This is a genomic window from Amphritea pacifica, from assembly GCF_016924145.1.
Classification (GTDB): Bacteria; Pseudomonadota; Gammaproteobacteria; order Pseudomonadales; family Balneatricaceae; genus Amphritea; species Amphritea pacifica.
The window spans coordinates 1-57,671 of record NZ_JAFFZO010000006.1 but is presented as its reverse complement, the minus strand read 5'-3'; the positions used below and the strand labels follow the sequence as shown (position 1 = coordinate 57,671).

General features: G+C 52.4%; 53 protein-coding genes (1 of these 53 running past the window's edge). 33 read left to right on the top strand and 20 right to left on the bottom strand.

The genetic code is table 11. The features are described 5' to 3' along the window. The 7 genes from JW499_RS04335 to JW499_RS04305 form a co-directional block, all read left to right on the top strand. Positions 1-2,207, top strand: the 3' portion of a protein-coding gene (locus JW499_RS04335) for a hydantoinase B/oxoprolinase family protein (protein WP_205209450.1). 127 nt of this gene lie to the left of the window's left edge; the window shows 2,207 of its 2,334 coding nt (coding positions 128-2,334); the start codon falls outside the window, past its left edge; it ends in the stop codon at positions 2,205-2,207. 128 nt (positions 2,208-2,335) lie between these two features. Then, complete coding sequence (locus JW499_RS04330) at positions 2,336-2,836, top strand: acetone carboxylase subunit gamma (RefSeq protein ID WP_205209449.1); 501 nt, start codon at positions 2,336-2,338, stop codon at positions 2,834-2,836. A 110-nt stretch (positions 2,837-2,946) separates the two neighbouring features. Next, positions 2,947-3,399, top strand: coding sequence for a protein-export chaperone SecB (secB, locus tag JW499_RS04325; RefSeq protein ID WP_205209448.1), 453 nt, complete (start codon positions 2,947-2,949; stop codon positions 3,397-3,399). Between the two features lie 661 nt (positions 3,400-4,060). Then, on the top strand, positions 4,061-5,317 hold the full coding sequence (gene codB, locus JW499_RS04320) for a cytosine permease (RefSeq protein ID WP_205209447.1): 1,257 nt from the start codon (positions 4,061-4,063) through the stop codon (positions 5,315-5,317). Continuing rightward, positions 5,317-6,534, top strand: coding sequence for a PucR family transcriptional regulator (locus JW499_RS04315; protein WP_205209446.1), 1,218 nt, complete (start codon positions 5,317-5,319; stop codon positions 6,532-6,534). The genes codB and JW499_RS04315 overlap by 1 nt, the downstream gene beginning before the upstream one ends. Before the next feature lie 13 nt (positions 6,535-6,547). Next, positions 6,548-7,810, top strand: a complete 1,263-nt coding sequence (gene codA / locus JW499_RS04310) for a cytosine deaminase (RefSeq protein ID WP_205209445.1) — start codon at positions 6,548-6,550, stop codon at positions 7,808-7,810. Positions 7,811-7,931: 121 nt separating this feature from the next. Next, positions 7,932-9,422, top strand: coding sequence for an FMN-binding glutamate synthase family protein (locus tag JW499_RS04305; protein WP_205209444.1), 1,491 nt, complete (start codon positions 7,932-7,934; stop codon positions 9,420-9,422). A 59-nt stretch (positions 9,423-9,481) separates the two neighbouring features. Here JW499_RS04305 and JW499_RS04300 read toward each other — a convergent pair whose 3' ends face one another. Together JW499_RS04300 and JW499_RS04295 are read right to left on the bottom strand one after the other, a co-directional pair. Beyond that, on the bottom strand, positions 9,482-9,688 hold the full coding sequence (locus JW499_RS04300; protein WP_205209443.1) for a PA3496 family putative envelope integrity protein: 207 nt from the start codon (positions 9,686-9,688) through the stop codon (positions 9,482-9,484). A 209-nt stretch (positions 9,689-9,897) separates the two neighbouring features. After that, a complete protein-coding gene (locus JW499_RS04295) occupies positions 9,898-10,779 on the bottom strand; it encodes a MurR/RpiR family transcriptional regulator (RefSeq protein WP_091354099.1) in 882 nt (293 codons plus the stop codon). A gap of 241 nt (positions 10,780-11,020) precedes the next feature. On the opposite strand from JW499_RS04295, the gene JW499_RS04290 reads away from it, so the two are divergent. Beyond that, the gene (locus tag JW499_RS04290; RefSeq protein ID WP_205209442.1) at positions 11,021-12,157 is read left to right on the top strand and encodes a TRAP transporter substrate-binding protein; all 1,137 of its coding nucleotides are present in this window, start codon (positions 11,021-11,023) and stop codon (positions 12,155-12,157) included. A gap of 172 nt (positions 12,158-12,329) precedes the next feature. Beyond that, complete coding sequence (locus JW499_RS04285) at positions 12,330-12,542, top strand: hypothetical protein (RefSeq protein ID WP_205209441.1); 213 nt, start codon at positions 12,330-12,332, stop codon at positions 12,540-12,542. Positions 12,543-12,611: 69 nt separating this feature from the next. On the opposite strand, the gene JW499_RS04280 is transcribed toward JW499_RS04285, so the two are convergent. Both JW499_RS04280 and JW499_RS04275 read right to left on the bottom strand, forming a co-directional pair. Continuing rightward, positions 12,612-13,991, bottom strand: coding sequence for a TRAP transporter large permease (locus JW499_RS04280; RefSeq protein ID WP_205209440.1), 1,380 nt, complete (start codon positions 13,989-13,991; stop codon positions 12,612-12,614). Further along, complete coding sequence (locus JW499_RS04275; protein WP_091354092.1) at positions 13,988-14,542, bottom strand: TRAP transporter small permease subunit; 555 nt, start codon at positions 14,540-14,542, stop codon at positions 13,988-13,990. Before JW499_RS04275 ends, JW499_RS04280 begins: the two co-directional genes overlap by 4 nt. A gap of 192 nt (positions 14,543-14,734) precedes the next feature. On the opposite strand from JW499_RS04275, the gene JW499_RS04270 reads away from it, so the two are divergent. From JW499_RS04270 to JW499_RS04230, 9 genes are all read left to right on the top strand, one after another. Further along, positions 14,735-15,331, top strand: coding sequence for a YjaG family protein (locus JW499_RS04270; RefSeq protein WP_205209439.1), 597 nt, complete (start codon positions 14,735-14,737; stop codon positions 15,329-15,331). Next, positions 15,331-15,591, top strand: a complete 261-nt coding sequence (locus JW499_RS04265; protein WP_205209529.1) for a hypothetical protein — start codon at positions 15,331-15,333, stop codon at positions 15,589-15,591. The genes JW499_RS04270 and JW499_RS04265 overlap by 1 nt, the downstream gene beginning before the upstream one ends. Positions 15,592-15,608: 17 nt before the next feature. After that, positions 15,609-16,043: a hypothetical protein gene (locus JW499_RS04260; RefSeq protein ID WP_205209438.1), complete on the top strand. Its 435-nt coding sequence runs from the start codon at positions 15,609-15,611 to the stop codon at positions 16,041-16,043. Positions 16,044-16,634: 591 nt separating this feature from the next. After that, entirely contained in the window at positions 16,635-17,441 is an 807-nt protein-coding gene (locus JW499_RS04255) for a response regulator (protein ID WP_205209437.1), read from the top strand. Between the two features lie 50 nt (positions 17,442-17,491). Further along, on the top strand, positions 17,492-17,854 hold the full coding sequence (locus tag JW499_RS04250; RefSeq protein ID WP_205209436.1) for a response regulator: 363 nt from the start codon (positions 17,492-17,494) through the stop codon (positions 17,852-17,854). A gap of 13 nt (positions 17,855-17,867) precedes the next feature. Beyond that, on the top strand, positions 17,868-18,362 hold the full coding sequence (locus JW499_RS04245; protein WP_205209435.1) for a chemotaxis protein CheW: 495 nt from the start codon (positions 17,868-17,870) through the stop codon (positions 18,360-18,362). Positions 18,363-18,403: 41 nt separating this feature from the next. Continuing rightward, positions 18,404-20,545 (top strand): methyl-accepting chemotaxis protein, encoded by a 2,142-nt coding sequence (locus JW499_RS04240; protein ID WP_205209434.1) that lies wholly within the window; start codon positions 18,404-18,406, stop codon positions 20,543-20,545. A 21-nt stretch (positions 20,546-20,566) separates the two neighbouring features. Beyond that, the gene (locus tag JW499_RS04235; RefSeq protein ID WP_232846234.1) at positions 20,567-24,379 is read left to right on the top strand and encodes a hybrid sensor histidine kinase/response regulator; all 3,813 of its coding nucleotides are present in this window, start codon (positions 20,567-20,569) and stop codon (positions 24,377-24,379) included. 13 nt (positions 24,380-24,392) lie between these two features. Beyond that, positions 24,393-25,190 carry a hypothetical protein gene (locus JW499_RS04230; protein ID WP_205209433.1) on the top strand — a complete coding sequence of 266 codons (798 nt, stop codon included), beginning with the start codon at positions 24,393-24,395 and terminating at the stop codon, positions 25,188-25,190. A 7-nt stretch (positions 25,191-25,197) separates the two neighbouring features. Here JW499_RS04230 and JW499_RS04225 read toward each other — a convergent pair whose 3' ends face one another. Next, positions 25,198-26,142 carry an NADP-dependent oxidoreductase gene (locus JW499_RS04225; protein WP_205209432.1) on the bottom strand — a complete coding sequence of 315 codons (945 nt, stop codon included), beginning with the start codon at positions 26,140-26,142 and terminating at the stop codon, positions 25,198-25,200. Between the two features lie 145 nt (positions 26,143-26,287). Here JW499_RS04225 and JW499_RS04220 point away from each other — a divergent pair, with 145 nt between their 5' ends. Both JW499_RS04220 and cysZ read left to right on the top strand, forming a co-directional pair. Further along, positions 26,288-26,512 (top strand): hypothetical protein, encoded by a 225-nt coding sequence (locus tag JW499_RS04220; RefSeq protein WP_091354063.1) that lies wholly within the window; start codon positions 26,288-26,290, stop codon positions 26,510-26,512. A gap of 26 nt (positions 26,513-26,538) precedes the next feature. Next, entirely contained in the window at positions 26,539-27,339 is an 801-nt protein-coding gene (cysZ, locus tag JW499_RS04215) for a sulfate transporter CysZ (protein WP_332873949.1), read from the top strand. Positions 27,340-27,395: 56 nt separating this feature from the next. Here the strand turns inward: cysZ and phoR are convergent, their stop codons facing one another. The 4 genes from phoR to JW499_RS04195 form a co-directional block, all read right to left on the bottom strand. Next, positions 27,396-28,709 (bottom strand): phosphate regulon sensor histidine kinase PhoR, encoded by a 1,314-nt coding sequence (gene phoR, locus JW499_RS04210; protein WP_205209431.1) that lies wholly within the window; start codon positions 28,707-28,709, stop codon positions 27,396-27,398. A 9-nt stretch (positions 28,710-28,718) separates the two neighbouring features. Continuing rightward, complete coding sequence (gene phoB, locus JW499_RS04205) at positions 28,719-29,414, bottom strand: phosphate regulon transcriptional regulator PhoB (protein ID WP_091354052.1); 696 nt, start codon at positions 29,412-29,414, stop codon at positions 28,719-28,721. Between the two features lie 104 nt (positions 29,415-29,518). After that, positions 29,519-30,409 (bottom strand): 4-hydroxybenzoate octaprenyltransferase, encoded by an 891-nt coding sequence (ubiA, locus tag JW499_RS04200; RefSeq protein ID WP_205209430.1) that lies wholly within the window; start codon positions 30,407-30,409, stop codon positions 29,519-29,521. A gap of 16 nt (positions 30,410-30,425) precedes the next feature. After that, positions 30,426-30,968 carry a chorismate--pyruvate lyase family protein gene (locus tag JW499_RS04195; RefSeq protein WP_332873948.1) on the bottom strand — a complete coding sequence of 181 codons (543 nt, stop codon included), beginning with the start codon at positions 30,966-30,968 and terminating at the stop codon, positions 30,426-30,428. Positions 30,969-31,059: 91 nt separating this feature from the next. Between JW499_RS04195 and JW499_RS04190 the strand changes: the two genes are divergently transcribed. After that, on the top strand, positions 31,060-31,635 hold the full coding sequence (locus JW499_RS04190) for a DUF1415 domain-containing protein (RefSeq protein ID WP_205209429.1): 576 nt from the start codon (positions 31,060-31,062) through the stop codon (positions 31,633-31,635). 27 nt (positions 31,636-31,662) lie between these two features. Here the strand turns inward: JW499_RS04190 and JW499_RS04185 are convergent, their stop codons facing one another. Then, positions 31,663-33,177 carry a diguanylate cyclase gene (locus JW499_RS04185; protein WP_205209428.1) on the bottom strand — a complete coding sequence of 505 codons (1,515 nt, stop codon included), beginning with the start codon at positions 33,175-33,177 and terminating at the stop codon, positions 31,663-31,665. 241 nt (positions 33,178-33,418) lie between these two features. Here JW499_RS04185 and JW499_RS04180 point away from each other — a divergent pair, with 241 nt between their 5' ends. Then, on the top strand, positions 33,419-33,712 hold the full coding sequence (locus JW499_RS04180; protein WP_205209427.1) for a hypothetical protein: 294 nt from the start codon (positions 33,419-33,421) through the stop codon (positions 33,710-33,712). A 60-nt stretch (positions 33,713-33,772) separates the two neighbouring features. Here JW499_RS04180 and phoU read toward each other — a convergent pair whose 3' ends face one another. From phoU to JW499_RS04155, 5 genes are all read right to left on the bottom strand, one after another. Then, positions 33,773-34,507, bottom strand: coding sequence for a phosphate signaling complex protein PhoU (gene phoU / locus JW499_RS04175; RefSeq protein WP_205209426.1), 735 nt, complete (start codon positions 34,505-34,507; stop codon positions 33,773-33,775). Between the two features lie 16 nt (positions 34,508-34,523). Further along, on the bottom strand, positions 34,524-35,357 hold the full coding sequence (gene pstB, locus JW499_RS04170; RefSeq protein WP_205209525.1) for a phosphate ABC transporter ATP-binding protein PstB: 834 nt from the start codon (positions 35,355-35,357) through the stop codon (positions 34,524-34,526). A gap of 24 nt (positions 35,358-35,381) precedes the next feature. Next, a complete protein-coding gene (gene pstA / locus JW499_RS04165) occupies positions 35,382-37,070 on the bottom strand; it encodes a phosphate ABC transporter permease PstA (RefSeq protein WP_205209425.1) in 1,689 nt (562 codons plus the stop codon). Positions 37,071-37,096: 26 nt separating this feature from the next. Further along, entirely contained in the window at positions 37,097-39,373 is a 2,277-nt protein-coding gene (locus tag JW499_RS04160; protein ID WP_205209424.1) for an ABC transporter permease subunit, read from the bottom strand. Positions 39,374-39,533: 160 nt separating this feature from the next. Further along, a complete protein-coding gene (locus tag JW499_RS04155) occupies positions 39,534-40,505 on the bottom strand; it encodes a PstS family phosphate ABC transporter substrate-binding protein (RefSeq protein ID WP_205209423.1) in 972 nt (323 codons plus the stop codon). Positions 40,506-40,724: 219 nt separating this feature from the next. Here JW499_RS04155 and JW499_RS04150 point away from each other — a divergent pair, with 219 nt between their 5' ends. Beyond that, the gene (locus JW499_RS04150) at positions 40,725-41,123 is read left to right on the top strand and encodes an acyl-CoA thioesterase (protein WP_091354020.1); all 399 of its coding nucleotides are present in this window, start codon (positions 40,725-40,727) and stop codon (positions 41,121-41,123) included. A 9-nt stretch (positions 41,124-41,132) separates the two neighbouring features. Here the strand turns inward: JW499_RS04150 and JW499_RS04145 are convergent, their stop codons facing one another. The 4 genes from JW499_RS04145 to JW499_RS04130 all read right to left on the bottom strand — a co-directional run bounded on the left by JW499_RS04145 (position 41,133) and on the right by JW499_RS04130 (position 46,205). Then, a complete protein-coding gene (locus tag JW499_RS04145; protein ID WP_205209422.1) occupies positions 41,133-42,362 on the bottom strand; it encodes a nucleoside recognition domain-containing protein in 1,230 nt (409 codons plus the stop codon). An 85-nt stretch (positions 42,363-42,447) separates the two neighbouring features. Next, on the bottom strand, positions 42,448-44,664 hold the full coding sequence (gene uvrD, locus JW499_RS04140) for a DNA helicase II (RefSeq protein WP_205209421.1): 2,217 nt from the start codon (positions 44,662-44,664) through the stop codon (positions 42,448-42,450). A gap of 286 nt (positions 44,665-44,950) precedes the next feature. Continuing rightward, complete coding sequence (locus tag JW499_RS04135) at positions 44,951-45,901, bottom strand: homoserine kinase (protein ID WP_205209420.1); 951 nt, start codon at positions 45,899-45,901, stop codon at positions 44,951-44,953. A gap of 16 nt (positions 45,902-45,917) precedes the next feature. After that, on the bottom strand, positions 45,918-46,205 hold the full coding sequence (locus JW499_RS04130) for a DUF2782 domain-containing protein (protein ID WP_205209419.1): 288 nt from the start codon (positions 46,203-46,205) through the stop codon (positions 45,918-45,920). Between the two features lie 115 nt (positions 46,206-46,320). Between JW499_RS04130 and polA the strand changes: the two genes are divergently transcribed. Beyond that, entirely contained in the window at positions 46,321-49,062 is a 2,742-nt protein-coding gene (gene polA / locus JW499_RS04125; protein ID WP_205209418.1) for a DNA polymerase I, read from the top strand. 305 nt (positions 49,063-49,367) lie between these two features. Here the strand turns inward: polA and yihA are convergent, their stop codons facing one another. Continuing rightward, positions 49,368-49,994, bottom strand: a complete 627-nt coding sequence (gene yihA / locus JW499_RS04120; RefSeq protein WP_205209417.1) for a ribosome biogenesis GTP-binding protein YihA/YsxC — start codon at positions 49,992-49,994, stop codon at positions 49,368-49,370. A gap of 205 nt (positions 49,995-50,199) precedes the next feature. Here yihA and JW499_RS04115 point away from each other — a divergent pair, with 205 nt between their 5' ends. The 9 genes from JW499_RS04115 (at position 50,200) to tatC (ending at position 57,333) form a co-directional block, all read left to right on the top strand. Further along, positions 50,200-50,802 carry a c-type cytochrome gene (locus tag JW499_RS04115; RefSeq protein WP_205209416.1) on the top strand — a complete coding sequence of 201 codons (603 nt, stop codon included), beginning with the start codon at positions 50,200-50,202 and terminating at the stop codon, positions 50,800-50,802. Between the two features lie 131 nt (positions 50,803-50,933). Next, on the top strand, positions 50,934-51,557 hold the full coding sequence (locus JW499_RS04110) for a thiol:disulfide interchange protein DsbA/DsbL (protein WP_205209415.1): 624 nt from the start codon (positions 50,934-50,936) through the stop codon (positions 51,555-51,557). A 149-nt stretch (positions 51,558-51,706) separates the two neighbouring features. Next, a complete protein-coding gene (locus tag JW499_RS04105) occupies positions 51,707-53,242 on the top strand; it encodes a sensor domain-containing diguanylate cyclase (RefSeq protein WP_205209414.1) in 1,536 nt (511 codons plus the stop codon). Between the two features lie 100 nt (positions 53,243-53,342). Next, positions 53,343-54,980: a ubiquinone biosynthesis regulatory protein kinase UbiB gene (ubiB, locus tag JW499_RS04100; protein ID WP_205209413.1), complete on the top strand. Its 1,638-nt coding sequence runs from the start codon at positions 53,343-53,345 to the stop codon at positions 54,978-54,980. 104 nt (positions 54,981-55,084) lie between these two features. Then, complete coding sequence (hisI, locus tag JW499_RS04095; protein ID WP_205209412.1) at positions 55,085-55,474, top strand: phosphoribosyl-AMP cyclohydrolase; 390 nt, start codon at positions 55,085-55,087, stop codon at positions 55,472-55,474. A gap of 8 nt (positions 55,475-55,482) precedes the next feature. Further along, positions 55,483-55,818 carry a phosphoribosyl-ATP diphosphatase gene (locus tag JW499_RS04090; RefSeq protein WP_205209411.1) on the top strand — a complete coding sequence of 112 codons (336 nt, stop codon included), beginning with the start codon at positions 55,483-55,485 and terminating at the stop codon, positions 55,816-55,818. Between the two features lie 111 nt (positions 55,819-55,929). After that, positions 55,930-56,175 (top strand): Sec-independent protein translocase subunit TatA, encoded by a 246-nt coding sequence (gene tatA, locus JW499_RS04085; RefSeq protein ID WP_205209410.1) that lies wholly within the window; start codon positions 55,930-55,932, stop codon positions 56,173-56,175. A gap of 17 nt (positions 56,176-56,192) precedes the next feature. Then, positions 56,193-56,576: a Sec-independent protein translocase protein TatB gene (gene tatB / locus JW499_RS04080; protein WP_205209409.1), complete on the top strand. Its 384-nt coding sequence runs from the start codon at positions 56,193-56,195 to the stop codon at positions 56,574-56,576. Further along, a complete protein-coding gene (gene tatC, locus JW499_RS04075) occupies positions 56,563-57,333 on the top strand; it encodes a twin-arginine translocase subunit TatC (protein ID WP_091353978.1) in 771 nt (256 codons plus the stop codon). The genes tatB and tatC overlap by 14 nt, the downstream gene beginning before the upstream one ends. The last annotated feature ends 338 nt before the right edge of the window (positions 57,334-57,671 follow it).

Here is a 57,671-nt window from a genome sequence, read left to right as displayed (position 1 = left end):
GACTGGAGACGCTGGAGTTCAAAGAGTCTGACCCGATCGGCTATGAGCGGATCTTTTCAAAACTGCGTGCCGGACTGGTTAACTCCCGCGAGGTTGCCAAGAAAATTGCCGCTTCACCGATTGTTGAGCAGGAGGGCGAGCTGTGTTTCACCCTCTATAACGTGGCCGGTGACTGTATTGCCACCTCAACCGGAATCATTATTCATGTGGGCACCATGGGAGCGGCCATTAAATATATGATTCAGAACAACTGGGAATCTAACCCCGGTATCAACCCCGGCGATATGTTCACCAACAATGACTGTCAGATCGGTAACGTACACCCCTGTGATATCGCCACCATAGTGCCGATTTTCCATGAAGGCAATCTGATCGGCTGGGTCGGCGGTGTCACTCACGTTATTGATGTGGGGGCGGTGGGCCCGGGCTCTATGTCCAATGGTCAGATTCAGCGCTTTGGTGACGGGGTGCAGATCACCTGTCGTAAAACCGGTGTCAACGATACCCCACTGCGTGACTGGCTGCACGAGAGTCAGCGTAATGTGCGCACGCCGAAATACTGGATTCTGGATGAGAAAACCCGGATTGCCGGCTGCCACATGATCCGTGATCTGGTGGAAGAGACGGTGCGCGAGGAGGGGATAGAAGCCTATGAAAGGTTCGCCACTGAGGTGATTGAGGATGGTCGCCGGGGTCTGGTGAGCCGGATCAAAGCGATGACTATTCCCGGCAAGATCAAAACCGTGGCTTTCGTCGATGTTCCCTATGCCCATGAAGATGTGGCGGTGCCATCACCGTTTGCCAAGGTTGACACCATTATGCATGCCCCTTGCGAGATCACCGTCAAACCGGATGCCACCTGGCGGCTCGATTTTGAGGGCTGCAGTCGCTGGGGCTGGCACACCTATAACGCCAACCCGGTCGCCTTTACCAGTGGTATCTGGGTGATGATGACCCAGTCGCTGGTGCCCACCGAGCGGATCAACGATGGCGCCCGTTATGCCACTGAGTTCCGTCTGCCAAAAGGCACCTGGACCAATCCGGATGACCGGCGCACGGCCCATGCGGATGCCTGGCACTTCCTGGTGTCTTCATGGAGTTCATTGTGGCGCGGTATCAGCCGCACCTACTTTGGCCGCGGCTATCTGGAAGAGGTGAATGCCGGTAACTCAAACCCCTGTAACTGGTTACAGGGCGGCGGTATCAATCAGGAAGGCGAGATCCATGCGGTCAACAGCTTTGAAACTGCTGCCTGTGGTACCGGCGCCTGTGCGGTCAAAGATGGTCTTAACCATGCTGCTGCTATCTGGAACCCTGAGGGCGATATGGGTGATATCGAGATCTGGGAACTGGCGGAACCGCTGCTTTATATGGGCCGCACCATCAAGACCAATACCGGTGGTTACGGTAAGTATCGCGGTGGTCTGGGCTTTGAAACCCTGCGGATGGTCTGGGGGTCTGCCGACTGGACCATGTTCTTCATGGGTAATGGTTATATGAACAGCGACTGGGGACTGATGGGTGGCTACCCTGCGGCAACCGGTTACCGTTTCGAAGCACACAATACCGGCCTGCTGGAGCGGATCAGCGAGGGTAAATCACTGCCGCTGGGTAAAGACCGTGATCCGGGCCAGTGCGAGCTTGAAAAGCATCTGGGGCCTGATGCCCAGGTGAAACGGGACAAGCAGTGTATTACCACCGAAGCGATCTTTGAAAATGGCGATCTCTATCTCAACTATCTGCGCGGTGGCCCGGGATTTGGTGATCCACTGGACCGTGATATTGCCGATGTCGAAAACGACCTGAATCAGAACTTTGTTTTGCCGGCGTTTGCCGAAAAGGTCTACGGTGTGGTGATTTCCCAGGATAAGGATGGCGCCTGGAGCGTTGATAGCGAAAAAACGGTGCTGCAGCGTGGCAATATCCGCCAGGCACGGATCGCCCGGGGTACGCCAACCCGTCAGTGGATGGAATCTGAGCGCCAGCGGATTATCGATAAGGATGCTTCGGTGCAGGTGCAGCAGATGTTCGCCTCCAGCTTCTACCTGTCAGAACGGTTCCTCAATGAGTTCAAAACATTCTGGGATCTGCCGGCAAGCTGGGAGCTGAAAGAGGAAGAGCTGGGGATTCCTATGTTTGGTGCCAAGCATCATATGGATCTGAGCGAACTGCCTGATGTGCATCCGGTGATCATGACCGAGCAGTAATGAGCGCTGCTAAAAGATCGCTCGAAAAAACTGACGGAGGGGTGCCCGGCACCTCTCCTGATCACTTGATAAAGCAAACCACTCAACTCTGAAAACTCGAATCTAAAAACAATAAAGAGAGACCAATTATGTCAAATTTCACAAAAAAACAGGTATCCGACCTCGTAAAAGGCAGTCTTGACTGGGACACCCTGCACATGATGCTGTCCATGCCCAAGGACAAAGAGCGTTATGCTAACTATATGTCCGTATTGCAGGATCAGGTGTCCTGGGACGATAAGATCATTATGGCGTTTGGCCCACACCTCTATCTGGCTGAAACCACCGCCGATAAAAGCCTGGTGACCAAGTGTTCATGTGGTCACGACTTCGGTGATTACCGTAGCAACTGGAAGCTCAACGCGCTGGTGTATGTGCGTGATGATGAGGAGAAGATGCAGGAGGTTTACCCGAAACTGATGGCGCCTGACACCAACTGGCAGGTCTACCGTGAGTACTACTGCCCGACCTGTGGCGTGATGCATGATATCGAAGCGCCGACCCCGTGGTATCCGGTGATTCATGACTTCCAGCCCGATATTCCGGCGCTGTTTGACTGGCTGGATCTGCCTGCGCCTGTTAACGCGTAGTTATAGATGCCCGGATAGGGACACACTTCCGGTCGCAGTTGGCCGGAAGTTTTCCTCACCGCCCGCATAAGTCCGCCACGCTAAACCCCATTAGATGTATGGAGCATCCCATGTCAGATAACAATAAACAGCATCAGGGCACAGATACGCCCTTCTTTGCCCTGCAGAAGATCTATGTTAAAAACTCATCTTTCGAATCTCCCAACTCCGCGAAAGTATTCCGCTCAGAGTGGAAGCCAACGGTAACGATGGATCTGAACACCACGTTTGAGCCGATCGAGGAGGGGCTGTATGAGGTGGTTCTGTCGGTCTCGGTCACGGCTAAAAACCAGGATCAACTGGCGTTTGTGACCGAGGTTGATCAGGCGGCGATGTTTAGGATTTCCGGTTTTCCCGCGCAACAGCAAGCGGAGGCGCTGGGGTCGGCCTGCCCCGCAGTGATGTTCCCCTATTTGCGTGAAACCATCGATCAGTTAATGGTGAAGGGCGGTTTCCCGCCGCTGATGATGGCGCCGGTCAACTTCGATGCGTTGTATGCCGAGCAGAACCGCAAAACAGCATAACCATCAGGTTATCAGAGAGTCTGTGGGGAAACAGCTCTGAAGTACAGGCCATGGAAGGTATCCCTTTTATCTCTGTCGATCAGACCGGGGGAGGCACTCAATGTCAGAAAGCCGACGTCTGTTATTGTTAAACGTTCAGTCCCGTAGTCATTTAGCTCAGTGGCAGGCTTACCTTTGCCGAATGTTGTTGTCGGGGGTGTACCTGCTGCAAAGAGCTGTCAACTGCTTTGATCAGAAGCTTGCCGAGCAGATCAGAAAAAGTGAAAAAGCAGATTCAGCCCGACAGTGACACAGGCCATGTGATCCGCGATGAAAGGCCGCACCTGGCCTGATGTGGGCGCTCCATCTGCGTAATAGTCAAACAGATTTGTTGTGCAGATCTGTTATCCGATTTTGAATATTGTTGTCGGAACCCCATGGATATTGTCGCTAAATAGGGCGATCGCAATTAAAATGCGCGAAAATGATGCGCTCTTATCCGGGCATCGTTCATCGTAAAATATAGTTTTTGTGCATAGTGCACTGTGAAGCTTTGATCAATAAAGTTCAGCAGGAACAGCACTTAAATTGGTTACCTATTTAACTTTAGGGTGGTATAAGCTTTGCTCCTGGCAGGTTGTACAAAAAATACAATCAACCTGAAAATTTAGCGGAGCCTGATATGGAACCATCGGATTATCCTCTGAGTGAAGTGCCTGAAACTGATCGTAAAGGCCTGCTCTCTACATCTGTGCTATTGCTTGGCTTTACCTTTTTTACTGCCACCATGTGGGCCGGCGGTACTCTGGGTAAGGCCTTCTCCTTTAGTGAGCTGATGCTGGTGATTATGCTGGGCAACCTGTTGCTCGGCATCTATGCGGCGGCGCTTGCTTATATTGCCTGTAAAAGTGGCCTGAATTCGGTATTGATGGGGCGCTTCTGCTTTGGCGAGATCGGCAGTAAATTGTCAGATTTTATTCTGGGTTTTACCCAGATCGGCTGGTATGCCTGGGGGACTGCGACGGTGTCTACCGTACTGGTTAAAACCACCGGACTGCCTGCCAGCTTTGAAACGCCCCTGATGATCGGTTTCGGTATGGCCTTCTGTATTACCGCCATGATTGGTTACCGTGGTCTGGACTGGTTATCCCGGTTAGCGGTCCCCTCCATGATGCTGTTTATTCTTATCAGCCTGTATACCGGGATGGTCGATATCGGTGGTTTCGGAGGGCTGATGATGCAGTCGCCAACTGAGAGCCTCAGCTGGGCTGCGGCAGTCACTATGATTATTGGTACCTTCGTCAGTGGCGGAACGCAGGCAACTAACTGGAGCCGGTTTGCTAAAACACCGAAAATTGCTGTGATCGCAACGCTGGCCGCATTCTTCTTTGGTAATGGTCTGATGGTGCTGACCGGTGCACTGGGGACAATGATTTATCAGCAAGCAGATATTGTCGATGTGATGATCGCCCAGGGGTTTGTGGTATTGGCAGTATTGATGCTGTTGATGAATATCTGGACCACTCAGGACAATACCATCTATAACTTCGCGGTGGCGGGCTGTAATCTGCTGCGCACCGATAAGCGCCGCCTGGTCACCGTTGTTGGCGCCGCCACCGGTACAGTGCTGGCAGTCGGGGGGATGTATAACCTGCTGATCCCTTTCCTTATTCTGCTGGGAACCTTTATTCCGCCGATCGGTGGTGTGATTATCGCTGACTTCTGTTTCAACCATAAAGGCAGCTACCCCAAACTGGCGACGCAGCGTCTGCCCGCGTTTAACTGGCTGGGGCTGGCGGCTTATGGCATCGGTTCTCTTGCGGCTTACAGCTCGCCGATTCTGCCGCCGGTGATTGGGGTGTTGGTTGCGGCGATCAGCTATACCGTTTTACTGCGCCTGCCGTTGGCGCATTCATCTCTTGATACAGTGAAAAGTTAATGCCAATACTTTGTGCTGATATTCCCCGTTTGCCAGGCCTTGAGAGTATTTGCCTGGTGGCGGGGCTGCGTGGCAGCCAAATAACAGTTCGCTGGCCCTATGTGGCGGAAGATGAAACCCTGGGGCCGTGGTTGCGGGGTGGTGAGCTGATCTTTATTACCGGCATTAATCAGCGGCGCAGCGAGCAAAACCTGCAACAGCTGATTCGTGAAGCGGTTGAACACAAGGCCGCCGGCATTGTGATCCTGACAGGATCTGAGTTCATTCGCTCGATTCCGGCCAGTGTGAAAGCCGTTGCCAATGAACTGGGTTTTGCGCTGTTTGAACAACCCTATTCGCTGCCGATGGTGCAGGTGACCGAGGTGATCAGTAATGCCATTGTGCAGGATAATCTGATTGGCCAGTCGACCCGGTTGTTCCTCACCCGTCTGATCAATGGCTATGCGGATACGCCGGAGCTGATCCATCTGCGCGCGGCTGATCTTGGGTTGAGTGATAGCCGGCCCTATGCGGTACTGGCGTTGCGGCTGAAAGGTTTTAGTCAGCGTCTGAGTCGTGATGATCCGGCGGATCAGTGGAGGTTTATCCATGAGCGAGCGCTGCTCGGGGAGCAACTGACAGAGTTGCTGATGCGCAGAGGGATTGACTGGCCGGTGCTCGAGTATGAGCAGGATCTGTTAGCCATATGGCCAACGACTGCGGCGCACTCTCCGGCACTCTCTGATGAGTTGACTCAGGCCCTTGAGCGATTAAAGCCCGAGCTTGAGGTGTTTACCGGTGTCAGTGATCTGCAACCGGGGCTGAGCTCCATTGCGAAAGCAGCGGAACAGGCCCGGCATGCGGTGCAGTTTGCGGTGCAGCAGGATCAGGCATTGTTTTTTTATGATCAGTTAGGGATTGCCCGGTTGTTTGATGCCATTCCTCAACGTAGTGTGTTAGCACAGTTTTGTCAGCAGCAGCTGGGGTCGTTGTGCTTTGCCCGTGACCCTCGTTCAACTATGCTCAAGGAGACCCTGAGCCAATTTATGAACTACTTTGGCAATCAGCAGCAGGCGGCTGAGTCGTTGGGAATCCACCGGAATACCCTCAGTCACCGGTTAAAACGGATTGAGCAACTGATCGATTGTCCGCTGAACGATCCGTTTGCCCGATTGAATCTGCAAAGCGCATTATTGATCGAGCAGATTCTGTTTCAACATCACAATATAGAGAGTTAACGCGAGAATACCTATGGAGATTGTCAACGCTCGCCTGCGACAGAGTACGGCACTGTATACCCTGGAAATCGATAATGGATATTTCACAGCGATCAGCAAACAGGGCACCCGGGTAAGCGCGACAGCTGATCAGATTGATGCCGATGGCAAGCTGGCCTGTGCCCCGTTTGTAGAACCCCATATCCATCTCGATGCGGCGCTGACGGCGGGAGAACCTAACTGGAATCAGAGCGGCACTCTGTTTGAGGGAATCGAGCGCTGGGGGGAGCGAAAACCTCTGCTTAATGAAACGGATATCCGCCGCCGGGCTTTGCAAACTATCGAGCTGCTGGTGCAGAACGGCGTGCAGTACATCCGCACCCATGCCGATGTCAGCGATCCCAGCCTGGTTGGATTGCGCACCCTGTGTGCTTTGCGTGATGAGCTGGCCGGTAAGATAGAGATTCAGGTGGTGGCATTTCCTCAGGAAGGCTTACTCTCTTTTCCGGGCGGGCTCGGGTTGATGGAGGAGGCTTTGCAGATCGGTGCCGATGTGGTGGGGGGGATTCCCCACTTCGAATATACCCGTGAGCTGGGTGAAGCGTCGATGAAGAAGGTGATCGGACTGGCGCAGGAATATGACCGGCTGGTGGATGTCCACTGTGATGAAACCGATGACCCTAACTCTCGCTTTCTTGAAGTGTTGGCGGCCGAAGCGCTGTTCAACAATATGGGGGCGAAAGTTACCGCTAGCCACACTACCGCAATGGGCTCTTACGATAACGCTTACTGTTCAAAGCTGTTCCGCTTACTGAAGAAGTCGGGTATTAATTTTGTCTCCTGTCCCACTGAAAGTATCCATCTGCAGGGGCGCTTTGACAGCTATCCCAAGCGTCGTGGCCTGACCCGGGTGAAAGAGCTCAATGCTGCCGGTATCAATGTCTGTTTTGGCGAGGATTCCATTTTTGATCCCTGGTACTCACTGGGAAATGGTAAATTGCTGCGCAGCCTCGATTTTGGTCTGCACATCTGTCAGATGATGGGTTATGCCGACTTCAGTCAAGCGCTGGACTTTATCAGTGACAACAGTGCCCGGACACTCAATGTTGATCATCGCTATGGTATCGCCGTCGGTAAGCCCGGCAGCTTTATTCTGCTCGATGGTGAAGACGACTATTCGGTGATTCGACGTCAGGGTGAGGTGCTGTTATCGGTACGCAACGGCGATGTTATTATGCAACGTGAGCCTGCCCGTGTGGTCACGCCTGAGTGGATTACCGGTGCTGACTGCCCCTGATTGAGATTATCTACCCTCCAATTTGATTATTGTTACCGTAGGCAATTCAGGTATAACAGGATAGGATTGGCACTGGCATTTTTTGTGATGCGCGGATAAACATACTCAAGGAGTTCGGAAGATGATCGATCCCGTCAGTAGCTTTGCGATTGAATTCGTAGCAATCCTGGGCGGTATCCTGCTGTTGATCTTCGTCGGTGGGCTGATCGCCGCCCTGATTATTTATCAGATCGATAAGCATCAGACCAAACAGACCATTCGCCGTAACTATCCGTTGTTTGGTCGTTTCCGTTATATGTTTGAGCACCTGGGGGAGTTTTTCCGCCAGTACTTCTTTGCGATGGATCGCGAGGAGATGCCGTTCAACCGGGCGCAGCGCAGCTGGTGTTACCGGGCGGCAAAGAATATCGATAATACCATCGCCTTTGGTTCATCCCGGGATCTACGGGTGCCGGGCACCTATTATTTCCTCAACTGCCCCTTCCCGACTCTGGAGGAGGATGCAGTTAAAAACCAGCCGCTGCGCATCGGGCCCTATTGTCGTCAGCCCTACGATGCTAAATCGTTTTTTAACATCTCCGGTATGAGCTATGGCGCTATCTCCAAACCGGCTATACGGGCGCTGTCTAACGGTGCCCGTGAAGCGGGCTGTTGGATGAATACCGGCGAGGGGGGGTTATCGCCCTACCATCTGGAGGGCGGCTGCGACATTGTTTGCCAGATCGGTACCGCTAAATATGGCATGCGTGATAATCAGGGCTTACTCAGCGACGATAAGCTGAGAGAGAAGGCCGCCTATAATCAGGTACGGATGTTTGAGATCAAGCTGAGTCAGGGGGCAAAGCCGGGTAAAGGGGGGATGTTGCCAGGTGAAAAAGTGACCGCTGAGATCGCCGCCATCCGTGGTATCCCCGAAGGGGTTGCCTCGATCAGCCCGAACCGCCATCCCGAGGTTGATAGTGCCGATGATCTGCTGGATTTGGTCTGCCATATCCGCGAGGTCACCGGCAAGCCGGTTGGCTTTAAGCTGGTGTTGGGTTCCACCGACTGGCTGGATGAGTTTTGCGAGCGGGTGGTTGCCCGGGGGCTGGAACATGCGCCGGATTTTATCACCCTGGACAGCAGTGATGGTGGTACCGGTGCTGCGCCGATGCCGCTGATGGATAGCGTCGGGCTGCCGTTACGGGAGAGTCTGCCAATCCTGGTGAACAAGCTGATTATGCATGGCTTGCGTGAGCGTATCCGGGTGATTGCGTCGGGTAAGTGTATCAACCCCACCGATGTAGCCGCGGCACTTTGTATGGGCGCTGATTTCTGTGTCAGTGCACGGGGCTTTATGTTTGCACTGGGGTGCATTCAGGCGCTTCAGTGTAATAAAAACACCTGCCCGACCGGCATTACGACTCACGATAAAGATCTGCAGCGGGGGCTGGTACCGGAGGATAAAGCGGTCAGGGTCACTCACTATCATGATAATCTGGTGCATGAGGTGGAGATGATTGCGCACTCCTGTGGCGTGCCGGAGCCAAGAAAACTGAAACGCAAACATGCCGCGATAGTGATCGACAGTGGCCGCTCGGTACCCCTGGATATTCTTTATCCGGAGATGTAAAGGTGCAAAGCAAATAAAAAAGCCTGCGCAGATGTGGCAGGCTTTTTTATCGTCAGGCTTCAGATATCATCAAACCAGAGTTCATCGTTAATCTGATATTCCAGCTCTTTGCGCTGTTTGCGTTCTTCAATTGCCCGTCTGACCGCCAGGCTTTTCTGGCTGGCTAGTTTTTGTTGAGCCTGCTTCTCTTGCTCCTCAATACCGACGATGATATCGAAGACCGTTGTTTGGATTTCATTCAGATCCTGATCTTTCCGTATAAGCATAGCATGTACTCCTATACCCTCTGTAAAGTCCACCTGAAAGCCCATAAATCTGACAGGCTAACAGACCGCCTCGCATTTCTGATTAACAGGGAATCTCTTTTTTATACCAGAAAAAAGAGAATTTCAATGAGTCAAAGACCTTATAAACAGCGATAACGGGGAAGATAGTGACGTAAAAATGTTACAAAAAGAGGAAATTCCGGGGCGATTTATTCTTCTGGTTTGCGCAGAGGCAGGCGTTTATCGTTCTGACGCAGGCTTTTCAGACTGCGTTTGATCGTTTTCAGGTGGTCCAGGAGTCCCGGTCCCAGCTTCATTGCGACACCGACGGCAAGCACATCGATTACCACCAGATGAACCACCCGGGATGACATCAAAGTGCTGAGGTCTTTATCCTCTTCCAGATCGATATGGATGGCGATACTGGCCAGGTCGGACAGGGGGGTGTTACTGGGGCAGAGCGAGATGACGGTGACACCGGCATCTTTAACCAGTTTCACCGCATGTAGCAGATCTTTGGTTCGACCAGTCTGGGAGATAGCGATGACGACATCCTGCTCTGTCAGGGTGGTTGCTGAGATCATCTGCATGTGCGGATCAGAGTAGGCGGAAGCGGCAATCTTCAGACGGTGAAACTTATGCTGGGCGTCGTTACATACCGGGGCGGATGCGCCAAAACCATAGAGTTCCAGCCGGTTAGTACTGGCAATGGCATTGATCGCTTCTTCCAGGGTATTGGCATCAAGCTCCTCCCGCACCCGCATCATATTGCCTACGGTTGAATCGAAGATCTTTTGCTTGAACTCGCTGACGGTATCTTTGCTGTTCAGAGAGAACTGTTCAAAGTTGGCGTTGCTGGCAAGCCCCTGAGCGAGGGTCAGCTTAAAGTCCTGAAATCCATCGTAGTGGAGTGCACGGCAGAAACGCACCACGGTCGGCTCGCTGACATTCGCTTCTGAGGCCAGATCGACAATACGCATATGGATGACATCGGATGGATGCTCCAGAACGTAATCGGCAACTTTCTGCTCTGATTTTCGCAGACTGGTTTTGGCGTCAGTAATAGATTTAAGAAGATTAAGCGGTTGCAAGCTGGTTTCCGTTCTCAGGTTAGGTGTAACGCAGGAGAGTATATCAGTAATTCAGTTTAATAGAATAAATGCGTCTCTTAATCCTGCCGCATTTTATCTTTACTGATTAATCGATGGGGCCGTGCTTACTATTTGAAATTGCAGCCTTTATGACTTGGTGCTATGTTCAGTGGGTTATAGATAAAAAATACAATAACGTTAGACAGTTAGATAACTAAAATGACGATTAGGGAGAAGCCTTGTGAAACGTCGTGAGATTGTCAAAGTGCTTGGTCTGGGCGTTGCTGCTGCTGGCCTGGCAGCCTGTACCGAAGAGAAAAAAGAGGTTGCTGATTGTAAACCGGCTGCCCCTCAACCTGCCGCACCGGCAGTTGCAACAAAGCCGGAAACCATTGAATGGAAAATGGTAACCACCTGGCCGAAGAATTTCCCGGGGCTGGGGACGGGCGCTAACTATCTGGCTGACCTGATTGGGCAGATGACCGGTGGTCGTATCCATGTAAAAGTTTATGGCGCTAAAGAGCTGGTGGGCGCGCTGGAAATTTTTGATGCCGTTTCCCGGGGAACCGCGGAAATGGGGCATGGCGCTTCCTATTACTGGAAGGGTAAATCCCGTGCTGCGCAATTCTTTGCTGCGGTACCCTTTGGTCTGACGGCGCAGGAGATGAACTCCTGGCTCTATCATGGCGGCGGCATGGAACTCTGGGAAGAGGTCTATGCTGAGTTTGGTCTGATCCCTGGTGCAGCGGGTAATACCGGCGTACAGATGGGCGGCTGGTTTAACCGGGAGATCAACTCGGTTGACGATCTGAAAGGCCTGAAAATGCGGATTCCGGGGCTGGGTGGTGAGGTGCTTAAGCGTGCCGGTGGTACTCCGGTGCTGCTGCCAGGCGGTGAGATCTTCCCATCGTTGCAATCCGGTGCCATCGATGCGACGGAGTGGGTTGGACCCTACAATGATCTGGCGTTTGGTCTGCACAAAGCGGCTAAATACTACTATTACCCTGGCTGGCATGAGCCAGGTACAACGCTTGAATGCTTTATGAACAAGGAAGCCTTTGAGAAATTGCCGGAAGATCTGCAGATTATCGTCCGGAATGCGATCCGGGTGGCTAACCAGGATATGCTGGCTGACTTCACCGCTAAGAATAACCGGGCGTTGGAGCAACTGGTGAATGAGGAGGGTGTCGAGCTGCGTCCGTTCCCTGACGATGTGTTGAAGCAGATCAGAACGCTGTCTGATGAGGTTGTAACCGAAGAAGCCGCGAAAGATCCGATGACGCAGAAAGTGTTCGATTCTTTCGTGAAGTTCCGCGAACAGGCGATCAAGTGGCATGCGGTGTCTGAGCAGGCTTACCTTAACGCACGGACCCTGTAAACGATCATTAATGCTGAAAAGTAACGCGAAAAGCAGGCATTATGCCTGCTTTTTTATTCCCTGAAACAATATATTTAATTATAAATATTATAAGAGTCATTATGGTTTTCAGGAGTGTTTCAGGAAGCTCTCATATATTAAGGCTGAGCTAACAATATATGAGGAAGTAGACATGATTATTAAATTTTTAACAGCTGTTACTTTAGGGTCTTTAGTGATCGCATCCAGCGCTTTTGCAATGAATACTCTGCCCAAGGAACCATACTCTGGTTATGTTGTTACTCATTCAGAAATGAAAAGTGATGCTTCAGGGGTGGGTGATCAGGCGGCTCGTATGGACGAAAGAGCACCTATCTGGAACTGGGATAATAGTGCTTCAAGATAATTCATCCTGCTTACTAAGAAAAAACCTCATAGCATTCCGCTATGAGGTTTTTTTGGATCGGATTCTGATCTATCCATACACCAGGTTTGGCAGCCAGGTGGCCATCGCTGGCCATTGTGCAAGGGCCATCAGGGCCACCAGCTGAATCATAATAAACGGAATCACACCGCGGTAGATCTGCATGGTTGAGATCGTTTCCGGCGCCACGCCACGGAGGTAGAACAGGGCAAAGCCAAACGGCGGCGTCAGGAACGAGGTTTGCAGGTTGAGGGCGATCATCACCCCAAGCCAGATCGGATCAAGTCCCATGGCCAGCAGAATAGGGGCAACGATCGGTACCACGACAAAGGTGATCTCGATAAAGTCGAGGAAGAAGCCCAGCAGGAAGATCACCAGCATAACCAGCGCCACAGCACCAAACACCCCTCCGGGCAGGTTAGACAGGAAGTGGCGTACCAGATCATCCCCACCATAGCCACGGAACACCAGCGAGAAGATTGATGCACCTACCAGAATAATAAACACCATCGAGCTGACCTGCGTGGTGGTGCGCATCACATCCTGAAGGATGGACAGGGTGAAACAGCGGCGGGCCATCGCCAGCACCATTGCACCCACTGCACCGACTGACGCGGCCTCTGTGGGGGTTGCCCAGCCTCCCAGAATGGAGCCCAGTACCAGACCAACCAGAAAAACCGGGGGTAACAGTGCCGAGATCACCCGTTTAAACATGTTATCCATTGCATCCCGTTCCTCTTTTGGGATAGCAGGCACGGTGTCGGGGTGGAAGACCGCCTTAAAGATCAGGTAGACGATATAGGCAGCTACCAGCAACAGGCCGGGCAGCAGTGCACCAAGAAACAGGTCGCCGACAGTCACTGTCTTGGGGGAATAGATCCCCTGATCCAGTTGCGCCTGCTGATAAGCTGAGGAGATAACATCACCCAGCAGTACCAGCACAATTGAGGGGGGGATGATCTGTCCCAGCGTACCTGAAGCACAGATGACCCCGGTGGCGACCTTCGGATCATAACCCCGGCGCAACATGGTGGGCAGCGATAGCAGCCCCATGGTGACCACTGTCGCGCCGACGATACCGGTGCTGGCGGCCAGCAACATGCCAACAACAGTGACCGATATTCCCAATCCCCCCCGGAGCGGACCGAACAGGGCCGCCATGGTATCCAGCAGTTCCTCTGCAATTTTGGATTTTTCCAGCATCACGCCCATAAAGACAAACAGGGGCACGGCGATCAGTACCGAGTTGTTCATAATGCCGAACAGACGATTGGGCACCGCTTCCAGGAAACTAGCCTCAAAGTGCCCGGTCATGATTCCGATAGCGGCAAATATCAGCCCGGTGCCCGCTAGGGAAAACGCCACCGAGTAACCCAGCAGCAGAACAAAGATGGCGCCGACAAACAGCAGTAAGGGTAAAAATTCCATCATAACGGGTGCTCCTGAGCGTCGGCTTCAGTCAGATGTGCCTGGCCGGTCAGTACCAGCAGGTTGCGTAACAGTTCAGCAATGCCCTGTAACACCATCAGCACCGGCATCAGCAGCAGTGAGCTTTTGAGAATGTAAAGCGCGTCAATCCCTCCGGCCTCCTGAGAGCCTTCCATGGTATGCCATGAAAACATCACATAGTCCCAGGAGATCCATAGAATAAACAGTGAAACCGGTAGCAGCAGAAACAGAGTACCGACGATATTGATGATCGCCTTGCCCCGTTCGCTCAGGGGGCGGTAGAAGATATCCACCCGGACATGGCCGTCATGCTTGAGCGTATAGCCTGCGCCAAGCAGAAAGACAAAACTGTGCATATAGATGACGGATTCCTGCAACTGAATGTTGCCAATATTGAGGATATAACGCATTACAACGACAACAAAGGTCACCAACACCATCAGCAGTGTTAACCAGGCGATGCTGCGCCCGGTCCATTCGCTGAGACTGTCCAGTCCTCTGATGACCGCTACAATGGGATTCTTGTTATTCATGGTTTAATTCCGCTAAGAGCTGACTTTGCAGTTGAAGTATACAGTAAAAAAGCGAACCGAATCAGCGGATTAATCAACGGAGCTCCGAACACTGAAACCGTCCGGAGTGTTGCAGTAAATTAAGCAGAACTGCTGCAAAATGATTCATGCGCGGTACAATAGGATCGAAATAGAGTCTGGGGGGAGTATCTGATGTCACAATGGTCACTGGAAAAAGAGCTGAAAGTGCTCGATGGATGGCAACTGAGCGCCTTCTCCGTGGCGCTGACGGAGCGGATGTTTCCCAACTTCGCGCTGTTTTCTACCCTGCTTGAGTTTGGTGATCGCGACCAGGTGCGCAGCATCCTTGATGGTGTCTGGAACAAGCTCGGTAATACCGGAGCGAAAATGAACTTTGAGGTGCAGCAGGCTAATGTAGAAGCCAATATGCCTGATCTTGACGAATTTGATATGTATGGCGCATCCCCGGCTCTGGATGCGATGGTCGCGCTGTATTCAACCATCAACTGTTTGTTGGAGCCGAACCGGACAGAAGCGGCCAGCGTTGGTAATCTGTCACTGGAGTGCGTCGCAACCTTTATCGAAGTGACTGCCGATGCCGATATGTCCGATGAAGAGCTACTGGTCTATATCAGCCATCATGAAATGATGCAGCAGGAGGAGAGCTTTCAGGAAGAGGTGATCAACCGGCTGGCGGCGATGAAGAGTGCTTCGGCTTCAGCCATTCAAGAGCTGAAACTGCTGGCTGCAAATGAGGGTGTCAGTAATATTGGAGTCAGCGAAGAGTGATGTTGCGTCTGGGCCTGATACTGCTGATACTCCCCGGCGTGGTATTGATGGGGGTGTTCTGGTCTGAATTGAACAGCGTCAATCAGTGTCTCGCTGCGGGAGGCTCATTTGATTATATGGCAGAGGTCTGTGATATGCAGGCATCACATCCATTTATTCCCTTTGCTGTTCGTAATCCTATGTTTGTAAATCTTACGATGCTGGCCAGCGCGGCTGGCTTTTGTTGTTGTCTGTTTGGACTCTACGTTCGCAGGCGTTAAAAAAGGATTTAAGAGTTATGCGACGTTTTTGGCTGGGTCTGCTGTTGGCGATCATTGTGGGCGTTTTTTACAGCTGGCTGAACGCGCCTGAATGGCTGGAGAGCTGGAATGAAGAACACCAGACGATGGTTGAGCAACAGCGCCGGGAAGGTATTTCGGCCGGTCAGCAAACCGATCAGCAAGGCTGTCTTGCGGATGCGTTGCAGCGGGTAGAGCAGTGTAAGGATTCGGAATACCGCTGTACGGTTAGTGGTGGAACGTACTTTAAAGCGTGCTGGGAAACCAGTCAGCCAACAGTGGGCATCTGCAACACTATCCCTCCTTTTCATGAGAAGGCCACTGAAGATGATAAAGCCTGGGTAAAAGATCGCTGTTCAGAGCTGGGTTTGCTGGCGAAAGGGTGTCGACTGATTTTGCGCCAGCAACAGCAGCTATGCAGTGATGCGCCCTGATTGTATAGGGCTTTTTATGGCGTGTTACCCAGTTTGGGAGGTTGTTTCTGCGACAACAATTGCGCCAGATCATTGACTCCCTGTTTCTTTATTTTTCCCTTAGTATTTGATTTTAAAGAAACCCTTCATTACCGCAACGTTCGTTTGCAGAGATCTTAATCGGGTGCTGCAACCAATAAATCAATCCTGACTGTCTGCCCCGGGCTTGTCAAAACCTTACATAAGCCGTAGTTTGATACAGCTGTTTGAGTCCGGTGCTGACTGACCGGCTCAGCAGAGAAAGAAGCACTTGTTTTACAGACAATAAATATAACAAAGGTCAATTGGCTCAGCTTAAGATCAGGCGGGCCAGTTTGGTTTATGTAGAGCGTGATATCCGCAAATCTATAGTCGCTGAGACGCTTAAGTAAACGGATAGTGTGTTGGTCTGAAGCAGTTTAAAGACTCTGTAACACTTTACCTCCATCATTGTTGCCCCTTTGTTCGAATATCTGTTTAGCGCTTTTTTGATTAGATAAGCCGTTTTATGTTAATTCCCGCCCGCCGGGGGTGGAATAGATGTTTTGCTGTAGTGGTTAATCAGGAAATACCATGAATATTGGAACTATAGGCTTTCCCGCCGATCAGCAGCAGAAGCTGGCCAGGATACTCGAACTATCGAGAAATCAGCGTTACGAACTGGTGGCCTTTGATCCACAGATGCCGCCGGATCTGTTATTACTTTTTGGTGAGGAGGCAACGGCTGATCCTGCTCTGGAGAAACTATCTGCCGGCTATCGCTCGCGAATGATTCAGGTCAGTAGGGAGGTTCCATCGGAGAGCGGACTGGGACATATCCGCTACCCGCTGGTATCGTCGCGGGTCATCCGCACTCTGGACGAGATGACCTCTGAAAATGAAGAGTCGTGTGATGACCTTCAGGCTGCCGCTGCCGCAGCAGAGGAACGTTTCAGGAAATATACCGAGGTAACGGCTGATCTGCCGCAACCTGTCACGCAACAGGATCACTACCGGGTACTGGTGGTGGATGACAATAGTGCGATGCAGCAGGCCCTGACGCTGGAGCTGGAAAAGCTTCCCGCCGCCGTTGAACTTGCTTACGCCGACACCGGCGAGCAGGCGCTGGAGCGGGTAAACGATGGTCCATTTGATTTTATTTTTCTGGATGTGGTAATGCCCGGTATCGATGGCTTTGAAACCTGCACCCGGATGCGTGAGCTACCGACGCTGAAGAAAACCCCGATTATTATGTTAACCTCGAAAACCTCACCTCTGGATGAGGTTAAGGGGATTATGGCTGGCTGTTCCACCTACCTGACCAAGCCTATCGATCCGGAGGAGTTCCAGAAGGTCATCGGCCGGGTGTCCAGTTGGGTCAATGAGTTTAAGCGAAACTAGATAAGTGTTATGCCAGAGAGTCTGGTAACTGAATATTAAATGGAGTGGTAATGAGTAAGAAAATTCTGGTCGTTGAAGATGATCCCGTACAGCAGCAGCGTATCTGCACAGCACTTCAGGCTGTTGATGCTGAGATTATTGTGGCGGCGAATGGTCAGCAGGGGGTTAGCAAGGCTGTTGAGGAGAAACCGGATCTTATTCTCATGGATGTTGTTATGCCTGAAGTGGATGGCTTTGCCGCCTGTCGTCAGATCACTTCTGGTGATACGACACGGGAGATCCCGGTGGTGATTGTTTCCAGTAAGAATCAGGAAGCGGATAAAGTCTGGGCACAGCTCCAGGGGGCCAAAGCGATGATCTCCAAGCCATTTTCCGATCAGGAACTGGTGGAACAGGTTAACGCCTTTCTCTGAGGTACCGATATCAATGGAACAGCACAATATCGCTATGGGCGGCGCGGTTGAAACACAGGAGCAATACGATCTTCGTCATGGATTCCGGGTCGGATTTCTGCAACTGCTGCTACAGCCACAGGTCCGTTCGGAGTTGCATCGCTGTGAGCGGCTGTGCGCTATTCCCGATACCCCCGACTGGTTTGTCGGGTTTATCAACCATCGCGGTGATGCTGTTCCTGTATATGATCTGGCAGCCTCTCTGGGGCTGGGTATAACCGATCCGAAAAAGGGATGGCTACTGCTGCTCGATGCACAGCCTGCGACCGCAGCAGTGCTGCTGCAGGAAACACCACAGGGGATCACCAATCCCGGCCGGGCCGATGCACCTTGCCCTGATCTGTTGGATGGCATCTCTAGTGGCGAATATCGCTATCAAAACTCGATCTGGTTTGAGTTTGATCACCGGGCCTACTTTTCCAGACAGAAGCAGCGCTTTATCAAGACCGATTCCGCTCTCCCGGCCTGAAACGCTGGATAAAGCAGATATTGACACGGGGAATACCACGTATGACTTCATTCAGGCAGATAAAAACCGATAACAGCCCGCAGAGGTGGGAGTTCCGTAATATACGGATGCCGCTTAAGTTCGCCATAGCCGGCGTTCTGATGCTGATAGGCCTTATCTTTATGGGTGCTTCCTATTACCAGACCATTGTCATCGATGAGCAGTCTGAGGAACGTTCCCAGCAGGTTAATGCTTTCTTGCGGCTGACGGGGAATATTGATGCGAATATCACTCAGGCCCGCTATTACGAAAAGAGCTTTCAGATCGGGAATGATCTGATGCAGCTGACGCTGTTTAACCGCACTATGGCGATAGTGGATCAGGATATCCTCAAGCTGAAACAGTATCTGCAGACGCCTGAAGACCTGCAGCGGGTATTGAAGTTGCAGACCGTAATCGATAACTATCAGGATACCCTTTATGATGCTTCAGAAGCGGCCATCGTTGCTGGTCTGACACCTGAAGAGGGGCTTTCAGGGGAGATGAGAACACTGATGTCCACTGCCGGTGAGCGGGTAGCAAGAACCCGTCAGCCAAATCTGATCAGTTCATTCACTAACCTGAACAGCAATGTCAATGACTATATTTTCAGCGCCGGACAAGCCGCCTCGAAAAGTATGGTTAAGCAGCAGATTGAGCAACTTAAGCGAGCGCTGCAGACAGCTGCTTCTGAACAGATCTCTCAGAGCCGCAACGCCCTGGATGATATTACTGAAGCTGAACAGCTTTTCGCTCAGTTATCCGATGCGGTTGAGCGCAGAGAGAGTCTGTTTCGTCTGCTGCCAGCGATTATTGTAGCGCTGGATCCACACATTATTCGTATTATCAAGCTGGCGGATAAGCAGAAAGCCGATAACAGTGCGTTACAGGCTGAAGAGACGCTCACCATGGTGAGTTACTTCTTTTTCTCCATGGCGATGATGATTGTGGCTTTGGCAGTGGCGATGTCGATTATCAAGTTCGGGGTGGTCGACCCGGTGAAAAAGCTGCAGGAAACAGTTAACCGGGTACGGGAAGGTGATGTGGATGCCCGCAGCCAACTAGAGTCCCGCGATGAGCTGGGACAGTTTGGTCTGGTATTGGATACCTTGCTGGACGAGAAAGAGCAGGCGTTGCAAACCAAAGAGGAAGAGAACCGTCAGCTCAACGGTTCGATTATCGAGCTGATCAAGAGCGTATTTCAGATTAGTCAGCGGGACCTTACCGTCCGGGTTCCGGTGGCGGAAGATGTTACTGGTGCGATTGCTGACTCGATCAACCAACTGACAACCTCAATAGAAACCGTACTGAACGACGTAAATGCCGTCTCCCTGCGGGTAAATAATGCCTCTGTGCAGGTGAAGTCTCAGTCTGAAACCGTATTGACTTACGCCAGCCGGGAGCAGGAGGAGATCGTTGAAACCCTGCAGGGGCTGGACTCTGCCATCAAGGCGATGGAGCTGATCTCAAAACTGGCGGTGCTGACCAACAACGCATCCCAGAAAGCGATCAAAACCTCAGAAACAGCGATGAGTTCGGTATCCCAGACGATTGGCAGTATCAATAAGATCCGTCAGACCATTCACGAGGCGGAAAAACGTATTAAACGCCTGGGTGAGCGTTCCCAGGAGATCGGCGGTATCGTCAGCCTGATCAACAACATCTCTGAGCGAACCCATGTACTGTCACTGAATGCGAGTATGCATGCGGCATCTGCCGGTGAAGCGGGACGAGGCCTGATGGTGGTGGTAGATGAGGTGCAGCGTCTGGCGGAGAACTCCCGTGAAGCGACCTCTGAGATCGAATCTCTGGTTAATAATATTCAGTTGGAAACCGCAGATACTATCAACGTTATGAACACCGTAATCGCTGATGTGGTGGAGGGCACCCGTCTGGCAGAGGAAGCGGGTGAGCGGATGGATGAAACCCGTGCAACCACCCAGACACTGGTAGAGTCGGTCGTGCGCATCGCACAGAACTCGGCCAGACAGGCCCGGGTGGCGAAGGATCTGCGGGTACGGGCAGGTAAGATCGATGAAACCACCCTGGCGACCAACAAGGAGATGCTGCAGCAGGCTGAACTCTCTGATGAGCTGGTAAGCGCAGCACAGGAACTTCAGCGATCTGTCAGCGTATTCAAGCTGGCGGCTCCGGTCGCTTCCTGAGTCACCTGACAGGCAGATAGCATGATCCTTGAAAGTATCACCGCAGCAGAACAGTTTCTGACCCAATTACAGCGGCAGGTGGATGACCAGCCCGATGCTGCAGACCTGGCTGAGGCGTTGCAACAGCTGGTTGATCCCTTCAGCGAAGCCGGGTTACTGGGCATTGCTGATGGTCTGGCATTATTTGCCGAACAGCTCGAGCAGCTTGATCAGATTGAAGAGCCTTCCGAGCAGCGGGTGCTGTTGCTGGATTTCCATAACGCGCTGGAGGATCTTATTCATCGGCCGGGCAGTGGTGTCTGGCAGTATCTTCTTGCCAGTCTGAGTGACAGCCACTGGCCAGAGCCGCTGCCCGAAGAGGATTGCGAGTTTCTGGCAGAGTTGCTGGCACAGGACTGTGAGAAGCTGACCGTTCAGCTTTCTGAGACTGTGTCTGCTACAGCGTTGGAGAGGGTGTCTGAAACCGCAGCAGAGGTTGAAGAAACTACCAGCAGTTCACTTCCCAACAGCTGGGTAAAACAGCTCAGTCAGCTCGCTGAATTGGAAACTGATAGCGGCATAGCTAAGCTTCACCAGTTGGCAGAGCTGGCGGGTGATGAGGCGTATACCGGCTTTGCCGATCTGTTTGCTCTGCTGGCGGAACTGTGGCAATCGGAGTGCGAAAGTCCACAGCGTGCTGAACTGCAGCAACAGGCAACCTTGCTGCTGACCACGCTGCAAGAGGACGCTGTGGCGCCGTTGTTGTCTCTGATGAGCGCTCCCTGCTGGCAGGAACCCTTGCCGGAGGATGACCGGGCGTTTTTACAGCCACTGCTGTTATCTGATCTGCAACGGCTGAATCCGCCCGCTCAGACTGTTTCTGATGCAGCTCCGTCCACTGACCCGGAGCCTCCGGTACTGGCTGTTGAGGTCGGGGCGCTGCCTGAGCCCGCAGAGCAGTCTCCCGCAGAGTCTCTCCCCGCAGAGCACCCGCCGTTATTCTGTCAGGTGGCTCTGGAGCAGTTGCAACAACCGGGACCACAGCTGGATCCGGCGGTGCTGGAGATGCTCACCGGTTCGCTGCAACAGCTTGAATCACTGTGGCAGCAGAACGGCGGCAACACTGATACGGCTGAAGCGCTGCTGGAAAACTCGCAAAAGCTATTAGACCCGGTGATTCGGGCGATGCATACGGTTCATCTGAGCGGTGCGGCGGACATTGTGCTGGGGTTGCAGGTCAATATCGACTGGTTACAGCGTTATCCGGCGCAGTTGCAGGGGCAAATGCTCTTGCAGATCAGTGCCCTGCTCAGTGATCTGGTCAGTTATCTGGACGACATTAATGATCTTTCCCGGCAGCAGGTGTTGCTGGATCAGCTTGAAGCGCTGGAGCTTCCCGCCAGTCCGACCGAAGAGCAGATCAGCTATATTGGCGGCTTGTTGTCACTGGCAAGACTGCAAACTGCGCACAGTATTGAGCAGGAATGGGCTGACGACAGCGATATCCAGCTGGATATCGCCGCAGATATTGATCCCCAGCTGCTGGATATGCTGTTCAGTGAGTTGCCGGTTTTGTCTGAGCAGTTGTCAGAACAGCTTCAGTCTATAGCCGAACGGCAGAACCCTGAAGCAATACGAGAGGCACAACGTGCAGCGCATACGCTTAAAGGTCTGGCCAATATGGCGGGTATCAGTGGTATAGCCAACCTGACTCACCGGCTGGAAGATATCTTTGAACTCTATACCGAAGCGGGACAGCAGCCGGGTACACAGCTTTGCAATGACCTGACGGCGATAACCGATACGCTGGCGATGATGTGTGAGGCGGTAATAAATCAGTCGGCCGCGCCTGAGAACGTCCGGGCGATGCTGCAGCTGTTAATGGACTGGCATTATCGCTTACGCAGTGAAGGGCTGGAACTGAGCGACAGCGAGGTTGTGCCAATACAGACACAGCCGTTAACCGTGCAGGGGCCGGATACTGAAACAGCGCTGTCTCTGGCAGAGGAGGAGCCTCCCCAGGATGCTGCTGAGAGTTCCCGGGAGCAGACCGTTTTCCGTGTTCCTCAGGCAACGCTGGATGAGCTGATGCGTCTTGCCGGTGAAGGCACCACCCTGAATACCCAGTTAAATGAACAGATTACGCAGCTGCGCAGTTATGTTCGTCTCAGCCGCGATCGTCAGCGGGTTTTGCAGCGGATCATGTTTGAACTTGAACAGCAACTGCATGAACAGTTTACCATGCAGCCGGCAACCGATACCGATGACAACTTTGATCCGCTGGAGATGGATCGTTATAACGAGATGCATACCAGTATGTCCCGGCTACAGGAGGCGGCTGCGGATATCCAGGAGGTAGAGCAACTGATGGACCGCCATATCCGTCGTACCGGAGAGCTGCATATTATCCAGTCCGGGGTGCAGAAAGAGACCCTGGAACAGGTACTCAGTACCCGGTTGGTAGAAGTTAAATCGATCGCTGCCAGACTACACCGGGTGGTTCGTCAGGCGTGTCGCAGTACCGGAAAACAGGCGGAGCTGATTATCGAGGGAGAGGCGGTCCGGATCGACAGTCATATTCTCAGTCAGCTCACCGACCCGCTGATGCATATTATCCGCAACGCGGTTGATCACGGCCTGGAAAGCCCGCAACAGCGGCAGCGTCAGGGTAAAGCAGAGCAGGGGCGCATTGTGCTGCGCTTCTGGCTGGATCAGGATCAGGTCCGGGTGGAGTGTAGCGATGATGGCCGGGGGATTGATGCCGAGCGGATTCGTGAAGTGGCTATTCAGCGCGGGCTGATCGACACTGAGGTGCAGTTAAGCAAGCGTGACGCCGAGCGGTTGATTCTTATCCCCGGATTTTCGACCCGGGATGAGATCAGTCAGCTCTCCGGCCGGGGGATCGGCATGGACGTTGTGCATCAGCAGATCATGCGGTTGCAGGGCGTTCTGGATATCCGCTCAGAGGCGGGAGAAGGAACCACTTTCGTGTTATCGATGCCCTCCAGTTCGCTGATGATAAAAACCCTGTTGGTTCGTGCCGGTGGGCAGATCTATGCCCTGGCCAGCCATGGTCTGGAGCAGACCATGATATCGCTGGATGGAACGCTGAGTGATACAACTGAGGGAATGATATTTGAGCATAATGGCGAACAGTTTCCTGCTTACGGCCTGGAAGCACTGTTGGGTGAATACGGCACTCCCTACACCGCGGGAGAGGTTCATCCGGTATTGCTGGTTAATCTGGGGCAGGGGGAGAAGGTTGCGGTCATGGTGCGTGAGCTGATCGCGCACCGGGAACTGGCATTCAAGCAGATGGGGGATTATCTGCCTGACCTGCCGGGCATTCCCGGGCTGACGATTCTCGCCAATGGTGATACCGCCGCGGTCATCGATCTGCCCGCCCGAATCCGTTATAAGCTGGCGAGTCAGCACAACCTATTTAATCCGGTAGCGGTGCAGAGCGATCTGGGCCTGCCGAAACTGCTGGTGGTGGATGACTCTCTCAGTGCGCGGGCTTCGTTGTCTACCCTGCTACGGGACACCGGCTATGATGTCAGCACCGCTATCGATGGACTGGATGCGATGAATCAGATGCGTAAAAAACGTCCGGATCTGGTACTGACCGACCTGGAGATGCCCCGGATGGGCGGTATGGAGCTGACCAGTACGATTCGTGGCCGGGAAGGGATGAGCGATATTCCGGTACTGATGATCACTTCGAGAAACACCCAGCGGCATCGTGATGAAGCTCAGAACTCGGGTGTCAGTGTTTTTCTGACAAAACCCTGGACTGAAAATGCGCTATTGGATCATGTGCAGACTCTGTTACAAACTACCACTCAAACAGCCTGAAGACAGTATTGATATGAAGACTAAAAAAATCATCAAAGCATCAATCTCGACCCTACTAATGACCGTCTGTCTGGCGGGTTTAGCCCGGGCTGCAGAAATCAACACTCAGGCTGAAGCGATCGCTATGGCGGCACAGCAGCGGACGCTGACACAGGTGATGCTGAAAAGTTATCTGTTCTCTGCGTTGGGGGTTCGTGCCCGTAACGCCGATGAGCAACTGACGCAGGCTACTCAGAAGTTTTCTGCGCAACAACAGCAACTGACTGATTTTGTTGCCGATGGGGCGGTACAGCAACAGCTGGTACGGCTGGGGCAAAGCTGGCAGTCGGCGCAAAAGCTGTATCAGCGCAAAGCCGATAAGATGCATTTTAAAGAGCTTTATTCCGGGAACGAAATACTCCTTAGTCAGGCGGATGCCACTCTGGAAAAAGTTGTATTGGCGAAACCGGACGACAACGCCCGGCCGTTGTCGTTGCTGGGCCAGCAGGAGCTGCTTTGCCAGCAGTTAGTGGTACTTTACGCGATGACCGCCTGGGGCGTTGCGGCAGAGGCGAATACCTCTTATGACGCAATTTCCGGCGAGCTGCGCAGCAATATGGCGGCGTTGCAGGAGCTGCCACAGAACACCCCCCAGATTAATCAACAGTTAGAGCAACTTAGCTATGCGCTGGAACGGACCATTCAGGTATCTAAAGCCCGCCCCGGCGCTATGTTGCCTGCGTTGGTAGACCGTTCTGTGGTGAAGGTCGTGATGCAGTTACAACAACTGCAGGCGGATTATCTCTCTCAAACGCCCGGAGTAAACTCCTGAGGGGTATTTAAGCCTGACCATTGACGGTCAGAATCAGTTTGCCGCAGACATGGCCGCTCTTGCTCAGTTCGAACGCTTCAGCGGCCTTTTCCAGCGGGAATGTCTCGCCGATGTGCAACTTCAGGTCCTCGTCGGCCACCAACTGAGCGATGCGGCTTAACTGCTCTGCTGATGGTTCGCAGAAAATGGGTTCAACACGCCGCTTCTGGGCGGCACCTGCGGCGATCACCTGCTCTTTGGTTACCGAGGGCAGGGTGACTAAGACGCCGTTGGGTTTGAGACAGGGCAGGGCTCCGATGCCGGTATCTCCCCCCACGCAGTCGATAATCAGATCCATGCTGTTGCTATACTCATTGAGACTCTGGGTATGGTAATCGATGGCACGTTCGCACCCCAGTTCTGCTAGAAACTCATGATTGTGCATCGAGGCTGTTCCAGTGACATGGGCCCCGGCCCATTGAGCCAGCTGCACCGCGAGGTGACCCACGCCGCCCGCGGCACCCAGTACCAGCACCTGCTGGCCGGTTTGCAGTTCTCCTTTATTGAATAGTGCCTGCCAGGCGGTCAGACTGGCCGTGGCCAGACCGCCGGCCATCATCAGATCAACAGCATCCGGCAAGCGGGCGATCTGCGCGGCTGGTGCGGCGATGTATTCGGCATAGCAGCCGGCAGGCTGGGGGAATCTGATCATACCAAACACTGCGTCATCGACCTTGTAACCCGTATCACCCGGGTCGGCAATCACACCTGAAAACTCCCAGCCGGGAATAAACGGGAACTCTTCGACAAAGCCACTAGCCCCTCCGCCGGAGCAGGTTTTCCAGTCAATCGGATTTACTCCGGTGGCGGTGGTCTTAACCAGCACCTCGCCTGGGTTAAGCTGAGGTTTGGCTTGTTTACTGTAAATTAGCTCTTCTGTACCGCCAAACTGATGAATTGATATTGCATGCATAGGAGACTCCGGTGAATAAAAAGAAGAGGAAAAAAGGAACAGGAAAATTTTATATTCACATAAAGTTATAGGCTAAACCAGCCACTATTGCAGACTATTTCTGTTAATCTTAGCGCTCTGAATAGTAACTAATGGTGATGATAAAATGACTCTGGCAGTGGCGGAACAGCTGTTAATGATGGTCGGTCTTGGCGTATTTCTGGTGTCACTGATACTCTATGTGCTGCGCACCAGTGATTTCAAGTCGATAATTATATTCTGGCAGGCAACGATCAGTTTTACCAAACGGGAATTTCTGATCAACCGGATAGGTCTGTCGATGATGGTTCTGGCTGTGATTGTGCGTTTTTATAACCACTTTTTTGCCTGATTTTGATCTGTTAACCCATTGAGGAAATGATGAAAGGAAATCCGTTACGCGGCGCAAACTTCTTTTTGCGTGGTCTGGCGATGTTGCCAGAGAAGGGAATTCGGCACTTTGTTGTGGTGCCTCTGTTGATCAATATTTTTCTGTTTACCGGCGCAATCTGGTTGTTGTTTGATCAGATGGGCTACTGGATTGACTATCTGCTCGGTTCAATCCTGCCGGACTGGGACTGGCTGCAGTTTTTACGTTACCTTCTCTGGCCTCTGATTGCGGCGTTGGTACTGATTACGGTGTATTACAGTTTCAGTGTTGTAGCCAACATTATTGCGGCCCCGTTCAATGGCATTCTGTCCGAGAAAGTTGAGCAGCGTTTACGGGGGGTGACCATCACCGACTCCGGCTGGAAGGAGATTCTGGCGCTGATTCCCCGGACGGTGGCCCGGGAGCTCTCTAAACTGTTTTATTACCTGCCGCGATTGCTGTTCCTGATGATCCTGACGTTTATCCCGGTATTGGGTATGGTGGCGCCGGTGCTGCTGTTTCTGTTTGGCTGCTGGATGATGGCGATTCAGTACTGTGATTACCCGATGGATAATAACCGGGTGAGCTTTCGTGATATGAAAGACTCCCTGAAGCAGCGTCGGCTGACCTCAGTGGGGTTTGGTGGACTGATCTCTGTCGGCATGATGATTCCGCTGCTTAATCTGCTGATCATGCCTGCGGCTGTGGTTGGCGCGACGATCTTCTGGGTTGAAGAGTATACCGATGGAGGTGAGATCGATCTTACAGGGTTAACCGGTCAGCGGCAGTTAAACGATAAGCGAGGCTGACGGGCTAAGCAGGCGGTCGAGTGGGGGCTAAAAAACGTACCGATGGTGCGTTTTTTTTACTGCCTGGCTCTGACTTTCTCGGCCGCGGGAATCACCAGTTCATGGGGAAAGTGACAGGTAAATGTGCTGCCTTTGCCCAATTGGCTGCTGATGCTGAGTTTGCCGCCGTGCCGCAGCATGACGTGTTTGACGATCGCCAGCCCGAGACCGGTACCGCCGCTGTCAGACGAGCGGCTTTCATCAACCCGGTAGAAACGCTCCTGTAAGCGGGGCAGATGGATGCTGTCGATCCCTGGTCCGTTGTCTTTGACGGCGAAATGCCCCCCCTCTTTATCGGTCCACCAGCGTAGTTTTATATGGCCATCGGCGGGGGTGTAGCGCACTGCGTTGAACACCAGATTTGATATCGCGCTGTAGACCTCGGACTCCTGCCCCAGCAGGGCGCTGTCTTGCTCCAGGTCCATCTCTATTATCTGATTCTTCTCCTGTCCCAGTACCAGGCCGTCTTCACGGATGCGCGCGATCATTGAGTGAATCGGAATCGGCAGTTCATCGGAGACATGGGCACTGGTTTCCAGTCGGGAAAGCAGCAGCAGGTCGGCGACCAGGTTTTCCATCCGGCGGGACTGGCTTTCCATCTGGCTCAGGCCCCGGAGCATCGGCCGGGGCAGTTCCTGGTCAAGGAAGGTTTCAAGGTAGCCCCGAATCACTGTCAGCGGCGTGCGCAGCTCGTGAGAGGCGTTGGCGACGAAATCCTGCCGGGTCTGTTCCAGTTGCTTGAGGCGGGTGATATCGCGGGCCACCAGAATCCGGTCACCGGCACCAAAGCGGGTAATGCGGTACTCCAGAACGGTATCTTTCTGTACCGGGGATGTCAGTTGCAGGGGATCATCGTACTGGCTTTTGCGGTAGTAGCGGACAAAGCGCGGGTCACGCAGCAGGTTCATCACCGAACGGCCACGGTCGGTCTGGGTTTTCATCCCCAGGAGTTTTTCCGCGGCTCTGTTCCACCACTCCAGGTGGTTCTGGGCATCAATAATGACGATGGCATCGCTGAGTGCGGCAGAGGATTGCTGAAACCGGTGAATCACATTGCGCAGTGACTGGGTACGCTGAATCTGGCGTTTCTGATCCCGGGATATCTCATCAAACAGTTCCCCCCAGTAACCATTACTTTCCGGCACGTCGGTGTGGTCCTCGCGCATCAGCCACCGCTGTAAGCGATTGAACTGTTTAACCTGATAGGCCCCCCAGAGGGACATCGCCAACGCCAGAGTCCAGCCGGGATAGCCGATAATAAACCCCAGAAACAAACTCACAACCACCGTTAGCAGGAGGTTGCCGGCTATTGTATGGCTGGAGTTGTACATAGGCTAGGCTCAGGCGACCTGTGAAGAGAATCGGTAACCAGTGCCGCGGACGGTCTGAATCAGGTAGTCGTGACGGTCACCCAGGGCTTTTCGCAGACGACGGATATGCACATCAACCGTACGTTCTTCGACGTAGACGTTGCCACCCCAGACCAGATCCAGCAGTTGACTACGGGTGTAGGCGCGATCCTGATGGGTCATGAAAAACTGCAACAGGCGAAACTCGGTAGGGCCCAGTTCCAGTGGTTTCAGCTCTGAACTGACCCGGTGAGACACCGGATCCAGGGTCAGGCTGTCAACGGTGATCGGCTCTTCAACGCCTTTTGGGGTTGTTCGGCGCAGCACGGTCTTCAGGCGAGCAACCAGCTCCCGGGGGGAGAACGGCTTGGTAATGTAGTCATCAATACCGGTTTCAAGTCCCTGAATCTTGTTATCCTCATCGGTTTTGGCCGTCAGCATAATAATCGGGATGTCAGACGTCATTTCATCTTTACGCAAACGGCGCGCAAATTCGATACCGCTGATACCTGGCATCATCCAGTCAAGCAGCACCATATCCGGTTTACGATCAACGATCATGGGATGTGCCGCCTGGGCGGAATCCGCTTCCATACAATCGTATCCAGCCATTTCGAGTGCAACAGCGATCATCTCGCGAATCGGAGCCTCGTCGTCAACAATCAGAACGCGTTTACCCGACGTCATGACCAATCACCTCATCTATTCATTCTATGTATTAGGACGGTCATATTAGATTATGAAACTGTTACAGAAATATGACAAAGTGTCCTCTGCCAGGCTATTTGTCATCAAGTTGTCAGATAGTGGAGAAATAAGCCGATAAAAACCGCCATTCCCGCGTAATTATTATTCAGAAACGCAGTGAAACATGCCTCCCGCTGACGCTCTCTGATCAGGTATTGCTGGTAGACAAAGAATCCCCCCATTCCCAGCAGACCCAGATAGAACCAGAACGACAGGTTCAGATCGATACCCAGCATGATAAAAATTGTCAGCGTCAGCAGTTGCAGCAGCCCTATAATGGCTTTATCCATGTCACCAAACAGCACTGCGGTGGATTTCACGCCGATACGGATATCATCGTCCCGGTCGACCATCGCGTACATGGTGTCATAGGTAATGATCCAGAGAATGGCGGCGATATAGATCAGCCAGGCGATTTTTGGCACCTCGTTCAGGGTGGCACTGAACGCCATCGGTATCGCCCAGGAAAATGCCATGCCGAGTACAACCTGAGGCAGATGGGTATAGCGTTTCATAAAGGGATAGGAGGATGCCAGTGCCACCGCAACGATGGACAGCCAGACTGTCAGCTGATTGGTGAACAGTACCAGTACAAATGAGGCTGCTAACAGTGCGGCAAACAATATCAGCGCTTCATGAGAGGAGATTCTCCCGGAAGGCAGAGGGCGTTGAGCGGTCCGTTTGACATGGCCATCAATCTTGCGATCGGCAAAATCGTTAATAACGCACCCGGCTGAGCGCATCAGGAATGTTCCCAACACAAAGATAATGAGTAGACTGATCGATGGAATGCCTGCGGCGGCAATCCACAAGGACCATAGTGCTGGCCAGAGTAGCAGGTAGGTGCCGATCGGTTTACTAACCCGCATCAGCTCACCACAGGCTTTAAGTTTTTGCTGCCAGACCGGGCTGATTATCTGTGTACTCAATTGCATAGTGATCAATCCGAATTTATTTATTGCCGTAGTGTACCTGTTGCAGGGCCGGCAGGAAAACCTCGGTTACCAGGAGAGGTTTATTTGCCAGGTAGAACAGTGAGCGTCGGGCCCAGGCTGTATCGCCGCAGTTCAGCATCAGACGACTGATCTGCAGTGGCCCCCGCTTCATGGTCGGGTCACGAAACAGAACACTGCCCAGTGAGCGACACCCCAGCCCTTTCAGTTTTCGCTGTTTGCCGGTGAGTGTTGAGGCGGGAATAATGGTGCGGGCGAATACCCAGGGCTGGCCGTGGCCGAGTAACCGGACCTCTCGTATCAGCACTCTTTGCCGCGGATCAATATTCAGCGCCCGGGCCTCTGAGCGACTCGGTCGCCCCCATAATTGACGCACAACTTCGACACTGAACTGGCCCTGACTGGCCTGTACAAGATGTTGCGTTAGCGAGCCCCTGTCGAGCAGCCATCTGCGCCAGATCAGTGGCGCATCAGTGGTTGCAGGGCGTTTCAGGGTATACCAGCGGGTATTAAAACGGTTCTGACTCAGAGCGGCAGGCACAATAATTTCTCGGCAAAAAAACTGGCCGTATAGTACCCTAGCTGAGTTGAAAAGTATCGGTTTCAACTCTGTTCAGAATAGGGTAAAGGTTATGACTGAAACACTGCGGGGCTATTCGCTCGCTGAGGTAGAAAAGATCACCCGGGAGTGGGTAGAAACGATGGTTGTCGGGCTCAACCTGTGCCCGTTTGCTGCACCGGTGGTGAGAGATAACACCCTGCGTTATGCGGTTACCACGGCTCAGGAGGGGGAACCACTGGTGGCAGCGTTCCTGGCTGAAATTGAGCTGATTCTGGCGGCGGATGAGCAAACCGTATCGACAACGCTGTTTATTGTGCCCGCCGGGCTGCAGGATTTTTACGATTATCTGGATCACCTGCATCTGTTTGAAGAGCTGCTGGAACAGGCCGGACTGGAGGGGGTGCTGCAACTGGCCAGCTTCCACCCTGCATATCGTTTTGCAGGGGTCCCCGCAGATGATCTGAGTCATTGGAGCAACCGCTCACCCTGGCCCGCCTTTCATATCATCAGGGAAGCGGAGATGGGGCGTGCGTTGACCCACTATGCCCATCCGGAGCAGATACCGGAGCGAAATATTAAGTTATTACGAGAATTGGGACGGGAGGGGCTGATCAGGCGCTTTCCTCCCTTTGCGGATTACTGCTAAGCAGGATTTAAACGCCTAATGGGGCGCTTAAGAGGTCAATCGTTCGACCCGGTTGCGACCGTTATGCTTGGCTTTATAGAGGGCGCTGTCAGCGTCCTGAAGCAGCTGTCTGGGAGACAGATCCCGGTTTGCTGGCAGTGCGGTGGCTATCCCCAGGCTGGCGGAGACCGGCTGATGAGCAAAAGCAGCCGCGTGGGGGATATTTAACGCGACAATGTTCTGGCGTATCTGCTCTGCCAGTACGCTCGCGCCCTCCTGATTGGTTTCTGGCAGCAGGATCACAAACTCCTCGCCCCCATAACGGCACACCAGATCCTGTGCCCGGCGGGCCGACGCCTGGATAGTACTGGCTATCTGCTGTAAACAGTGATCACCCTGGAGATGGCCATAGTTGTCGTTAAATGCTTTAAAGTGATCGATATCAAGCAGGATGACCGATATGGGTTGCCGGGATCGCTGGCCTCTGCGCCATTCGGTTTCAAAGTATCGTTCAAACTCCCGCCGATTGTACACCTGTGTGAGTGCGTCGATACTGGCGGCCCGGGAGAGCATGTCGTGGGCACTTTTAAGTTGTAGCAGCAGGTTAATGCGTGCCCGGATAATATCAGGGGCCCGCGTCTGTATGAGATAATCGGCGATGCCCAGCTCGTAGAGTTCGACCTCCTCGGCGTCACTGATGGAGGGACCGATCACGGCGATGGGGACCCTCTGCTCTCGAACCTGGTGGGATATGGCGCGGCAAAGATCATTAAGGTCCCGCTGTTGTCCGGTATTATTCAGTAGTATCAGGTCGGGGCAGCGCTCCTGTGATAACAGCATGTCGTGGAGTGCCTGCATCGATTGTGGCAGCAGAAGGTTGCTGTCATCCCGTAGTGTTGCAAGGACGCCCCACAGCTCTGTAATTTTTTCATCGCCGTAAATGGCTATCGTCATCTGGTTCTGTTGCCGGGAGCGGCTGCTAAGCTCCTGATTTATCTCCGCCCCCCGGAGAAAGTCGAGTACCGATTTCTGATCCAGCAAGCCCGCCAGGCGGCGTCCGTCCTGGGCCTGTATTGTGGGGGTTTGCAGGCCGGGGTTGTGGGCTTCCCACTCGTTTTGCTGATATAGCAACGTCTCTTCACAGAGTCCATCGATATCCAGCTCGATGGGCAGGCCTGCCTCTTCAAGACAATCATAAATAACGGCAGGCGATGATATATCTTTGCCTTTGATCCAGAGTGCCCGGTACAGGCTGCGCAGAAAGGTGGTGGCCCGGTCGGGGTGCTTTAGTTGCACAGCGGTAATGCAGAGGGAAGGGAACAGACTGTTCCCCAGTGTTTGGGGCAGGGAGATGGTGATATCCGGCGCCCGGTGGCGAATAGTGAATATATCATTGGCCAGTTCGGCCATATTTTCTGCGCTGTCCTGATATGAACTGGCGATAGCGTCATGTTCCACCATGCGCCAGTCCACCCTGTGCATCAGGTTCTGAGAGCATAGCATTTCGTGTAATGCATAGCTGAAAGGGCAATTGATATCACCATGAACGATATATTCAGCCATCAGAGCTTCCCGTTATAATTTTTCTGACTTCCATTTGAGTCAATTAGCTATCGGCAGTAACCGTCTGAATCTGAACGATCTTTGTCAGTTTTCTTGTAAATCATCAAATACGTAGTACAACCGCTGTTTTAATTGCGATAAGATTGATCTACAGCACTCGAACTGGAACAGTTCGTGCTGTCTTTTTGCTGGCGGGCTGAGTGGTACGCAGAATTAAATGTAATCGATACAGGGTGGAAGCGTGTCAGTAGATTCAAAGAGGCAACCCCAGGGAGGGCTGGGGGCTCGGAGTAAAAAACCGCGTAAAGCGGGTGAAGCGGTGTGTGACATGAAAGGTGACCTGTGGGATCTCGATGCGGTATTTCTGCTCTCGATGAAGCGGATTGCGCCCGGATGGAGTGGCGGAAACCTCCCAGAAGAGGTGATGTCCCAATTGAAGAATACCGGGATATATCAGGCCCATGGTCTGGAACTGACTGCCCAGCCGGTCAGTGGCGGGAAGATCGCCCTGCGTATTTCTGAAGCCGGTATCTGAAGGGCATTAAAAAGGCAGCTTTCGCTGCCTTTTTAGTATCCGTCCGTCGCAGTCAGCAGGTTATTTTTTCTGCTCAACTTCGCGCACGGTGCGTTTAATATCTTTCAGACTGCTATGGCGAACGTCGGTGCCACTGACCAGATAGATCAGGTGTTCTGCCATATTGCGGGCATGATCACCAATCCGCTCCAGACCACGCAGAATCCACATAACATTCATAATGCTGGTGATATAGCGCGGATCTTCCATCATATAGGTCATCAGGGAGCGCATTGCGGTGCGGTACTCTGAATCAACCTCTTTGTCCTGCTTGGCCACCTTATAGGCCATCTCAGCATCGCTGCGGGCAAATGCAGTCAGGCAGTTTTGCAGCATATCGCGCACCAGATTGCCAATGTGGCGAACCTCCTGATAACCCCGGACGTTTTTGCCATCATTGGCCAGCTCTATCGCGTAGCGGCAGATACGGCTGGTTTCATCGCCGATTCGCTCAAGATCGCTGGTCGCTTTACTGACAGAGATAATCAGCCGCAGGTCAGCTGCAGCGGGCTGACGACGGGCGATGATCAGCGTGCACTGTTCATCGATCATCATCTCCATATCATTGATCGCCTGATCGCTTTTACGGGCCTGTTCTGCCTGCTCTGTATCGCCGGCCACCAGCGCGTCAACAGCATCACTCAGCTGGCGCTCAACGAGGCCTCCCATGGTTAGCAATTCGGTACGGATCTGCTCCAGCTCTTCATTGAAGCTCTGGGAGATGTGATTGCTATGACGGTCCTGTTCGTAACTCACTATCGTTCTCCCCTAATTAACCGTAACGACCGGTAATATAATCTTCTGTTTGTTTTTTCGCGGGGTTGGTGAACAGGTGGTCTGTTACACCAAACTCGATCAGATCACCCATATACATAAATGCAGTGTAATCAGACACCCGGGCAGCCTGCTGCATATTGTGGGTTACGATTACAATGGTGAAATCATTTTTCAGTTCATTGATCAGCTCTTCGATCTTCAGGGTTGAGATCGGGTCAAGTGCTGATGCTGGCTCATCCAGCAGTAGCACTTCAGGTTTGACGGCGATGGTCCGGGCGATAACCAGACGCTGCTGCTGACCACCGGACATGCCCAGCGCACTTTCGTGCAGCCGATCTTTGACCTCATCCCAGAGCGCGGCCGATTTCAGGGCCCACTCAACGGTTTCGTCGATAATACGCTTTTTATTGATCCCCTGAATACGCAGGCCGTAGGCAACGTTTTCGTAGATACTTTTTGGGAATGGGTTGGGTTTTTGAAACACCATGCCGACCCGGCGGCGCAGGTCTGCGACATCGACACCGCGCTGATAAATATTGTTGCCGTACAGACTCATCTGCCCCTCAATACGGCAGCTATCCACCAGATCGTTCATCCGGTTAAAACAGCGTAACAGGGTTGACTTACCGCAACCTGATGGGCCGATAAACGCCGTTACCCGGTTTTGCGGAATATCCATGTTAATGCCATGCAGTGCACGTTTCTCGCCATAGTACAGCTCGAGATCGCGTACTGTCAGAGCAATGGTTTCATCTTCCAGGCGCAGGCTTTGGTTCTGGCGCTGCAGCGCGGAAATATCGATTGAATGGGTTTTAGCTTCCATAGTCATCATTAAACCTATCTAAAGTTCCGCTTACATCTCAAGCGCTTTGTATTTTTCACGTAAATGGTTGCGGATCGCAATTGCAGACATATTCAGCAGTGCGATCACCAGAACCAGTAGCAGGGCGGTGGCATAGACCAGTGGCCGTGCTGCTTCAACGTTCGGGCTCTGGAAGCCCACATCGTAGATGTGGAAGCCCAGGTGCATAAATTTCTGATCCAGATGGATAAACGGATAGTTCCCATCCAGAGGCAGGCTGGGGGCCAGTTTCACCACACCCACCAGCATCAGAGGTGCAACCTCACCGGCGGCACGGGCTATTGCCAGTATAACACCGGTCATCATTGCCGGGCTTGCCATTGGCAGAACAACCTTCATCAGGGTTTCAAACTTGGTGGCTCCCAGTGCCAGGCTGCCTTCACGAACCGCCCGGGGAATCCGGCTCAGCCCCTCCTCAGTGGCAACAATCACCACCGGTACGGTGAGCAGGGCGAGGGTCAGGGAAGCCCACATCAGGCCCGGTGTACCAAATGTCGGTGCCGGTTTTGCCGCCTGGAAGAACAGGTCATCAATATTGCCTCCCAGGAAGTACACAAAGAAGCCCAGACCGAATACACCGTAAACAATCGATGGGACACCCGCCAGATTATTCACCGCGATGCGGATCAGGCGGGTGATGAACCCCTGTTTCGCGTATTCCCGCAGATAAACCGCAGCGATTACGCCAAATGGCGTGACCAGCAGCGACATCAGCAGGACCATCATAACGGTACCGAAGATCGCCGGGAATATACCCCCTTCGGTATTCGCTTCACGGGGCTCATCACTGACAAACTCCCAGAGTTTCTTAGCATAGTGGACCATCTTCTGCCCGATTCCCATCGCGTTGGGACGGAAAATGCGCACAATCTTAGCCAGCTGTACTTCAACAACCTGGCCACCTGCGACTTCTGCGGTCAGAGAGTCCCGGTTGATCTCAGTATACAGATCCAGCAGGCGCTGCTGCAGGCCTTCATAATCGGCATCCAGCTGTTTACGACGCTGGTTAATGGCATCATAGGCGGCCGGGTCTTCAACATGTTTCAGTTGCAGACCCCGCTCCTTCAGGCGCAGCCGTTCAAGCTCGTAGTTGATCGAACCGATTTCCTGCTTCTCAATTTTAAGGATATCCTCATGAATCCGCAGAGCCCGCTCGACACGCTTGTCCAGCTCGTCCCACATCGCCAGATATTCCGGGGTTTGTTCATATCCATCATAATGGCTGATCTCTTTACCGGATTCTTTGAGTGAACGCAGGTATCCATATAGATTCCCCCACTCCCGACGCTCAGCGGTAAACAGCATTACAGGGCGGGTCTGGTCTTCGAAATAGTGCTCTAGTGCCCAGGTAAAGTCAGTTCCGTTGACATCACGGTTGCCTATTTTCAGTAGGTGACGAATGGAAAACTCATTGTCGTCAGGTATTTTGATGCCCGCTTCAATCAGCTGTTCGGTCAGTACTTCATGGGTTTCTACAATCTCACCAATGACCTTTTTTGACTGGCCATCGATGGTATAAGTGCCCTCAACAATGTCGGCAGGCCAGAAGTGGCTCAGACCACGTACGGCGATCAGCCCTAACAGACCGATAACCATAATGATGCTGATAGCGACGGCTCCGGCGTTCAGCCACACCCAGGGTGAACCGGATTTAAACCACTCTTTTACTGAGATGTTCATATCTGTTATTTCCTCACCAACACAGGTTACAGGGAGCCATATTTATTACGCAGCCGCTGACGGATCACTTCCGCCATAGTGTTTACCACAAAGGTAAACATAAACAGCACAAAGGCAGCCAGGAACAGAATACGGTAGTGGGTACTGCCGACCTCCGACTCTGGCATCTCCACAGCGATGTTTGCTGCCAGTGTGCGCATCCCTTCAAAGATATTGGCATCCATAATCGGTGTATTACCGGTGGCCATCAGAACAATCATGGTTTCGCCGACCGCACGACCCATACCGATCATAACGGCAGAGAAGATACCAGGGCTGGCGGTTGGCATAACGACCCGGGTAAGGGTCTGCCACGGGGTAGCGCCCAGTGCCAGTGAACCGTAACTCAGATGTTTAGGCACGGCGAAGATCGCATCTTCAGTGATTGAGAAGATGGTGGGAATTACGGCAAAGCCCATCGCTATACCGATCACCATTGCGTTGCGTTGATCGTAGGCGATCCCCAGGTCGTTAGTCAGCCAGTGGCGCATGTTGCCGTCAAACAGCGCCAGCTCCAGGGATGGACTGATGGCGATGCTGAACCAGGTTGCCAGGATGATAACCGGGATCAGCAGCAGCGCATCCCAACCATCTGGAACCAGCCAGCGGATCTGTTTTGGCATTTGCGCCCAGAGGAAGGCGAATGCGAGAATCGATAAAGGTAACATTAGCAGGGTCACAAAGATGCCCGGCAGGTTTTCCTCCATAAACGGTGCCAGCCAGAGACCTGCGAGGAAGCCCAGAATAACGGTTGGCAGCGCTTCCATCAGTTCGATAAAGGGTTTTACCTTACGGCGCAGTGACGGCACCATAAAGTAGGCGGTATAGATCGCGCCACAGATCGCCAGCGGTGTTGCCAGGATCATGGCGTAAAACGCCGCTTTCAGGGTACCGAATGCCAGCGGCATCAGGCTGAACTTGGGTTCGAAGTCGTTGTTGGCGGCAGAGGACTGCCACACATATTCAGGCTCATCGTAACCTTCGTACCAGACTTTGCCCCACAGTGAGCTCCAGGAGACTTCCGGATGCTCATTGTCGATATGCCAGAGTTTAAGCTTGCCGTTTTCTTCGATCAGCAGCGCATTGGCCCGTGGGGCCATGGTGATCATAGAAGCGTTTGCATCAGCGACTTTTTGTACCAGCACATTAACATTCGCCGTGGTGTTATAGAGACGCAGGTCGCCGGCGGTATCAACAGTGGCAAAGCCTTTACGACGGTGTTCAATCGCCAGATCAACCACCGGCGAGGTGCCGGTATCAAACGAGCGGATCTTGCTCATCAGCCAGGAGCCCTGCTCATCGCGTACCAGGAACCACTCAGAGACTTCGCCCTTTTCATTGCCCAGCAGAACCGCATTGCCTCCCAGCAGCAGATCAAAGGTGGTGATCTTGCTGGAAGAGGCGTTCAACACCTGAGTAATGGTCGGATCATCATGATTGCGCAGGCTGACAACCGCCATTTTGCCACCCTCTCCGGCAACGAATAACCAGGCGAGGTCTGGCATCAGCAGCATCTTCTTAATTTTGATGCCCAGATCCGGCAGCGACGTTGTGGATTGCTCCAGTTCAACGTCGCCGGTAAACATATTTTCTGTCTGAGAGATAAAAACCGCTTTCAGATTGCCTTCATCGCCCCCGATCAGTGCATAGCTGCCTTCATTTCCGCTGACGGTCAGTTGAGAGAGTGCAACGTTGGCAACGCTAATAGGGTCCTTACCCAGGGGGTAGGTGATGGTGGGCAGGATCACCCGTTTGCCATCCGGATAGGTAGACTTGTACTCATGCTTGAAAACCAGCGCCTGACCGTTGCTCAGCCCCAATGCGAAGGTGTGGCTGTTCTCTGATACCAGGGCAAAACTGGTGATGCGGGTATCGGCGGGTAGGGCTGGCTGAATACTCTCTATGATCTCACCACTGGTGGTGCTGAAAAATAGCATCTCACCCCGGTCTGTAACCCGTAAACCGATCTCTGCCTGCTCCTCCATCGCCATATACAGGGTTTTGCCTGTTCCGGGGACGGCGTAGGGTTCGACAACCTGGCCATTCTGCTGCCATGGCTGTGCTTCAGCCGCGCGAAACATCGGAATGACTTCATAGAGCAGATAGAAAAAGATCAATAGGATCGCGATGATGACACTGACACCCCCCAGACCGATGCCAACGGTGGCAGCCTTGTCTTTGAGGGCCCGGAATTTCCGTCCCCGGCGGGCCGCCGGAGAATCAAAATCCAGATCAGGAATAACGGAACTGTTCTCAATATTCATGACATATCTACAATTATAAAAAAGTTATGGCGCCACGATAAACTGACTTGATGACAGAAATGTTACAGAACTGTAATAAAACTTTTACATCATTAAAAAAGGAGCCATAAAGGCTCCTTTTTTTAGTGTGGGTCTGATGACCCGGGAATAAAGGTCTGTATTACAGACCCAGTTCCTTCATTTTCTTCTCAACCAGAGAGGCTGGCAGTGGGATATAACCATCCTTAACAACAACTTCCTGGCCTACTTTAGACAGAACCATCTTCAGGAACTCACGCTCCAGTGGTGCCAGATCCTGACCAGGCTTCTTGTTCACGTAGATGTACAGTGCACGGGCCAGAGGGTAAGAACCGTTCAGAGCGTTGTCGGGAGTCGCTTCAACAAACGGAGTACCGGCTTTCTTGGTCAGTGGCAGAGCGCGAACAGAAGAAGTCTTGTAACCGATACCTGAGTAACCGATACCGTTCAGAGAGGTAGAAACAGACTGTACAACTGACGCAGAACCGGGTTGCTCGTTTACGTTGTTGCGGTAGTCACCTTTACACAGGGCGTGCTTCTTGAAGTAACCGTAAGTACCGGATACAGAGTTACGACCAAAGATCTGGAAGCCCTGAGACGCGATAGCACCGGTAGCACCTACATCACCCCAGGTGTTAACGTCGTCAGTCAGACCACATTTACGGGTAGAGGAGAAGATCGCGTCAACCTGAGGAATAGTCAGACCTTCGATAGCGTTATCTTTGTTTACGAATACCGCCAGAGCGTCGATCGCAACCGGAATAGCTGTTGGCTTGTAACCATATTTCTTTTCAAACGCTTCCAGTTCCTTGTCCTTCATCTTACGGGACATAGGACCCACGTTAGAAGTACCTTCGGTCAGAGCGGGAGGCGCAGTAGAAGAACCGGCAGCCTGGATCTGAACGTTAACGTTTGGATAGTTACGCTTGAACTCTTCAGCCCACATGGTCATCAGGTTAGCCAGGGTGTCTGAACCTACAGAAGAAAGGTTTCCAGAAACACCGGAAGCCTTAGAGTAAGTTGGCAAGTTTGGATCCAGCAGGTCAGCTGCAGAAGCAGTCAGGCAGGTTGCTGTCAGTGCAACAGCCGCAAAAATTTTCTTCATTGGTTTCATTACAAGCTCCACAGAGTCGGGTTTGAATACGCTTTAAAAACGATCAGTATTAAATCGATGAGAGGAATATAAGGGCTGTTTGTGACAAACATGTGACATATCGAAAAGTTTTCTGCTGCCGGGTTTGCGAGACTCACTTATTTTAGCTAGACCTGAGTCGGGTATTTGGTAGTAAAATATACGCAGCAAATATAAATACTATGCGGGAACACACCTGATATGAATACCGATAAGACTCTCTTAAAGCCCGAAGGTGAACTAAGCCTTCGTTGTCCTGCGTCCGGGGCAGCCGCCAATATGTTTGGTGATGTTTATGGTGGCTGGGTTGCTTCTCAGGCGGTTCTGGCGGCAGAGATCCGGGCGGCTGAAGCGGCAGAGGGCCGGGTGGCCACTGTCTCTATCGGGGCGATGAGTTTTATGGCGCCGGTGCTGGAGGGGACGATTCTGAGCTTTTATACCCGCATTAAAGAGCAGGGCACCAGCTCACTGCGAATCAATGTTGAGATCTGGGGTTGCTGCCCTGACGGCCGGGATCTGCGCAAAGTATCAGAAACGGAGTGTGTGCAGGTCGCTATCGATGGCCATGGCCATATCCGGGCGCTGGACTTCGGACACTAAAGTTCCCCGTTAGCCAAAAAACCAGTATCCCACCACAATTGCACTGATAATCCCTGCCAGGTCTGCGGTCAGTCCGCAGGCCAGGGCATGGCGGGTATGACGTACACCCACTGAGCCAAAATAGACCGCCAGTACATAGAAGGTGGTTTCCGTTGACCCCTGAATAATCGCGGCCATTCGACCGGCAAATGAATCCACTCCGTGGGTGTTGATCGCATCCAGCATCATGGCCCGGGCCCCGGAGCCACTGAGTGGCTTCATCAGTGCGGTGGGCAGAGCATCCACGAAACGGGTATCCACCCCCAGCAGCGAGATACCCTCCCGCAGCAGCCAGATTGCACCATCCATCACGCCGCTGGCGCGAAACACGCCGATTGCCACCAGCATCGCCAGCAGATAGGGGATAATCATAATAGCGACTGAAAATCCCTCTTTTGCCCCCTCGACAAAAGTTTCATAGATATTCACCCCTTTCAGGTGGGCGGCCCCGAGAAAGCAGATAATGGCACTGAAGATCATCAGATTGCCGATCAGGGATGATTGCTGCTGCAACTGATCAACGGTGAGCGTGGCGAAGTAGCCGATAAAGGCCAGCAAGAGGGCAAAGAAGCCTCCCAGATAGAACAGAGTGACCCTCTCCCAGAGGCGGATCTTCTGTACCCAGGCGACCGCCAGCAAACCCGCCAGGGTAGAGCAACAGGTGGCGATCAGGATGGGAATAAACACCGAAGTGGGATCACTGGAGCCCTGCTGGGCGCGATAGAGAAACACGGTGATCGGGAACAGGGTAACCGAGGACGTATTCAGCACCAGGAACAGAATCTGGGCATTGGTGGCACGCGCTTTATCCGGGTTGAGTAGTTGCAGATCCTGCATCGCTTTTAACCCCAGCGGTGTTGCAGCATTATCCAGCCCGAGTATATTGGCGGACAGATTCATGGTCATTGAGCCGATCGCCGGGTGCCCTTTGGGCACCTCTGGCATCAGCCGGGTAAACAGTGGGCTGAGACCGTTGGCCATCTTTTCCACCAGTCCAGCCGCTTCCGCCAGCTTCATAATGCCCAGCCAGAACGCCAGCGTGCCGATCAGCCCCAGCGCCAGCTCCACTGATAGCTTTGACATATCAAAGGTCGATTGCACCATGCGCTGAAAAACGTCGGCATCGCCGAGTGCCAGCCATTGATACAGGCCGCCGAGAAAGGCGAGCAGGAAAAAACCCAGCCAGATTCTGTGTAGCATAGCCTCTCCCTATCAGACCGCTTGTAAACACTGTATCGGCAGCCGTACCGGTTATAACAGTGTCGACTGACTCTAATGCTCAGGGCTATGCTGGTTGCAGGTTCGCATAACCGACCACCAGCCATTTACTCCCTTCGGAATCAAAGTTGACCTGCACCCGGGCTTTGGGGCCTGAACCTTCATAATTCACCACAATGCCATCACCGAAAACCTGGTGACTGACCCGTTGTCCCAGAATAATCTGTGTTTCCGGCACCTCAGCGTGGTCAAGCATCGATGGGCGCTGTGGTTGCCGCGCAGTCACCGGGCGGCTGACACTGGCGTTGAGACGCACCTCTTCAAGACAGCTATCCGGTATTTCGCGGATAAAGCGGGAGGGGCGGTTAAAGGTTTCATTACCGTGCAGACGACGGGATTCTGCATAGGTGATAAATAGCTTCTGCATCGCCCGGGTGATCCCCACATAACAGAGCCGGCGCTCCTCTTCCAGGCGACCACCCTCCTCAATAGACATCTTGTGGGGGAATAACCCCTCCTCCATGCCGGCCAGAAACACCAGCGGGAACTCCAGTCCCTTCGCCGAGTGCAGGGTCATCAACTGTACCGAATCCTGATGTTCTTCAGCCTGAGCCTCGCCGGCATCCAGCGCCGCATCATCGAGAAATGCCGTCAACGGCGTACTGTTCTCATTGCCTTCCAGATCGGGTTGCCAGGTTGACAGATACTGGCGCGCTGCGCTGATCAGCTCTTCAAGGTTTTCCACCCGGGCCTGGGCTTTCTCACCTTTCTCTTTGAGGTGGTGCTCGATCAGCCCGGACCGTTTGATGGCATGTTCGGTCAGTTCGTGCAGATCGGTACCTTCGGTTTCCTGTGCGATCTGCTCGACCAGGTCGATAAAGGCTTGCAAAGCATTTGCTGCCCGGGCGGTGAGTTTATTCAGCTCAATCACCTCGTTCGCTGCCCGCCACATGGAGACTCCCTCGGTGCGGGCATGTAAACGCACCTCTTCGAGGGTTTTGCCGCCAATACCCCGGGTGGGCACATTGATCACCCGCTCCATGGCGGTATCGTCCTCCCGGTTGTTGATCAGGCGCAGGTAAGCGAGAGCGTTTTTGATCTCCAGTCGGTCATAGAAGCGTTGTCCGCCGTAGATGCGGTAAGGCATTCCTGCACGGATCAGCGCTTCCTCTAATACCCGCGACTGAGCATTGGAGCGATACAGAATCGCCGTCTCGCTGCGCAGGTTGCCCTTTCTGACCCAGCTATCTATCTGATCAACAATAAAACGTGATTCGTCCTGTTCATTGAAGGCTGCGTAGAGGGATATCAGCTCGCCATCCGCCTGATCTGTGCGCAACTCTTTACCCAGACGTCCCTGATTGTTGCGGATGACATCATTGGCCGCCTGCAGAATGGTGTTGCTGGAGCGGTAGTTCTGTTCCAGCTTAATCACCATGGTTTCATGAAAGTCCTGATTGAAACGCTGGATATTTTCGATCTTCGCGCCGCGCCAGCCGTAGATAGACTGGTCATCATCCCCAACCGCCATCAGCTTTTCCGGCTTCGGCTTGCGTGGGTCCATTGGCTGGCAGAGCAGCTTCAGCCAGGCATACTGGATGGAGTTGGTGTCCTGAAACTCATCTACCAGAATATAGCGGAAACGTTCCTGGTAATGTTCCAGCAGTGTGGGGTTGTGGTCCCGCAGCAGCTCCAGGCAACGTAGCAGTAACTCGCCAAAATCAACCATACCGCCGCGGTCACAGGCATTCTCATAGGCGGCATAAACATTCAGCATCACCTGAGCATTAGGATCGCCACCGGCTTCGATATGGCGGGCACGCAGCCCTTCATCCTTCTGGGCGTTGATATACCATTGAAATTGCCGGGCCGGCCAGCGGCTGTCGTCCAGATTCATCTCTTTAGCCAGCCGCTTAATCAGCCGCAACTGATCATCAGAATCCATGATCTGGAAGTTCTCCGTCAGGCCTGCATCGCGCCAGTGAGCCCGCAGAATACGGTGAGCCAGACCGTGAAAGGTGCCTACCCACATGCCACTGGGGTTGAGTCCCATCAGCTCCTCTATCCGGCTGCGCATCTCTTTGGCGGCTTTATTGGTGAAGGTCACCGCCATAATTGAGTAGGGGGAGAGCCCTTCGGTCTGCACCAGCCAGGCGATCCGGTGTACCAGAACCCGGGTTTTACCGGAACCGGCACCCGCCAGCACCAGCATGTTACAGACCGGAGCGGAGACCGCTTCCCGCTGGGCTTCATTAAGGGAATCAAGGAGATGGGATACGTCCATAGGGCTTCTTCAGATAGCTGTATAAATATTCAGTGGAGATTATAACGGCCGGGGCGGTCGGAGGCCAGACAGATCTTAAAGAGCCGTTGCTCGTCGCTCGAACGTCACAAAGAGCGTGACTTGCTCGTGACTCGGAAGAGCCTGCTTTACATTTGTAGGAGCGGCTTCCTGCCGCGATCAATATTGGAATATTTCCATTCGCGGCGGGTACCCAGAGGGCATGCTAAAGCCGCTCCTGGAATAAAAATTGTTATATTGGTTGTGCAGTCCAGGTTAATACCGCGAGCTAGGGTAACGCCGCAGGGGTCTTAATCCGCTGCAGTAGTATCCGGCGGAACTCTTCCGGGTCTTTGATCTTCTGGGTGGAGTTGGGGTCCAGTGCCGGGATCAGTCGGGATAACCAGAAACGCATCGCTGCGGTTCTCACCAGTTGGGGCCAGGCGAGGTATTCGTTGTCGTCGAAGGGTCTGACTTCGCCATAGGCGGTGAGCAGTGCCTGTTCCCGTTGCGGGTCAATCGAGCCATCCGGATTAACGCACCAGTCATTGGCGACAATCGCCAGATCATAGAGCAGATAACCGGTGCAGGCATTGTAGATATCCAGAATTGCGCTCAACTGGTCGCCCTCAAACAGAGCGTTATCATGGAACAGATCCCCATGAATTGCGCCCTGCGGCAGGTTCCAGGGTTGCTCCCTGAGTTGTTCAAACAGGGTGACTTCTGTGCGTAACAGTTGCGCATCTTCATCACTGAGCTTGCTGGCAATCTGCTGCGATTCCCGGCGCCACCAGAACACGCCGCGATGGGCCTGACGCTGCATATAAAAATCAAGACCTGCCTGATGAAACTGCCCCAGCGCGGCGCCTATCTGGTGGCAATGTTCCGGTGTCAGTTTCTCAATATGGTTGCCGGACAGTCTGGATTGCAGCAGCGCCGGGCGGCCATGCAGTGCTTTCAGGGCGATGCCGTTGCGATCTTTGAACGGAAAGGGCACCGGGCAGCCTCGTTCAGCTAGCCAGGTGGTCAGTTCAACAAAATAGGGCATCTCATCATGAGTCAGCTCTTCGAAGAGAGTAAGTACATACTCATGGTTCCCGGCCCCATCATTCAGGGTGACAAAATAGTTGGTGTTTTCGATGCCGCCGTCGATCCCTTTGAAACCAACCAGCTCTCCGAGATCGAAATCCTTTAACAGGGTTTCCAGATCGGTGTTACTTACATGTGTATATACAGCCATAAATACCGCTTATTTTTTACCAACTGAAAAGAATCCATTTAGGCAACATCAGGCTGGAGTCTTCAAATCGCTGAAACTCCCCCTCCTCGGTGGGCCGCAGATAGTAAGTTTTGCCGACCACTGGCTTAACTTTTATCTCTTTCAGTTTGCCGTTTACCCGATACTCAAAGTAGGTGGCCTTTTCTCCGTGGCGTATGGTGACCACCGGTTCATTGTCATCAAACTCTGGTAACACATCGGCACTGACTGTTGGCACCAGAGAGATTGAGCACAGCAGGGTAAGCAGGATTAAAATTTTTTTCATAACCACTCCGTGAACTGAGACGCCCCTTCTGTGTCGGAGGCTAATCTAATATGATGGTACTTCCGGGCACCAAACCCGATAACAATATCTCCTGACGGACAATGACTGCAATACCATGACCGCAAATACTTCTCCTATTATCTTAGTCGATGGATCCTCATACCTGTATCGGGCATTTTTTGCTGCTCAGCAGGCCGATATGCGCACCTCTGAGGGAGTTCCGACCGGTGCTGTGCGTCTGGTCACCAGTATGTTACGCAGCCTGATAAAACAGTATCCCCAAAGTCCGGTGGCGGTGGTGTTTGATGCCAAAGGAAAAACGTTTCGTGATGAGATCTATCCGGAATATAAAGCTCAGCGTCCGCCGATGCCAGATGATCTGCGTACCCAGATTGAACCGATCCATAATATTGTCCGGGCGATGGGCTTTCCGCTGGTCTGTGTAGAGGGGGTTGAAGCGGATGATGTGATTGGCACTCTGGCCCGTGAAGCGAGCGAGAAGGGGCTGCATACGATTATCTCCACTGGCGATAAGGATATGGCGCAGTTGGTGGACCAGCATGTCACGCTGATTAACACCATGAATGATTCCCATATGGATATCGATGGGGTCAATGAGAAGTTTGGTATTCCACCGAAGCTGATTATCGATTATCTGGCGCTGATGGGAGATAAGGTCGATAACATTCCCGGTGTGCCTGGGGTTGGGGAGAAAACTGCTCTGGCATTGCTGCAGGGGATCGGGGGGATTAAAGATCTCTATGAAAATCTCGATAAAATTGCCGATCTGGGGTTTCGTGGTGCAAAAACGATAGCCAAAAAGCTGGAGGACAATCGTGAGGCCGCTGAGCTGTCGTACCTGCTGGCAACAATTAAAACCGATCTTGATCTGGAGTGTGGCATCGAGGATATTCCGCTGCCAGTAGCCGATAATGAGCAGTTGCTGCGGCTGTTTCAGCAGTGTGAATTTCGCAGCTGGATCAGTGAACTGGATGCAGAGGCTGCCGAGGGAGCAAAAGCGTTAGAGAATGAATCGCAGCTGCCGGATGAGATCGTTTATGAAACTATCCTTACTCAGGATGAGTTTGATCGCTGGCTTAAGGTGCTGGAGGCCGCAGACCTGTTTGCTTTTGATACTGAAACAGACAGCCTCAACTATATGGAAGCGAATCTGATAGGTCTGTCGTTTTCGGTGGAGCCCGGAAAAGCGGCTTACCTGCCGGTTGCTCATGATTATATGGGGGCACCGGCTCAGCTGGATCGCAATGAAGTGCTGGCCCAGCTGAAACCTTTACTGGAGAGTGAGTCACATAAAAAGGTTGGTCAGCATATTAAATATGATATGAATGTGCTGGCCCGTTACGGGATTACGCTCCAGGGCGTTGCCTTTGATACCATGCTCGAATCCTATGCACTGAACTCCACCGCTTCGCGCCATAATATGGATGATCTGGCGGATTTCTATCTGGGGGTGAAAACGGTTAAGTTTGAAGAGATCGCCGGTAAAGGCAAAAAACAGCTGACCTTTAATCAGATCGAGATGGAACAGGCGGCCCCTTATGCTGCTGAAGATGCTGATATCACGCTGCGCCTGCATCAGGTACTGAATACAAAGCTGCAGCAGGACCCGACTCTGGAATCTGTCTTCTCCGATATCGAACTGCCTCTGATTCAGGTGCTGGCGCGCATGGAACAACAGGGGGCGATGGTGGATGCGACGCAACTGGCGATCCAGAGCCGTGAACATGGAGAGCGTCTGGTTGAGCTGGAGAAAAAAGCCCATGAGCTGGCGGGCGGGCCTTTCAACCTGGGGTCTCCTAAACAGCTGCAGGAGATTCTGTTCGAGCAGCAGAAACTGCCGGTGATCAAGAAAACCCCCAAAGGCGCCCCCTCAACCGCTGAAGAGGTGCTACAGGAGCTGGCGCTGGATTACCCATTGCCGAAGGTTATTATTGAACATCGCGGTCTGAGTAAGCTGAAGAGCACCTATACCGATAAGCTGCCGCAGATGATCAATCCTGCCAGTGGCCGGATTCATACCTCATACCATCAGGCGGTGACCGCCACCGGTCGGCTTTCCTCGTCGGATCCTAATTTGCAGAATATTCCGATCCGTTCCGCAGAAGGGCGGCGGATCCGGCAGGCGTTCGTTGCTCCACAGGGTTATAAACTGGTTGCGGCCGATTATTCTCAGATAGAGCTGCGGATCATGGCGCATCTGTCACAGGATAAAGGCTTGTTGAATGCTTTCGCCCACGGGGAGGATGTTCATAAAGCCACGGCCGCCGAGGTGTTTGGTGTGGCGCTGGATCGTGTCACCTCTGAGCAGCGCCGCAGTGCTAAAGCGATCAACTTTGGTTTGATTTATGGCATGTCGGCTTTTGGTCTGGGAAAACAGCTGGGTATCGGCCGGAATGAGGCGCAAACCTATATCAACCACTACTTTGATACCTATCCCGGCGTGCAGCGCTATATGGATGATATCCGTGCTCAGGCCGCAGAGAAGGGCTATGTGGAAACCCTGTTTGGCCGTCGTTTGTACCTGCCCGAGATCAAAGCCAGCAATGGTATGCGCCGCCAGGCGGCCGAGCGCACAGCGATTAATGCGCCGATGCAGGGTACCGCTGCCGATATTATTAAGAAGGCGATGGTGAAGGTGGATAGCTGGTTACAAAATAGTGATAGTGGTGCCCGCATGATTATGCAGGTACACGATGAACTGATTCTGGAGGTTCCAGAAGACAATGTTGAGTCAGTGTCAGACCAACTGGTCGAACTGATGCAGTCGGCTGCGGCGCTGGATGTACCTCTGCTGGTGGAAGCGGGGGTTGGTAATAACTGGGATGAGGCACACTGATACTAACTGATACTATAAGCTGACAATGTTGTGTCTGGTGTGCGGTCTTGCAGCAGTGAACTTTTCTTCTGAGTTTCACTCTTAATAGTGTGAGAGTTATATTCTTTGCCCTGTGTTAATCACTCAGGGACAGAACCCATGCCTGGGTTGGCTCTCATCATCAATGAAGCATATGAAAACAAATATGCCTTAGTGCTCTCGAAATCAAATGGTTCCCCTCCTGATGATTCCGGGAGCTTTTTTATGGCGCTGGCTTGGGGCTGTTATAGGGCAATGGTTGATGGCTCCAATGACTCGCTGAGCGGCTATTCAGCCGCGCTATCTTCCTCGAGTAACCAGCGATTGAGGTGCTCGCGCAGTTGTTCAACCCCCGTGGTTTTCAGCGCGGAAAAGGTTTGCACCGTTAACAAAGGGTTATTTTTCACATCCAACTGCTGTTTCATCTTCAGCAGCGCATTCTGTGCTGCGCCACGGTTCAGTTTATCCGATTTGGTCAGCAGAATGTGCAATGGCATAGCGGCCTCACTGCACCATTGAATCATCATCAGATCGAACTCTTTCAGCGGGTGGCGAATATCTACCATCAATACAACCCCGCGAAGGCACTCCCGGTTTTGCAGGTAATCGTCCAGATGTTTCTGCCAGTGCTCCTTCATGGCGATAGGCACTTTGGCATAACCATAGCCTGGCAGATCTACGATGCGCACGCCCTCAATGTTGGTATCGAAGAAGTTGATCAACTGAGTCCGGCCCGGGGTTTTACTGGTACGGGCCAGCTTGGCGTTGGTCAGTGTGTTGATTGCACTGGACTTGCCGGCATTGGAACGACCTGCAAACGCGACCTCTGCTCCGGTGTCTTCTGGACACTGGCTAAGCTTGCTTGCACTGGTGTTAAAACGTGTCAGATGGTACTGAATTTGGGGTAAAGACATATACTTTTTGCCTATCAGCCTGTAAATACAGACATTTATCGTTCCAGTTTGTATGGATATTAGGTTATAATTCGGCCGGAATTCTACCTGTGGCTGTAATATTACACCAGCCCGGGTGTTGGTCAGGTCGCCCTGTTTCAGTCTGATTAGCTTCAGAGTGTGGCAGAAACCGTTAGCAATCTATAGCAAGAGTCTGGGTTAGTCGATGAATAAACTACTGATCGCCATACTGGCAAGCGTGAGTATCATAAGTGTTGCACATGCGGCGGGAGATGCTGCTGCAGGACAGGGTAAAACCGCAATTTGCGGTGCTTGTCACGGAGCTGATGGCAACAGTGCTGTCGGAAACTTCCCTAAACTGGCAGGGCAGAATGAGAGCTACCTGCTGAAACAGTTGCAGGATATTAAAGCGGGCAACCGTACCGTTGTTGAAATGACCGGTCTGCTGACCAACCTGAATGATCAGGATCTGGCAGACATCGCGGCGTACTTCTCTTCCAAGACCGTTCAGATTGGCGCAGCTAAAGCGGATCTGGTTGCCGCAGGCGAGAAGATCTACCGTGCCGGTATCGCATCTAAGGGTGTGGCTGCATGTACCGCCTGTCACGGTGCACAGGGCAAGGGTATTGAAACAGCCGGTTATCCGGCTCTGAGTGGTCAGCATGCTCAGTACGTTGAAACTCAGCTGAAAAACTTCCGTTCCGGAGCGCGGGCTAACGATCCTCAGGCGATGATGAGTACTGTTGCTGCAAAATTGAGCGATCAGGAGATCCAGGCGGTTGCCAGTTATATCCAGGGTCTGAATTAAGATTCAGCTCTGAGTCAGGAAAGGCAGCGTAAGCTGCCTTTTTTATTGGCAAAAAGATTTGCGCCGGAGCTGAACTTGACGCATATTGGCCGGTCATAAGAGTTTGATTTTCTGAAAGGTTGGAGAGAGATATGTTTAGAAAACTCGCCATTGGGTTGTTACTGATCCTCACTGCTGTTATCGCACAGGCTGAGGAATATAAAGCCGGTGTGAACTATGACGTGATTGCCATGCCAGTTCCGACTGCCGACAAAACAAAAGTGGAGGTGGTAGAGGCTTTCGGCTATCTCTGTCCTCATTGCGCCCACTTTGAACCGCTGCTTCACAGCTGGGTAACGAAACTGCCCGCCGATGTTGATTTTGCACGGGTTCCGGTGATTTTTTCCCGCTCCTGGGAGCCGCTGGCCCGGGCGTATTACTCCTCTGAGATTCTGCATGACCTTGATAAAACCCATCAGGCAACTTTTGACGCGCTGCATAAAGAGCGGCGGCGGTTTAATAGCATGGAAGATCTGGCGAACTACTATGCTGATCTGGGGGTTGATAAGGATAAGTTCACCAAAATGACTCAGTCTTTCGCGGTGAATATGCGAATGAATCAGGGCGCTTCAAAGTTGAAGGGCTATGGTATTCAAAGTGTGCCTACCCTGATCGTAAATGGAAAATATCGAATTACCGCCGATAAGGCCGGAGGGCATGCCGGTATGCTTAAAGTGGCCGAGTACCTGATTGAGCAGGAGCGCAATGCGCAATAACATTATATAGATCAAAAAAGCCGCATTTAGCGGCTTTTTTATTGCATATTGAGTATGGATCATCGCAGAGGCTCTGGCTTGTCGGTTATAAAGTGACATAAAATTGGGCCTCACTATTATTATAGATTGGCTCTTCACAGGTATGAGAGATGGATCAGGACGACTGGAAAGAACGTTATAAAGTGCTTTCAGAGGAACTGGATCAACTGCAGTCTCAACTCAATGACCGACCTCTTCAGCATCTGATATTACAGATGGCAGTGGCCCTTGATGGACAATCTGAGCGGCTTGACCAATCGTTAACGATGCTGTGTGATCAGCTCAAAGCAGATAAAGCGGGTAAGCCCGATACCATCAATCTGGTTGAAAAGCAGCTTAGAGGGTTGGATCTCGAACAGCAGCAACATCGCAAAGAATTATTGCAGGGCTTGCAGAAGTGGGTCTATCAGCTGCGCCTGAATCTGACCACTGATCTCAGCAATCAGCGTTTAAGCGTCATTGAGGAGGCGATGACGCCCTTCTCGGGACAACCCGCCGAAGTTGCCTCTCTGATTAATGATCTGGTTGCCCTCCAGGCGCCGCTTCTGACTGACGATTTTACCGGCGGGCGGTCGCAGGGCATTCTTGCAGAACTCGGGCATGAAGATGAGGAGCTGTTACAAAAAATCGCTTCCGAGCTGCTTAGTCTGATGTCGGGTCTGCGTATTCCGCAGGGTGAGATGTCTCTGGCGCGGGAGTTAATCAGCCGGATTGAACGGGGTATATCGCTGAGTTGTCTGCCCGGTATTATCCAGGATCTCGTTGGGCTGGTGTCCCGGTTGAGCGCCTATAATAGTGAAGACTTTGAGGATTATCTGTTAAACCTCACCGGGCAACTGGCTGAAGTGCAGGCCTATGTTGAAGCAAGCCAGAAAGATGGGCAGCTGAATGAAGAGACAGCGTTGCTGAGTAACGGAATCCATCACGATGTGCAGGCGATTCACCAGGCGATGCAGGACTCAAATGACCTTCAGCAGCTAAAAAGTAATGTCTCATCACAGCTGCAGAACATTGTGAAATCGGTGGATCTTTTTAAGCAGAAGGAGGAAAACCGGGAACGACGGTTGCATGAACGTTACCTGCAGCTCCAGGAGCGCCTTGAGCAGATGGAGGAGCAAACGCAGCAGATGAAAGTGCATATGGAAGTTGAACGCCATAAAGCGTTGACCGACTCGTTAACTTCTCTGCCCAACCGTGCCGGATATGATAAACAGATCGCCGCAGAGTTTGATCGCTGGAAACGTTATGGTCAATGTTTTTCCATCGCTGTAGCGGATCTTGACCTCTTCAAGCGAATTAATGATTCCTATGGTCATCAGGCGGGAGATAAGGTGTTACGTCTGGTGGCCAGTATTCTTACCCGGCAATGCCGCTCTACCGACTTTGTCTCCCGCTATGGTGGCGAAGAGTTTGTGCTTCTCATGCCGGGGACGTCGGCGGAGCAGGCGCTCACAGCCGTTGATAAAATCCGTCATGCGGTAGAGAGCAGCCCGTTTAACTTTCATGGTGAGCCGGTCAGAATCACCCTGTCGCTTGGGGTCGCTGAAGTGCAGGCGGATGATACTGTTGAGGAGTTGTTTGGCCGGGCTGATAAAGCGCTCTATACAGCAAAACGCCTGGGGCGAAATCGTATTGAGCTGGGTTAACCTTTTCGGCCTCGGTGTGATCCAGCCCTTTACCTTGAGTGCCGAAGTGGGCAATATGCCTGCCTCACTCCAGAACAACTGACCACGGAACATAACAGCGGTGCGACGTTTACTCCGAATTTTCAAGATTACACGGGTTTTTGCCCGATACCGGCTTGATACCCTTTTTGAACAACTCAACCTGCGTTGGTATGCCCGTGTTCTATTAATGCTCATGCTATGGCGCTACGTGATACCGGTGGGGGGGCGTTCACAGGGTCAGCGGCTTCGTTTAGCGCTGGAAGAGCTGGGGCCGGTATTTATTAAGTTTGGTCAGATGCTTTCCACCCGGCGCGACCTGTTATCTGATGATCTCGCTCTGGAACTGAAAAAGCTACAGGATCAGGTGCCGCCTTTTGAGAGTGCTTATTCGCAGCAGCTGATTGAGCGGGCGCTGGGTGCCCCGGTCGAAGAGTTTTTTGCCGAATTTAATGCAACGCCGATGGCGTCTGCTTCGGTTGCACAGGTGCATGAGGCGCTGTTGTACAACGGTGAAGAGGTGGTGGTGAAAGTGATCCGGCCCGGTATCGAAAAAACGATCCGCAAAGATATGGCCGTGCTCTATACCATCGCTCAACTGGTGCAGGCGTTATGGGTTGAAGGGCGCAGACTGAAACCCGTTGAAGTGGTGGCCGACTATGAGAATACGATCTTTGATGAGCTGGATCTGCGTAAAGAGGCGGCTAACGGTTCCCAGATCCGGCGTAATTTTGAGAACTCTCCGATTCTCTATGTGCCTGAGATCTATTGGGATCTGACTCGCCAGAATGTGTTGGTCATGGAGCGGATTCATGGTATCCCGGTGGCTGACGTTGAACAGCTTAAAGCCCAGAATACCGATATGAAGAAACTGGCAGAGCAGGGGGTGGAGATCTTCTTCACCCAGGTTTTTCGCGACAGTTTTTTTCATGCGGATATGCACCCGGGGAATATCTTTGTCTCCCGGGAAAACCCCTCTGCGCCACAATATATTGCCGTTGATTTCGGCATAGTGGGCTCTCTTTCGCCGGAAGATCAAAGCTATCTGGCGCGTAACTTCCTGGCATTTTTCCAGCGCAACTACCGTCAGGTTGCACAACTGCATATCGATTCTGGCTGGGTTCCACCGGATACCAATGTCCAGGCATTTGAAACTGCTATCCGCAGTGTTTGCGAGCCGATCTTTGAAAAGCCGCTGAAAGATATCTCGTTTGGTATGGTGCTGATGGGATTGTTCCAGACCGCCCGGCGTTTCAATATGGAGGTCCAGCCACAGTTGGTACTATTGCAGAAAACGCTGCTGAATATCGAAGGGCTGGGGCGTCAGTTATATCCGGAACTGGATCTGTGGGAAACCGGGCAGCCGTTTCTGGAGCGCTGGATGAAAGAACGAATGGGCCCCAAAGCGGTCTACCGTTCTATGAAACAGCAAGCGCCTGACTGGCTGGATAAGATGCCGCACCTGCCACAGATGGCTTACGATGCGCTGAATCAGCTCAAGAGTCTGGATGATTCCCGGCGGCGGGATATGCTGGCCCTGAGTGTGGCCCGGCATGAGTTGCAACAGCAACGTGGTTATAAATGGCGCTGGATCGGGTTGATCTGCCTGGTAGCAGCGGCGGGTTTTTCGCTGGATGATCCTCTTTTTGCCGCTCGGGAGTTGCCGGCAATAAGCTGGCTGCTGGGTACGGCTGGCGTGGTGCTGTTGCTGCGTCACTGAACTGAAACAATAAACTATTACTCTTGCGCCTCCCGTGATACGGGGATAGTAGTGTTACAGAGTATCAGGTATTCTTGCCTGCTTAGATTTTGAAGATTATCAATATGTCTGAACAATGGTTACAACAGATCAAATGGAACAGTGATGGCCTTGTGCCGGCAATTGCCCAGGACTACCTCACCGGCAAAGTGCTGATGGTCGCGTGGATGAATCAAGAGGCGCTGGCGCTGACGGTGCAGGAAAACCGGGCTATCTATTGGTCCCGCTCACGTCAGAAACTATGGCGCAAAGGCGAGGAGTCTGGCCATGTTCAGCAGTTACATGATATCCGTCTTGACTGTGATGATGATGTGATTCTGCTCAGTGTTGAACAATTAGGCGGTATCGCCTGCCATACAGGCCGTGAGCACTGTTTTTTTAAAACCCTCAAAGAGGGTGAGTGGGTCGCAGTTGAACCCGTTTTGAAAGATCCCAATACGATTTACGACAAGTAAGGCCTTATATGAGTGATGTATTGACACAGTTGGGCGACATCCTGGAACAGCGTAAAGAGGCGACAGCTGAAAAGTCCTATGTTGCCAGCCTGCATGCGAAGGGGCTGAATAAGATCCTGGAAAAGATCGGCGAGGAAGCAACAGAAACCATTATTGCTGCTAAAGATGCCGAATTAACCGGTGATACCCAGGATCTTGTCTATGAAACTGCCGATCTGTGGTTTCATACTCTGGTGGCGCTGTCTCATCTGGGAGTACGCCCTGAGGCCGTTGTGAATGAACTCGCCAGCCGGTTTGCTATGTCAGGTCTGGAAGAGAAGGCGTCCAGGACAGAGCAAAAGTAGTTTTAATGCTGTTCCAGAGCAGAGATAAAACGAGTAATCTGGAACAACCAAACATAATTCAATCAACGAGCGGATATGCTCCGCCCAAGTAGTCAATCGGAGAACAATAATATGTTAGGTGGTATTAGTCTGTGGCAGTTAGCTATTCTTTTGGTCATTGTCGTACTGCTGTTTGGCACCAAGAAACTGCGTAATCTCGGTGGCGATCTGGGCGGTGCAGTTAAGGGCTTTAAGAAAGCGATGAATGAAGATCCCAAAGAGGAAGAGAAAAAGCTGGAAAATGATGCTGACTTTGCTGAAACAGATAAAGCTGAAGCAAATAAGCAGGCTAAAGAAGAGCCAAAAGCTGATAAATAACCGACAGGTAGCCGCAGATGTTTGATATCGGTTTTGCTGAGCTACTGATAATCGCTGTTGTTGGACTGGTGGTACTTGGGCCAGAAAAGCTTCCGGTTGCTGTGCGTACTGTAGGCCTCTGGGTGAGTAAAGCCAAAAGAACGCTGAGCAGTATTCAGTCTGAGATCAGTGAAGAGCTTCGTCTGGATGAGATGAAGCGTCAGATTGTCATGAAGCAGGAAGAGCTTGACCGTGAACTTGACGAAATGCGTCGCCCCTCCTCTGAAGGACCCGCCGCAACACAAGTGCAACAAACTACCCACAGTGCGGCTGTAGACGATAAATCGGAGCAGACGGGAAAAAACCAACAATCTGAAGTAAAGCCTGAACAGGAAAATACCAAGGCCGATGATAGACCCTAACCAGACCCACTCAGAGGATGATCAGGAGCAACCGATTGTCTCCCATCTGGTAGAACTGCGCAGTCGCCTGATGAGGGCATTGCTGGCAATTCTTATTCTGTTCCTCTGTCTGTTCTACTTTGCCAATAACCTCTACGAAATCGTTTCTGCCCCGTTGACTGCGCTGTTGCCAGCAGGCACCAGTATGATCGCGACAGATGTTACATCGCCTTTTTTTGCCCCTTTCAAACTGACACTGGTGCTGGCAATTTTTCTGGCGATGCCGCTTATCCTGCATCAGGTTTGGGGCTTTATCTCGCCTGGTTTGTATCAGCATGAGAAACGTTTGGCGGTACCGCTCCTTGCATCCAGTATTGTGCTGTTCTATTCCGGTATCGCGTTCGCGTATTTTGTTGTCTTCCCACTGATTTTCGGCTTTTTTACCAGTGTCGGACCTGAAAATGTTGCGGTGATGACCGATATCAGCAGCTATCTGAACTTTGTATTGAAGATCTTTTTTGCATTCGGCGTCGTTTTCGAAATTCCAATTGCTACATTACTGCTGGTGTGGAGTGGCATAACCGATGTTGAAAGCCTGAGAGCAAAGCGGGCATACGTGATTGTTGGCTGCTTTGTGCTGGGTATGTTACTGACACCCCCGGATGTGATCTCGCAAACCCTGTTGGCGGTACCGATGTGGTTGCTTTTTGAGCTGGGTATCGTTTTAGCAGTGATCGTTAAGCGCAAAGCGCCAGCGGAGGATGAAGCGGCGGAGTAGACTTAGGAGCCAGACGCTTCGCTTGATTAGCTGTTAGACGCGACTTCGTCGCTTGCTAGTGGCGAGAACGGAAACTGCGTTTCCTGCTAGAAAAAGCAAAGACAAAACATAAAAACCGCCGCGAGGCGGTTTTATGTTTAAGGGACGAGAGACTTTTCTTCTGACTTACCTTACGAAGTCAGTTTTCACAATATCCATAAAGAAGGTTCTGCTAGTGTAGTGTTTCACTCTTGATGATTCTTAATGTATCCTCAGCTCAAATACCCTGAGAGAATCGGACTTATCGCATGCGAATTGCCACCCCTATTGTGCTTACTGAAGAAGAAAAGGCTGAGCTG

What these genes read in the sequence shown, in the direction of transcription:
- JW499_RS04330 (WP_205209449.1), top strand. Translation starts at nt 2,336, where the DNA reads ATGTCAAATTTCACAAAAAAACAGGTATCCGACCTCGTAAAAGGCAGT.
- secB (WP_205209448.1), top strand. Translation starts at nt 2,947, where the DNA reads ATGTCAGATAACAATAAACAGCATCAGGGCACAGATACGCCCTTCTTT.
- codB (WP_205209447.1), top strand. Translation starts at nt 4,061, where the DNA reads ATGGAACCATCGGATTATCCTCTGAGTGAAGTGCCTGAAACTGATCGT.
- JW499_RS04315 (WP_205209446.1), top strand. Translation starts at nt 5,317, where the DNA reads ATGCCAATACTTTGTGCTGATATTCCCCGTTTGCCAGGCCTTGAGAGT.
- codA (WP_205209445.1), top strand. Translation starts at nt 6,548, where the DNA reads ATGGAGATTGTCAACGCTCGCCTGCGACAGAGTACGGCACTGTATACC.
- JW499_RS04305 (WP_205209444.1), top strand. Translation starts at nt 7,932, where the DNA reads ATGATCGATCCCGTCAGTAGCTTTGCGATTGAATTCGTAGCAATCCTG.
- JW499_RS04300 (WP_205209443.1), bottom strand. Translation starts at nt 9,688, where the DNA reads ATGCTTATACGGAAAGATCAGGATCTGAATGAAATCCAAACAACGGTC.
- JW499_RS04285 (WP_205209441.1), top strand. Translation starts at nt 12,330, where the DNA reads ATGATTATTAAATTTTTAACAGCTGTTACTTTAGGGTCTTTAGTGATC.
- JW499_RS04280 (WP_205209440.1), bottom strand. Translation starts at nt 13,991, where the DNA reads ATGATGGAATTTTTACCCTTACTGCTGTTTGTCGGCGCCATCTTTGTT.
- JW499_RS04275 (WP_091354092.1), bottom strand. Translation starts at nt 14,542, where the DNA reads ATGAATAACAAGAATCCCATTGTAGCGGTCATCAGAGGACTGGACAGT.
- JW499_RS04270 (WP_205209439.1), top strand. Translation starts at nt 14,735, where the DNA reads ATGTCACAATGGTCACTGGAAAAAGAGCTGAAAGTGCTCGATGGATGG.
- JW499_RS04265 (WP_205209529.1), top strand. Translation starts at nt 15,331, where the DNA reads ATGTTGCGTCTGGGCCTGATACTGCTGATACTCCCCGGCGTGGTATTG.
- JW499_RS04260 (WP_205209438.1), top strand. Translation starts at nt 15,609, where the DNA reads ATGCGACGTTTTTGGCTGGGTCTGCTGTTGGCGATCATTGTGGGCGTT.
- JW499_RS04255 (WP_205209437.1), top strand. Translation starts at nt 16,635, where the DNA reads ATGAATATTGGAACTATAGGCTTTCCCGCCGATCAGCAGCAGAAGCTG.
- JW499_RS04250 (WP_205209436.1), top strand. Translation starts at nt 17,492, where the DNA reads ATGAGTAAGAAAATTCTGGTCGTTGAAGATGATCCCGTACAGCAGCAG.
- JW499_RS04245 (WP_205209435.1), top strand. Translation starts at nt 17,868, where the DNA reads ATGGAACAGCACAATATCGCTATGGGCGGCGCGGTTGAAACACAGGAG.
- JW499_RS04240 (WP_205209434.1), top strand. Translation starts at nt 18,404, where the DNA reads ATGACTTCATTCAGGCAGATAAAAACCGATAACAGCCCGCAGAGGTGG.
- JW499_RS04235 (WP_232846234.1), top strand. Translation starts at nt 20,567, where the DNA reads ATGATCCTTGAAAGTATCACCGCAGCAGAACAGTTTCTGACCCAATTA.
- JW499_RS04230 (WP_205209433.1), top strand. Translation starts at nt 24,393, where the DNA reads ATGAAGACTAAAAAAATCATCAAAGCATCAATCTCGACCCTACTAATG.
- JW499_RS04225 (WP_205209432.1), bottom strand. Translation starts at nt 26,142, where the DNA reads ATGCATGCAATATCAATTCATCAGTTTGGCGGTACAGAAGAGCTAATT.
- JW499_RS04220 (WP_091354063.1), top strand. Translation starts at nt 26,288, where the DNA reads ATGACTCTGGCAGTGGCGGAACAGCTGTTAATGATGGTCGGTCTTGGC.
- cysZ (WP_332873949.1), top strand. Translation starts at nt 26,539, where the DNA reads ATGATGAAAGGAAATCCGTTACGCGGCGCAAACTTCTTTTTGCGTGGT.
- phoR (WP_205209431.1), bottom strand. Translation starts at nt 28,709, where the DNA reads ATGTACAACTCCAGCCATACAATAGCCGGCAACCTCCTGCTAACGGTG.
- phoB (WP_091354052.1), bottom strand. Translation starts at nt 29,414, where the DNA reads ATGACGTCGGGTAAACGCGTTCTGATTGTTGACGACGAGGCTCCGATT.
- ubiA (WP_205209430.1), bottom strand. Translation starts at nt 30,409, where the DNA reads ATGCAATTGAGTACACAGATAATCAGCCCGGTCTGGCAGCAAAAACTT.
- JW499_RS04190 (WP_205209429.1), top strand. Translation starts at nt 31,060, where the DNA reads ATGACTGAAACACTGCGGGGCTATTCGCTCGCTGAGGTAGAAAAGATC.
- JW499_RS04185 (WP_205209428.1), bottom strand. Translation starts at nt 33,177, where the DNA reads ATGGCTGAATATATCGTTCATGGTGATATCAATTGCCCTTTCAGCTAT.
- pstB (WP_205209525.1), bottom strand. Translation starts at nt 35,357, where the DNA reads ATGACTATGGAAGCTAAAACCCATTCAATCGATATTTCCGCGCTGCAG.
- pstA (WP_205209425.1), bottom strand. Translation starts at nt 37,070, where the DNA reads ATGAACATCTCAGTAAAAGAGTGGTTTAAATCCGGTTCACCCTGGGTG.
- JW499_RS04160 (WP_205209424.1), bottom strand. Translation starts at nt 39,373, where the DNA reads ATGAATATTGAGAACAGTTCCGTTATTCCTGATCTGGATTTTGATTCT.
- JW499_RS04155 (WP_205209423.1), bottom strand. Translation starts at nt 40,505, where the DNA reads ATGAAACCAATGAAGAAAATTTTTGCGGCTGTTGCACTGACAGCAACC.
- JW499_RS04150 (WP_091354020.1), top strand. Translation starts at nt 40,725, where the DNA reads ATGAATACCGATAAGACTCTCTTAAAGCCCGAAGGTGAACTAAGCCTT.
- JW499_RS04145 (WP_205209422.1), bottom strand. Translation starts at nt 42,362, where the DNA reads ATGCTACACAGAATCTGGCTGGGTTTTTTCCTGCTCGCCTTTCTCGGC.
- uvrD (WP_205209421.1), bottom strand. Translation starts at nt 44,664, where the DNA reads ATGGACGTATCCCATCTCCTTGATTCCCTTAATGAAGCCCAGCGGGAA.
- JW499_RS04135 (WP_205209420.1), bottom strand. Translation starts at nt 45,901, where the DNA reads ATGGCTGTATATACACATGTAAGTAACACCGATCTGGAAACCCTGTTA.
- JW499_RS04130 (WP_205209419.1), bottom strand. Translation starts at nt 46,205, where the DNA reads ATGAAAAAAATTTTAATCCTGCTTACCCTGCTGTGCTCAATCTCTCTG.
- polA (WP_205209418.1), top strand. Translation starts at nt 46,321, where the DNA reads ATGACCGCAAATACTTCTCCTATTATCTTAGTCGATGGATCCTCATAC.
- yihA (WP_205209417.1), bottom strand. Translation starts at nt 49,994, where the DNA reads ATGTCTTTACCCCAAATTCAGTACCATCTGACACGTTTTAACACCAGT.
- JW499_RS04115 (WP_205209416.1), top strand. Translation starts at nt 50,200, where the DNA reads ATGAATAAACTACTGATCGCCATACTGGCAAGCGTGAGTATCATAAGT.
- JW499_RS04110 (WP_205209415.1), top strand. Translation starts at nt 50,934, where the DNA reads ATGTTTAGAAAACTCGCCATTGGGTTGTTACTGATCCTCACTGCTGTT.
- JW499_RS04105 (WP_205209414.1), top strand. Translation starts at nt 51,707, where the DNA reads ATGGATCAGGACGACTGGAAAGAACGTTATAAAGTGCTTTCAGAGGAA.
- hisI (WP_205209412.1), top strand. Translation starts at nt 55,085, where the DNA reads ATGTCTGAACAATGGTTACAACAGATCAAATGGAACAGTGATGGCCTT.
- JW499_RS04090 (WP_205209411.1), top strand. Translation starts at nt 55,483, where the DNA reads ATGAGTGATGTATTGACACAGTTGGGCGACATCCTGGAACAGCGTAAA.
- tatA (WP_205209410.1), top strand. Translation starts at nt 55,930, where the DNA reads ATGTTAGGTGGTATTAGTCTGTGGCAGTTAGCTATTCTTTTGGTCATT.
- tatB (WP_205209409.1), top strand. Translation starts at nt 56,193, where the DNA reads ATGTTTGATATCGGTTTTGCTGAGCTACTGATAATCGCTGTTGTTGGA.
- tatC (WP_091353978.1), top strand. Translation starts at nt 56,563, where the DNA reads ATGATAGACCCTAACCAGACCCACTCAGAGGATGATCAGGAGCAACCG.